This is a genomic window from Arenicella sp. 4NH20-0111, from assembly GCF_040366405.1.
Lineage (GTDB): Bacteria > Pseudomonadota > Gammaproteobacteria > Arenicellales > Arenicellaceae > Arenicella.
The window spans coordinates 1-57671 of sequence record NZ_BAABWF010000009.1; the positions used below are offsets into that span (position 1 = coordinate 1).

Annotated in this window: 48 protein-coding genes and 2 tRNA genes (1 of these 50 running past the window's edge); 18 read left to right on the top strand and 32 right to left on the bottom strand. The window is 46.8% G+C overall.

All coding sequences use genetic code 11. The features are described 5' to 3' along the window. Positions 1–61: 61 nt before the first annotated feature. The 6 genes from ABWW54_RS16270 to ABWW54_RS16295 form a co-directional block, all read right to left on the bottom strand. Positions 62–394 carry a transposase gene (locus tag ABWW54_RS16270; RefSeq protein WP_353413764.1) on the bottom strand — a complete coding sequence of 111 codons (333 nt, stop codon included), beginning with the start codon at positions 392–394 and terminating at the stop codon, positions 62–64. A 134-nt stretch (positions 395–528) separates the two neighbouring features. Next, positions 529–774: a hypothetical protein gene (locus ABWW54_RS16275; RefSeq protein WP_353413765.1), complete on the bottom strand. Its 246-nt coding sequence runs from the start codon at positions 772–774 to the stop codon at positions 529–531. A 90-nt stretch (positions 775–864) separates the two neighbouring features. Further along, positions 865–1008, bottom strand: coding sequence for a hypothetical protein (locus ABWW54_RS16280; protein WP_353413767.1), 144 nt, complete (start codon positions 1006–1008; stop codon positions 865–867). Between the two features lie 86 nt (positions 1009–1094). Next, positions 1095–7850: an RHS repeat domain-containing protein gene (locus ABWW54_RS16285; RefSeq protein ID WP_353413769.1), complete on the bottom strand. Its 6756-nt coding sequence runs from the start codon at positions 7848–7850 to the stop codon at positions 1095–1097. Between the two features lie 69 nt (positions 7851–7919). Then, on the bottom strand, positions 7920–8588 hold the full coding sequence (locus ABWW54_RS16290; RefSeq protein ID WP_353413770.1) for a thrombospondin type 3 repeat-containing protein: 669 nt from the start codon (positions 8586–8588) through the stop codon (positions 7920–7922). A gap of 44 nt (positions 8589–8632) precedes the next feature. Continuing rightward, entirely contained in the window at positions 8633–10213 is a 1581-nt protein-coding gene (locus ABWW54_RS16295; protein ID WP_353413772.1) for a hypothetical protein, read from the bottom strand. A 514-nt stretch (positions 10214–10727) separates the two neighbouring features. On the opposite strand from ABWW54_RS16295, the gene ABWW54_RS16300 reads away from it, so the two are divergent. Further along, entirely contained in the window at positions 10728–11525 is a 798-nt protein-coding gene (locus tag ABWW54_RS16300; RefSeq protein WP_353413774.1) for an alpha/beta fold hydrolase, read from the top strand. A 142-nt stretch (positions 11526–11667) separates the two neighbouring features. On the opposite strand, the gene ABWW54_RS16305 is transcribed toward ABWW54_RS16300, so the two are convergent. Continuing rightward, complete coding sequence (locus ABWW54_RS16305) at positions 11668–12348, bottom strand: YiaD family glycine zipper/OmpA-like lipoprotein (protein ID WP_353413775.1); 681 nt, start codon at positions 12346–12348, stop codon at positions 11668–11670. A gap of 212 nt (positions 12349–12560) precedes the next feature. On the opposite strand from ABWW54_RS16305, the gene ABWW54_RS16310 reads away from it, so the two are divergent. The 3 genes from ABWW54_RS16310 to ABWW54_RS16320 all read left to right on the top strand — a co-directional run bounded on the left by ABWW54_RS16310 (position 12561) and on the right by ABWW54_RS16320 (position 14978). Beyond that, positions 12561–13202 (top strand): FMN-binding negative transcriptional regulator, encoded by a 642-nt coding sequence (locus ABWW54_RS16310; RefSeq protein WP_353413777.1) that lies wholly within the window; start codon positions 12561–12563, stop codon positions 13200–13202. Beyond that, positions 13192–13869, top strand: a complete 678-nt coding sequence (locus tag ABWW54_RS16315) for a LysE family translocator (protein ID WP_353413779.1) — start codon at positions 13192–13194, stop codon at positions 13867–13869. The genes ABWW54_RS16310 and ABWW54_RS16315 overlap by 11 nt, the downstream gene beginning before the upstream one ends. A 161-nt stretch (positions 13870–14030) precedes the next feature. Next, entirely contained in the window at positions 14031–14978 is a 948-nt protein-coding gene (locus tag ABWW54_RS16320; RefSeq protein WP_353413781.1) for a DegV family protein, read from the top strand. Positions 14979–15058: 80 nt separating this feature from the next. On the opposite strand, the gene ABWW54_RS16325 is transcribed toward ABWW54_RS16320, so the two are convergent. After that, the gene (locus ABWW54_RS16325) at positions 15059–16210 is read right to left on the bottom strand and encodes an alkaline phosphatase (protein WP_353413783.1); all 1152 of its coding nucleotides are present in this window, start codon (positions 16208–16210) and stop codon (positions 15059–15061) included. Positions 16211–16335: 125 nt separating this feature from the next. After that, positions 16336–16956: a class I SAM-dependent methyltransferase gene (locus ABWW54_RS16330; protein ID WP_353413785.1), complete on the bottom strand. Its 621-nt coding sequence runs from the start codon at positions 16954–16956 to the stop codon at positions 16336–16338. A gap of 118 nt (positions 16957–17074) precedes the next feature. Here ABWW54_RS16330 and ABWW54_RS16335 point away from each other — a divergent pair, with 118 nt between their 5' ends. Beyond that, a complete protein-coding gene (locus ABWW54_RS16335) occupies positions 17075–17296 on the top strand; it encodes a hypothetical protein (RefSeq protein WP_353413787.1) in 222 nt (73 codons plus the stop codon). Between the two features lie 21 nt (positions 17297–17317). On the opposite strand, the gene ltaE is transcribed toward ABWW54_RS16335, so the two are convergent. Further along, positions 17318–18355, bottom strand: coding sequence for a low-specificity L-threonine aldolase (gene ltaE, locus ABWW54_RS16340; protein WP_353413788.1), 1038 nt, complete (start codon positions 18353–18355; stop codon positions 17318–17320). 53 nt (positions 18356–18408) lie between these two features. Continuing rightward, positions 18409–19443, bottom strand: a complete 1035-nt coding sequence (locus tag ABWW54_RS16345) for an energy transducer TonB (protein WP_353413790.1) — start codon at positions 19441–19443, stop codon at positions 18409–18411. A gap of 263 nt (positions 19444–19706) precedes the next feature. Here ABWW54_RS16345 and ABWW54_RS16350 point away from each other — a divergent pair, with 263 nt between their 5' ends. Continuing rightward, positions 19707–20282, top strand: a complete 576-nt coding sequence (locus ABWW54_RS16350) for a YceI family protein (RefSeq protein ID WP_353413792.1) — start codon at positions 19707–19709, stop codon at positions 20280–20282. Positions 20283–20404: 122 nt separating this feature from the next. Here ABWW54_RS16350 and ABWW54_RS16355 read toward each other — a convergent pair whose 3' ends face one another. Continuing rightward, positions 20405–22495: a M13 family metallopeptidase gene (locus tag ABWW54_RS16355; protein ID WP_353413794.1), complete on the bottom strand. Its 2091-nt coding sequence runs from the start codon at positions 22493–22495 to the stop codon at positions 20405–20407. A gap of 201 nt (positions 22496–22696) precedes the next feature. Between ABWW54_RS16355 and ABWW54_RS16360 the strand changes: the two genes are divergently transcribed. Then, complete coding sequence (locus tag ABWW54_RS16360) at positions 22697–23062, top strand: glutaredoxin family protein (protein ID WP_353413796.1); 366 nt, start codon at positions 22697–22699, stop codon at positions 23060–23062. Positions 23063–23128: 66 nt separating this feature from the next. On the opposite strand, the gene ABWW54_RS16365 is transcribed toward ABWW54_RS16360, so the two are convergent. The 11 genes from ABWW54_RS16365 to radC all read right to left on the bottom strand — a co-directional run bounded on the left by ABWW54_RS16365 (position 23129) and on the right by radC (position 32210). Continuing rightward, positions 23129–23458: an MGMT family protein gene (locus tag ABWW54_RS16365; RefSeq protein WP_353413798.1), complete on the bottom strand. Its 330-nt coding sequence runs from the start codon at positions 23456–23458 to the stop codon at positions 23129–23131. 16 nt (positions 23459–23474) lie between these two features. Further along, positions 23475–23921 carry an acyl-CoA thioesterase gene (locus ABWW54_RS16370; protein ID WP_353413800.1) on the bottom strand — a complete coding sequence of 149 codons (447 nt, stop codon included), beginning with the start codon at positions 23919–23921 and terminating at the stop codon, positions 23475–23477. Continuing rightward, positions 23918–25339, bottom strand: coding sequence for an NAD-dependent succinate-semialdehyde dehydrogenase (locus ABWW54_RS16375; RefSeq protein WP_353413802.1), 1422 nt, complete (start codon positions 25337–25339; stop codon positions 23918–23920). Before ABWW54_RS16375 ends, ABWW54_RS16370 begins: the two co-directional genes overlap by 4 nt. A gap of 28 nt (positions 25340–25367) precedes the next feature. Further along, positions 25368–25844: a PaaI family thioesterase gene (locus ABWW54_RS16380; RefSeq protein ID WP_353413804.1), complete on the bottom strand. Its 477-nt coding sequence runs from the start codon at positions 25842–25844 to the stop codon at positions 25368–25370. A gap of 158 nt (positions 25845–26002) precedes the next feature. Then, entirely contained in the window at positions 26003–26662 is a 660-nt protein-coding gene (locus ABWW54_RS16385; protein WP_353413806.1) for a retropepsin-like aspartic protease family protein, read from the bottom strand. Further along, positions 26649–28025 carry a DNA repair protein RadA gene (gene radA / locus ABWW54_RS16390; protein WP_353413808.1) on the bottom strand — a complete coding sequence of 459 codons (1377 nt, stop codon included), beginning with the start codon at positions 28023–28025 and terminating at the stop codon, positions 26649–26651. The genes ABWW54_RS16385 and radA overlap by 14 nt, the downstream gene beginning before the upstream one ends. Before the next feature lies 1 nt (position 28026). Continuing rightward, the gene (alr, locus tag ABWW54_RS16395; protein ID WP_353413810.1) at positions 28027–29127 is read right to left on the bottom strand and encodes an alanine racemase; all 1101 of its coding nucleotides are present in this window, start codon (positions 29125–29127) and stop codon (positions 28027–28029) included. A gap of 20 nt (positions 29128–29147) precedes the next feature. Beyond that, complete coding sequence (gene dnaB / locus ABWW54_RS16400) at positions 29148–30524, bottom strand: replicative DNA helicase (protein WP_353413812.1); 1377 nt, start codon at positions 30522–30524, stop codon at positions 29148–29150. Positions 30525–30766: 242 nt separating this feature from the next. Continuing rightward, positions 30767–30922 (bottom strand): 50S ribosomal protein L33, encoded by a 156-nt coding sequence (rpmG, locus tag ABWW54_RS16405; RefSeq protein ID WP_353413814.1) that lies wholly within the window; start codon positions 30920–30922, stop codon positions 30767–30769. Positions 30923–30958: 36 nt separating this feature from the next. Next, the gene (rpmB, locus tag ABWW54_RS16410) at positions 30959–31195 is read right to left on the bottom strand and encodes a 50S ribosomal protein L28 (protein WP_353413816.1); all 237 of its coding nucleotides are present in this window, start codon (positions 31193–31195) and stop codon (positions 30959–30961) included. A 325-nt stretch (positions 31196–31520) separates the two neighbouring features. Continuing rightward, entirely contained in the window at positions 31521–32210 is a 690-nt protein-coding gene (radC, locus tag ABWW54_RS16415; RefSeq protein WP_353413818.1) for a RadC family protein, read from the bottom strand. 209 nt (positions 32211–32419) lie between these two features. Here radC and coaBC point away from each other — a divergent pair, with 209 nt between their 5' ends. From coaBC to ABWW54_RS16455, 8 genes are all read left to right on the top strand, one after another. Continuing rightward, positions 32420–33631: a bifunctional phosphopantothenoylcysteine decarboxylase/phosphopantothenate--cysteine ligase CoaBC gene (coaBC, locus tag ABWW54_RS16420; protein WP_353413820.1), complete on the top strand. Its 1212-nt coding sequence runs from the start codon at positions 32420–32422 to the stop codon at positions 33629–33631. A 49-nt stretch (positions 33632–33680) separates the two neighbouring features. Next, entirely contained in the window at positions 33681–34139 is a 459-nt protein-coding gene (gene dut, locus ABWW54_RS16425; RefSeq protein ID WP_353413822.1) for a dUTP diphosphatase, read from the top strand. A gap of 287 nt (positions 34140–34426) precedes the next feature. Continuing rightward, positions 34427–35710, top strand: coding sequence for a citrate synthase (locus tag ABWW54_RS16430; RefSeq protein WP_353413823.1), 1284 nt, complete (start codon positions 34427–34429; stop codon positions 35708–35710). 352 nt (positions 35711–36062) lie between these two features. Then, positions 36063–38855 (top strand): 2-oxoglutarate dehydrogenase E1 component, encoded by a 2793-nt coding sequence (locus tag ABWW54_RS16435; RefSeq protein ID WP_353413825.1) that lies wholly within the window; start codon positions 36063–36065, stop codon positions 38853–38855. Between the two features lie 86 nt (positions 38856–38941). After that, the gene (gene odhB / locus ABWW54_RS16440; RefSeq protein ID WP_353413827.1) at positions 38942–40150 is read left to right on the top strand and encodes a 2-oxoglutarate dehydrogenase complex dihydrolipoyllysine-residue succinyltransferase; all 1209 of its coding nucleotides are present in this window, start codon (positions 38942–38944) and stop codon (positions 40148–40150) included. 148 nt (positions 40151–40298) lie between these two features. Beyond that, positions 40299–41723 (top strand): dihydrolipoyl dehydrogenase, encoded by a 1425-nt coding sequence (gene lpdA, locus ABWW54_RS16445; protein WP_353413829.1) that lies wholly within the window; start codon positions 40299–40301, stop codon positions 41721–41723. Positions 41724–41890: 167 nt separating this feature from the next. Further along, on the top strand, positions 41891–43267 hold the full coding sequence (locus ABWW54_RS16450; protein ID WP_353413831.1) for a phosphomannomutase/phosphoglucomutase: 1377 nt from the start codon (positions 41891–41893) through the stop codon (positions 43265–43267). Positions 43268–43303: 36 nt separating this feature from the next. Then, a complete protein-coding gene (locus ABWW54_RS16455; protein ID WP_353413833.1) occupies positions 43304–45121 on the top strand; it encodes a chloride channel protein in 1818 nt (605 codons plus the stop codon). A gap of 24 nt (positions 45122–45145) precedes the next feature. Here the strand turns inward: ABWW54_RS16455 and ABWW54_RS16460 are convergent, their stop codons facing one another. The 9 genes from ABWW54_RS16460 to ABWW54_RS16500 all read right to left on the bottom strand — a co-directional run bounded on the left by ABWW54_RS16460 (position 45146) and on the right by ABWW54_RS16500 (position 54278). After that, entirely contained in the window at positions 45146–45556 is a 411-nt protein-coding gene (locus tag ABWW54_RS16460; protein WP_353413835.1) for an MAPEG family protein, read from the bottom strand. A gap of 42 nt (positions 45557–45598) precedes the next feature. Further along, positions 45599–46042 (bottom strand): NfeD family protein, encoded by a 444-nt coding sequence (locus ABWW54_RS16465; RefSeq protein WP_353413836.1) that lies wholly within the window; start codon positions 46040–46042, stop codon positions 45599–45601. An 11-nt stretch (positions 46043–46053) separates the two neighbouring features. Next, positions 46054–46962 (bottom strand): SPFH domain-containing protein, encoded by a 909-nt coding sequence (locus tag ABWW54_RS16470; RefSeq protein WP_353413838.1) that lies wholly within the window; start codon positions 46960–46962, stop codon positions 46054–46056. A gap of 394 nt (positions 46963–47356) precedes the next feature. Beyond that, a tRNA-Arg gene (locus ABWW54_RS16475) sits at positions 47357–47433 on the bottom strand. A gap of 202 nt (positions 47434–47635) precedes the next feature. Beyond that, a tRNA-Ser gene (locus ABWW54_RS16480) sits at positions 47636–47728 on the bottom strand. 92 nt (positions 47729–47820) lie between these two features. After that, on the bottom strand, positions 47821–48093 hold the full coding sequence (csrA, locus tag ABWW54_RS16485) for a carbon storage regulator CsrA (RefSeq protein ID WP_353413840.1): 273 nt from the start codon (positions 48091–48093) through the stop codon (positions 47821–47823). Between the two features lie 365 nt (positions 48094–48458). Continuing rightward, on the bottom strand, positions 48459–49679 hold the full coding sequence (locus ABWW54_RS16490; RefSeq protein WP_353413842.1) for an aspartate kinase: 1221 nt from the start codon (positions 49677–49679) through the stop codon (positions 48459–48461). A 272-nt stretch (positions 49680–49951) separates the two neighbouring features. Beyond that, positions 49952–52552, bottom strand: a complete 2601-nt coding sequence (gene alaS, locus ABWW54_RS16495) for an alanine--tRNA ligase (protein ID WP_353413844.1) — start codon at positions 52550–52552, stop codon at positions 49952–49954. Between the two features lie 277 nt (positions 52553–52829). Continuing rightward, positions 52830–54278, bottom strand: a complete 1449-nt coding sequence (locus ABWW54_RS16500) for a glycoside-pentoside-hexuronide (GPH):cation symporter (protein ID WP_353413846.1) — start codon at positions 54276–54278, stop codon at positions 52830–52832. Between the two features lie 154 nt (positions 54279–54432). On the opposite strand from ABWW54_RS16500, the gene xylB reads away from it, so the two are divergent. From xylB to ABWW54_RS16515, 3 genes are all read left to right on the top strand, one after another. Further along, complete coding sequence (gene xylB / locus ABWW54_RS16505) at positions 54433–55917, top strand: xylulokinase (protein WP_353413848.1); 1485 nt, start codon at positions 54433–54435, stop codon at positions 55915–55917. Between the two features lie 24 nt (positions 55918–55941). After that, the gene (xylA, locus tag ABWW54_RS16510; protein ID WP_353413850.1) at positions 55942–57285 is read left to right on the top strand and encodes a xylose isomerase; all 1344 of its coding nucleotides are present in this window, start codon (positions 55942–55944) and stop codon (positions 57283–57285) included. Between the two features lie 161 nt (positions 57286–57446). Further along, positions 57447–57671, top strand: the beginning of a protein-coding gene (locus tag ABWW54_RS16515) for an NUDIX hydrolase (RefSeq protein ID WP_353413852.1). It continues 441 nt past the right edge of the window; 225 of the gene's 666 nt are visible here — the first part of the coding sequence; the start codon lies at positions 57447–57449; its stop codon lies off the right edge, out of view.

Here is a 57671-nt window from a genome sequence, read left to right on the forward strand (position 1 = left end):
CGTCTATCCTCGGCAATCTCGGCATATCGAACTCCATTTCGATTTATTACATTGAGTCAGTCTAACTCACTTTGATACCTACGTACTTCCTTTGTACTTTTAATTCGGCTCTGACCCCTTTTATTGTTTCCACCTCTTCGCGCAAGCGTTCATTTTCTTGGCGCAACGTCGCCTCTTCACTTTGAGCGGACTTAAGTGGTCTACCTGGTTTGGCCTTAAAGCTAGACTCACCTTTAAGCTCCAGTTGTTCCTTCCATTTGTAGAGCAGGTTGCGGCGAATTCCAAGTTCAGCGGCAATTTCAGAGGCTGGCCGCTCTGACGTTTCCATCATGCGAACAGCTTCAAGCTTGAACTCTTTGGGGTAAGTTTTATAGGGTCTTCGTTTGCTTGTCATTAGGATACTCCTGAGAGATCATTGTCTCTCATTTAAAGTGTCCGTCAAACTATGACAGCTTCACTCTGACCCCTTTAATTTTAGCAGCCTCAGAGCCGATTTTTTTCCATTTCGATTTATTACATTGAGTCAGTCTAACTCACTCTGATACCTACGTACTTCCTTTGTACTTTTAATTCGGCTCTGACCCCTTTTTTCCCACCAGACCTTAACCCAATTCCAAGTTGTCTAGCTCTGGCTAATATGTCTGACCCAGCAAGTGCAATATCAAAATCACTTACTCTCCCTGCATCAAATGCTTTTCCAGTTCGGAAACTCTTACCAGTAACAGCGCTACCTTGAAGAATAGCTTTCGTACCGCTGAAACCAGCATCAGCCAAGCCCGCATTCAGTGTTTTGCCAAACTGACTAAATTCACCAGCATTTCTAAAACCGAACGGTATTCCCTTTGTGGCAAGGGTACAGCGGGATTACTCTTCTATACCTAACTCCTCTATTAGAGTTTTAAGCTCTTTAACATAGGTTCCAACATCTTCTCGAGAAAACCCCACTCTAGTGTGGAATTCCGAAACATTCATTCCAAAGCAAACTTCACCGAGACAATTTTTTATCATCAGCAACTCCTGCTTAGTCATTGAACACTGTATATCATCATTTTCAATTGTTTGTATTTTCATCGTACTTGTACTTTAAACTGAGCTTATTGAAAGGGAGTAGTCCTAGCAGGTAAAACATTATTAATATAATTGTTCCAGTCTCTAGGTTGAAACGCCGTGCTTTGTCCTGAACCAGTAGGATTTCTGATTACCACCGTACGTGTAGATTCTTGTAGGTATGCTGCTCGACCGTCTCTATAGTATCGAATACTACTTGGGTTACTGAGGACATTATCCACATGCCTTCTAAACTGTGCAGTCGTACGTATACCTAATCCAGCAAACTCTCCCTGCTGTAAAACATGTTTGACGAAAGCGTGATCTACAACTTCGTCCAGAACAAGGTCTCGATTTAACCTTGCAGCATCAGCTATATTGTCTGCCCCCTTTGTGGCATCATCAGCTGAAGTTCTAGATACGTTACGAGCAGTTTGCGCTGCACTATTCGCACGAGAAGCTGCTAAACTCAGTGGTCCCATCGCAGCCGCGCCAGAAGCCGCAGTTGCAACTTGGCCGATCACCTCGGTTTCCTCTTCGGTTATATAACCAAAGTTACATTTATCCTTACAGGAGTTTTGAATTCTCTCGAGGGTTCGCAAAGCGTTATTATATCTAGTCCAAGGTACCCCGATACGATCCCAAATGCTGGTTGGCCCACCTGAGATAGCATCATAGATACCTTGCATAATAAAATCTGAGTGCGAAAGTCCCGCGCTACGCGTTGAAGAAGAATTTCTCGAAAAATCATTATTTCTATCAGAGTTATATACAAACGTATCCTGAAATGAAAATCCGCCATAATGTGTGAAATCTCCGTAATCGGCAGAAACAAACTCGCTATCATCACTTCCAAACAGTATAGGGTCTGGCAATCTCGGAATCTCACCAACCCCACTTCCGGGGCCTTCGCATCCTGCGCCCTGAGAAGCACCTAGGCAAGGCGTCTGCCGCTCAACAATATTCCCACTCGGATCCACAAATTTCATCGGATTATTCCAAACATAAGAATACCGATTAAAACTCGCCATGTTATACGGCGCTTGCAACACCGGATCCGCACTCAAGAACCGCCCGATCAGCGGGTCATACACCCGCGCGTTCATGTTGATTAAGCCGGTTTCATCGTCCATTTCATGGCCGGTGTAACCTCGGTTGGTGATGCTGTTCACGGCTAAGCTGCCGCCCACGTTTAAGCGCATGCCCCACGGATCAAACTTTAAGGTTTGCTCGATGTTGCCCATGGCGTCAAGAATGACGTGCGTGGAACCAAGGTTGTCCGCCAGCAAGTACTTAGGCGTGTCTTTGGCTGTGTTGTCCGCGCGCTCGATCTGAATGGCGTGCCCACCGGTTGCTATGGTGTAGCGGTGCGTGACCGCGCCGTTCTTGTCTTCGATGCGCTCGTAGTCTTTGCCGATGTAGATGGTGCTGTCAAAGTACTGAGTCACCATGGATAAGGCGCTGAACTCTGCTTCTTGCTTGAAGACGCGTTGTTGCTCTGGGCCGTATTCGTACAACGAGCCACGCTTTGCGCCGTCCGTGCCAACCTCGGCTAACATGCGCTCAGGCTTGTCGAACGCCGTCCAGTTGATCTCGCGATTGCCGGTCTGCGTGACGCTGCCGTTTGCGTCGTATACGTAAGTCATGGTGCCCGCACTGGGCAACGACCTGACGAGGCTTTGTGAATCAAACTCCCAGTTCACTTGAAACTGCGCCAAGCTGGCGGCGCCCGCATTGACCGTCACGCCTAACAGACGGTGCGAGTTTTTGGATGACCCGTTTTGTTGGTAAACGTAGGTGCCCACGTCCGACTTGGTTTTAATGTTGCCAATGTCGTCGTAGGTAACGCTGACCACCGTGGGCGTGATGCTGGAACCTGGAATGCTGTTGAGCGTGTGGGTTTTCAGCCGATCGAGCACGTCGTACTGAAACGATTCGGTGATGCTCAGCTTGACGTCTTTGCGTTCCATCACGTTGTTCATGCTGTCGTACTTGTACGTCAGGTTTTGAACCGTCTGACTGCCCGCACTCGGGACAGTGACTGACGCAATGCTCTCTAACACGTTCTGACCGGGGCGGAAAACCTTGTCGGTTACCACCAACTTGCCTAAGGTTTCTTTCTTGACGCGCCCAAGGGCGTCGTAGTCGTCGGCGCGCCAGTGCTCTATGCACTGCCCTTGCGCGTCTTCGGCGCTTAAGATGGAGGTTAAATAGCCGTTTTCGTAACTGTACTGCACCCCAAACTCATTGCTGCCACCGCTGTTAGGGTAAAAGCGTTCAGACAATTGCCCTAAGTTGTTGTACCCATAGCGTTCATTGAACTGGATGCCTTTGATGGTGGTTTGTTCACTGATCGGTCGACCGTAGTGATCGTAATTAAAACTTCGGGCGTAATTATTCGGGCCCGTCACCGACGACACCGCGCCTTTTAAATAACCCGGCCCAGCCCACGTGGCGTTATCGTAGGTCCACGTACTTAGCCCACCGCTTTGCGCGGCGGTGCCTGGAACCGTACGGGTTTTGATGCGCGACAACTCATCGTAGGTCATGTTGATGACGTTGCCTTTGGCGTCGGTCTGACTCGCCAACTCGCCCCACGCCGTGAACGCGTAGGTGGACGAGCCAAGATCTGGGTCGTTGAGTACGGTTCGGCGACCAAGCAAATCATAGCTTAAGGTAATTTCGTTTCCGTGCGAATCTTCCGTTCTTCTTAGGTTACCGTGCGAGGTGTAATCGTAATTTAGAATCTTGCTGGCGGCGTCGATCACCTGCTCTACTTGACCCAACGGGTTTACCACCGTGGTGCGGACTCGGCCTTGGGTGTCGGTAGCTTGGCGCACCATTTGCCCAGCGGCGTCCAAACCATAGTCGTAGCTCATGGTGGCACGCTGCCCATTGCCGGCGCTGTCGTTGGCTTTGTTGTACGGCAATAAGACTTGGGTAACACGCCCAAGATCGTCGTATTCGGTTTCCGTCCAGTGCTGCGTCTCGCCGTCGTAAAAGGGTTGCGTACTGGCAACCGCGCGGCCCAGCGCATCGTACTCGGTCAGTTGACGGATAACGCGGCCGTCCACGCCCAAGGTTCGGCCCTGCATGAGTTGATTAAAACGGTTGTACGTTTGCACAACCGCGGGCTCACCGGGCGACGTGGTGGTGACTTGGAACGACGCCGGTGACTGACACCCTGTGCACGACTCAAAACCAGTGCGGGCGTATTCAATGGTTGAGATCAGTGATAACGGCGACTTGCCGCTTTCAACGCGACAAAAGCCATCGTAGGTGACGGTGTTCACCAGGCCGTTCTCGTCGGTGACCGAATTGGGTTGATCACACACGGGGTCGTAGCCAATGGTGGATTGGTGCAATGCGGCATTGGTGACGCTGACCGGCAAGCGGCCTAGGTTGTCGTACCCAATGCTATTAATGCGTTCGTCGCCCGTGTTAAGCCGTGGGTAACTTTTTTCTTCCTCCACATTGCCGTAAGCATCGTAACCGTATTCGGTGACCATGCTCAGGCTGGCGTCACTGGAGTTTGGTTCGCTGGTGACCTTTGTAAGCCGCCCTTTATACCCTGTTTCGTAATCGTAGGCGGTTTGCGTGGTAAGCGCGGACGTGCCCGTACTGTCATTCTTTTGCGTTACCAAGCTCACTTGGCCTATGTGCCAATTAGGGAAGTCCTTGTTTTTGTAAGTGTAAGTGGTGTCTGTCCTGTGCAGAGTGGCATTACTCGCGCTATAGACCCACGAGGTTTGCTTGGTCACGTTGCCGTAATCGCCCATGGTGGTGTCAACGCGGCTGTTACTGATCACGCCGTTTCCGCCACCTCGGTTGGCGGCCAACTCTTTTTGCTGACTGACCGTACTATAAACGTACGAGTGGTACGTCTTATTGCCATTGTCCCACGTCACAAGCTTATTGCTCACGTTCGTGGCGGCGCTGCTGATCGTGTCGCCGTCGTGCATGGTGGCGCTCTTGCGCATCATGCCGATGTACGGAAAGCGCTGATCGTATTCCGAGTAGCTCTCCAATCCGTTCAAGTTATTTGCGGTATAGCGACCACGAAACCCTAAAAAGCCACGATGCCGACTGAACTGCGCGCCTTCGTATTGATAGGTGGTGATGCTGTCCGTGCCAGACACCACGGTGGGCGTGCGTACTTCTGAAGTGACGTACATTGGCCTGCGGATAAATCGGCCGCCAGCAACCGGCACAATACGGTCGCCATTGTCGTCTTCAGGGTATTGCTTGTAGATGACTGAATCGGCCGTTAAGGGCTTGAACACCGGCTTGATGGTGACGCCTTGGTTGGTGGTGATCGAATCCAATTCGTCTCGACGTGGTGAGGTTTTGAGGCGCGTGTTGCGCGCGATTGACTTTCTCGAACCAACCCAGTCTGCCGCTCCGTCGCTGTTAACGTCGACAAACTGACCGTAACGGGGCTTCGCTTTTCCTTTCTCGCTGTAATCATAATACAGCTGTTGAGGGGTGTACACGCTGTTTTGCGGTTGCTCTTCCCACTTATCACCGGTGTTAATCCACGCCTTTTTAATGACCGGGGAGTTGTCCGGCGAACCTATATAAGATTCAATGTAATCAACCAAGCCATCGCTGTTAACGTCCATGAAGACGCCGCCGTTATTCACTGGCCAGCCACGACTGAAATCAGAGTAATTAAAATTAACGTGCAAGAAGCCCGGCGCACTGAACCCATCATTACGCGCCGCCCAGCCCTTGCCCGTGTTCAAACGAACGTACTTCTCTTCTGCTCCGTCTGGGCGCCGATACGAACTCACCCAGTCACTTAATCCGTCGCCATTGATGTCGATAAACCGGCCGTGCGTCACGGGTGACGCGTCGTCCCAACCATTGATATTGTCGTGAATTACCTCATGCAGAATGTACGGCGAGCTCGCTAGTTGATCATCCCATCCGGTGCCCGTATTTAACCACACGGCTTTCTGATGCGTGCTCTGGCTGGCGTGAAAAGAACGCATCCAATCCACCAAACCGTCACCGTTAATATCAACCAACTGACCACGCGAAATATTATAAACACCGCGGTACTGACTGAACACGTCGGGCATCGCGTAGTTCGCGTCAATGGCCCAGCCATTGCCCGTGTTCATCCACGTGGTTTTATGCTCAATGCCGTTGCCATTTGAGGTGTGCTCAAAGTACGCCGTAACCCAATCGGGTAAGCCGTCGCCATTAAGGTCAATCAGACTGCCTCGCACGGTTTCCGAGCGCTTAAAATCATCACCACCGTTGGTGAGATAATCAAAAATTAAATCTTTCGGCGCCCACGCGTTCGAGCCCGTTTGTGCGCTACCCCAACCTGACCCAGTGTTTAAATAGGTTTCTTTAACCTCCACAACGTTGAACGCCGCGTTGGAGATGGGGTTTCCACCCGTTTGACCCGGCATGGTGTCCAGTCGGTATGAGTAGACCACGTCAACCAGACCGTCTCCATTAACGTCGGAGAACTGCCCCATGTTGATGACGCCCGGCAAAAAACGCGCTTGGGTTGTGTTAACAATGCCCGCTTCGTAGCTACGCAATGGCCGTGGTAGCTTCCAGTTCGACTGTTGTTGCCAATCACCGTTCACCCGCATGTGCGCTTCCGATACCACTGACCCACCAGGCGTCACGTACGAGATGACCATATCCAATTCGCCATCACCGTTAAGGTCGACCCACTGGCCACGTCGGATTTCTTTTACCGCGCCGCTTTCCGTCGTGCCGTCGCCCAACCGACGATCGTACGTCAGATATTCGATCAAATCATCGGGCGCTATAGTATTGTTCCCCGTGACTGGCGAGGTGATGTTAGTGTAACCCTCGGTCTTTGCCAACCAATCCACTTCCACGTCGGGCATACAACTGCCATCGTGACCGCACTCTTTAATGCGGGTCACCCGTGAACGCCCAGTAATCGGGGCCGTCTCATAAGTCAACGTGTACGTGCGGTAGGTTTGACCCAAATTGGTCACCACCACCTTTTTCAAACGATCGTTGTATTCAATCTTCGACCCAACAATGTATCGGTAACGCGGATCGTTGGTATTCGCTTCATACTGAAAATCGATGGACTGCTTCGGCGTACTGCCAACGTACGTGTAGTTGACCTTATCAACCAAACCGTCATTAGCCCGGTACGTTGCTTCGTAATAGTTTCCGTCTCGATCCAACATGCGCGCCAAATTCCACGTGTGGATACTCGTGGTGCCAGGCAATTTGAACTGCGCTGAGTGCGTTGACACCCCATCCGGCGCTCCGTATTCAAAAATAGCCCCATTTTTAGCCCACACCTTCCATCTTGTTGGCGCGGTGCCTCCATTGCCTATGATGTTCGACGAACCACTACCGTACGCCATGATCTTAGAAAAACCATCGAGTTGCGTGCGGTACTCCGACCCATTGGCCGCGTGATTACCACCCACCAAAATCAAGCGCTGACCATTCAAACAAAATCGGTCATTCTTATTGTGCTGAACGCCAACTCGTATCCCGTCAGTAACGATGTTCTTACCGCAACGCGTAATCGCCGACAAACCAGACACACTCCAGCCAACACCCAGCGCACCAGCGCCTTGTCCACTCGAAAAATTCAACGCCATGTTCGGCGTGATGCCCTTGCGCCCCTGCGGCACCACGATCGGCATCGAAAACTGAAACGCCCCACCCGTCGACACGCCATACGACGTGCTGGCCGAACCTTGGATGTCTTTAGCTTGAACACTGCCCAATTGCGCAGCTACCAATAAAGAACCGATGGCGATAAGTGTGGATTTAATATTCATCATGAAATTTTTCTATTCGTTCCAGTTCGAGCAACGTCTGTGTGCTCAATTACAATATTTGGGGTAAACAGCTTACGGTGTGCACATCAGTGCCGATTGATGTGGGTAGGAATCGTCAACATCCAGTATTCCATCTAAATCTGCATCTAACTGAATCGCTGCACAGCCATCCGAATTGGGAGTCTGCCCAACCACAGTGCCAGGGCACTTATCCAATAAATCGTGCACCCCGTCATTGTCTGCGTCATTAGCGGCTATTTGGGATGTACTGCACCCATGAATGTCAATGGCGTCACCCAAAATGGTTCCATGGCAAATATCATCAGCGTCATAAATACCGTCTTGATCTTCATCTCGAATGACTGTGTGATCAAAACCAGTCATAGCTAATGCCTGCAATCTAACGACGCCAAAGAAGTTACTTCGAATACTATTGCACGCGGTAATACTCTCTGAATCTCGATAAGGCTTTATTTGTAAAATTCTTCCAACATCTGAATCAGAGGGGGACACGCCCGGGCTCGAAAAGCGAATGTAGCGCGCCTTGTCGCCCAAATTACTTTGCCACATTTCCACACCAGGTTGAATTGCAATTGATGCCAAAGGAGCCTCCCAAGCAATGGGACAAGTTTCGTCTACATACCCTTTTGCTGCAATGAAACTTGCCAACTGTGCAAAACTGGACACCGGAACAAACAAGATCAAAAATGCAATCGAATTCTTACTGTTCAAACCAACCATAATTTTTCCTTTCGTGAATATGCAATACGATGGACTGATAGAAATTACTTCTCGAGTGTATTTAAACGTTCTTCCAACTTTTCGATAACACGAGTTAGATGGCTGATCTGACGCTCAGAGCTGGTTGAATTACTGTGAATTTGAGCTTGCAATTTTTCAATAAAAATATGTGCTATTTCCAATTCATTTAACATACGCCCAAGCTTGTCGGAGACGTTAATTGGTTCATTTTCGATGGTCGGCCCGACATTCGGAAGGAATTTTTTATCCCACATATCGGCCGCATGTTCTTCAATAGACGGCAATTTATAATCTGATCCAAAAACAGCATCACAACCACCTCCACAAGTGCCCCCGGCAGTAGTAAGCGTTCCAGTTAATGTCATATTACCTTCCACACTGACGCTTCCAGAATTAGCATTTCCAGATGCATCAAAACCAACTTTCAATAACCCGGTTTGCGCGGAACCACTTATCATAACTGGCGCTAAACTTGCAGTCGCGTTAATAAACACTAAATTAGAATTCAGGTGTGATCGAACCGTCCATGATTGAGCAGGATTTGTTAGAGACAATTCTGCGTGCCCTCCAGTCGAAACGGTATCGACATCCACAGCTCTTGACTGTAACCCTGCAGCATCAATACTCGCAAACGTGTTTGCGTCGGTTGCTGACGCCCCGAAAAACTTAATGCCATTATCGCCAAGTTCTATTTGACTTTTAATCTGACGAGCCGAATTCATTGCCAAAACCCGACGAATATCTGCGATATCACTAATCAAGCGTAGCTGAGGGGACCCGGAGTCGGTACTTTCCAACTCCAGAAGTTTATGACCAGCGCCTTTAACAACAAGATCGCTAGCAGATAAACTACCTTCTAAAGATAGATCGCCATCTGTTGTCAGCGTTAACTCAGGTCCATCATTGACGCCATCTGAGATTATAAACCGACCTGCGGATTGATTTTCATGACTCAAAAACCACTCTTTATTGGTGGCTGTATTCTTCATAGTAAGGTAAGAACCTCCATTATTTTTGAGTTCCAACATCCCTCTTGCCGCAGTAGATGAGTTTGCTTCTTCGATCAAGAGTGAGGCATTTCCATCTAACCTCTTAATATGAACCGACGCCTCTTCTCCGTATGCTAATGTACCTGGCGAACTGGTGCCTACTCCGAGATCACCATCGGACGCAATTACGAGTGAACTATTTGGAGCTCCAGGTTTTACCACTAAACTATCCGGGCTTGCAGCAGTTTCTGTTGCGATCAAGGTATCTAACGCGTTATTCGCAACGAGAGTGTCGATTAACCCAATGCGATAAGAGCCACATACAGCAGCAACTGCTGAAACATTATTGGCTACCAACTGCGCATCGGCATTAGAAACGGAGTAATCTGTCATATAAAGAGCAATAAATTCGCTCTCATCAACTTGGTTTGACTGCCATACATTACTAAAAGGAATTGCTACAAGATTAATTGGAACAGCTAGATCCTCCCAAACAACAGGACAAGCTTTTTGCATTTGTATTTGCAATGTAGAAAAGTTAACTGTTTGCGCTTGTGCTGTTATCGAAAATGCTCCTGCAAGGACGAACGATAATCCTAAATTAATTATTCTCATTGAGAACTCTCCATTAGTTGAGATGTTTTTCAGTTGTTTTTTATGAAAACTCGGTTCACTAGCCCTTGATGCTCAAAGATTAATGGCCTAAATTGTCGACACTATTACTATCCCAAAGTGCTCGGGACATATCTTGCCTAGGCCTTTAGCTACATTTGGCTTTGAAAATCTTGAATTTTGTTGCTATTGAAAATAGCGTTTGACAATAGGTTCCAGATCCATTCAATTAAATAATCCCTCTCCTGCCCCCACAACAAGATTGTGAATGTTAATCTTAAGATCATGCTCTTGCAAGCGATAATTTCACAGTTCCTTCGACGACCATGGCACTAAACTCCCCCCACAGGAAACGGCCCTAAAAATCCACTCTTAGAGCACTTCGATCTGGCGCACCTCAAGACTTTAAACCACTATAAACAGGGTTATCTAAACTAGGATCCGAGTCATTTTATCGAACATGATATGCTGGTCGCAGGAGGAAAAATAACTCTCAGACCAGAAACAGGATTCTAAATTGAATTTACTAAACTATCTAATTATACGGCTCAGCATCTTTACGGTATTGGTGGGGGCATTTATTCAACCAACCTATACTCAAGCAAAAGAAAATGACGCCCACACTTTTGTACTCGTTCACGGCGCCACGGGTGGTGGCTGGGATTGGAAAACCGTCGGTGATTTATTAGCCGACCAAGGTCACGCGGTGTACCGCCCTACTTTGACTGGTTTGGGCGAAAAACATCACCTTGCCAATGACAGCGTCAACTTAACAACTCACATTACCGATGTTAGTAATTTGATTCTCTTCGAAGAATTGGAGAACGTGATTCTGGTCGGGCACAGCTACGGTGGCATGGTGATCACAGGGGTTGCTGATCGGCTACCACATCGCATCAAACACCTTACTTTTTTGGATGCCGCGGTTCCCGCTGACGGCATGTCAGCGTTGGATGTTTGGGGAACGAAGTTCGGCGACCTGAATGTGGTTGATGGCCTGGTGCATTTCCCGTGGTTAGAAAACACCGACACACTGCCGCGAGATGTGCCGCACCCGGCTAATACGTTGACTGAACCTGTCTCGTTTGATGACCCTGACGCGATAAAAATCAACGCGAGTTACGTGGCGTTTGTGCCTGAAAATATGAGCCAGGAACAGCGTATGAGCGACCCTTCTTGGCAGCGAGCTGAATCTCGAGGTTGGACCATCAGAACCTTTGCTGGGGATCACGTTATTTATCGAGTAAAGCCCAAAGAATTTGTGAACATGCTATTAGAGACTCCGAAAGATTCAAATCGCGTGATCGCCGAATAGCCTTAGCTGCTTTCTAAATGCTGTCTCGCCTTGAATCCATTTAAACTAAAAGCTGTTTAATTTTGAAGCGATCGAGGCCTCGCAGTCGAAACGCTGACGAGGCCTTAGTTTAGTGAAGTTCTATCCTCTATTTAATAGTTTCTTAGGTGATTGGAACTAGAACAATTTCCACTCGTCGATTTAGCCTGCGCCCGGCGTCTGTGTTATTGCTGGCGACGGGGTAATCTTCGCCATGACCGTATGTTGCTAGCCGCAAAGGTTTGACGTCTCGGCTACGAAAATAAGATGATACAGCCTCAGCGCGACGCTCGGATAACGCTTGATTATGCGCATTACTGCCTGTGCTGTCCGTATGCCCCATGATTTCCACTAACGTTTGGTCATGCTCTTTAAGCACCAAGTTGACGGAATTCAGCACGTCGAAAAAACGGCCGTTTATACTGGCGCTGTCCACCCCAAAGGTGATGCTTGAAGGCATATTCAAAACAATGTTGTTGCCCTGACGTGTGACACTGACTCCGGTGCCTTGAAGTTTCTGTCGCAGCTTGGCTTCTTGAACATCCATGTAGTAACCAACCGCACCACCGGTCAATGCCCCCACTCCGGCACCACGAAGCGCACGTTTTCGGCGCTCGCGACTGTTGTCTCCACTAATCAATCCAATGACCGCTCCGGCTAGCGCGCCGGTGGCAGCACCAATGGTCGCCTTACTGGTTTGTTGTTCATTGGTGTACGGATTAACGGTTGTGCAGGCGCTCATGGTTAATGCAATACAACTGGCTAATGCGGCTTTTCTTAAAACTAGTAAATTAAGCTGTTTCATGTTGGGTTTGTTGTTGGTTCTGATGTGCTAATGCTAAAAGATTAAACCTGAATGGAGTATTAACCTTGTGTAAGAAGTTGTGTCTTTTAAGAGAGTTTTTATTCATTGAACGTATTAATGTTTGGTTTGTGTGTGTTTTCCAATTGTTAGCAAACCGGCTCCTTTTTCCCTTAAAATAAAACCCAGTCTTTTACTAATTCAGGACAATCGACATGCACGTTCCACGTCAATTTATAGAAACTAACGCCACCATATTGCACGACCTGATTAAGGCCCACCCATTGGGAACGTGGATCACGTCCTATAACGATAATATTGAGATCAACCATATACCGTTTTTACTGGAGGTCGATGGCAATGGACTGGCCACTCTGAAGGGTCATATTAATCGGACGAACCCACTCTTAAAATCATTGAACGCATTAGCGAATTCCGTGGTCGTTTTTCAAGGCGCCGAGAGCTATATCTCGCCATCGTGGTACGCCAGCAAACCTATTGACCAAAAAGTGGTCCCCACCTGGAACTACGCAGTCGTGCATGCTCACGGAGAAGCACAGCTCCACTCAGAAAAAGAGTGGTTATTAAGCCACTTAAATTCATTGACAGACTCTCAGGAAAATAGACGTACTCAGCCATGGCGTGTATCGGATGCACCTGATGATTATATAGCGCGAATGCTCAGGGGAATTGTGGGCATTGAGATACCGATTGAAAAACTAGAAGGCACGTGGAAAACGAGCCAGAACAAATCGAATGACGATAAGCTTGGGGTCATCAGAGGCTTAGACCTTGATCATGATAGAGACTCAAACGAGATGTCATCCTATGTAAGAGAGCACGCTAATGACAATTGACACCCTACTCAGTTTTGCCTTCATCGCATCGCTTCTGGTAATTTCGCCTGGGCCCAATGGTCTGCTGATTGCCAAGACCGTACCAAGCTCAGGCCCCACCGCGGGATTCGCTAACATTGCTGGGTTTGTTGTCGCGTTTTACTTACACGGGGCCTTATCCGTTTTCGGTATTTCGCTCATTCTAGTAAATTCAGCTGAGGCATTTTTTGTCTTAAAATTGGTTGGCGCGAGCTACCTTTTTTGGATTGGCATAAAGTCACTGAAAGACGCATTATCGATTAAGAGCTCTGAGAGCCGTCAGCTTACGAAGAGCCGTCAGCTGACGAAGAGTCCTCAACCGAAAAAAAGCCTTAAAGACAATCAACGGACTCTGCGAAGCGCGTTTTTAGAAGGCCTCTTAACGAATGCGTTTAACCCTAAGGTGTCGATGTTTTACATGGCGGCGTTTCCACAATTTATAACGCAATCTGAACACGCAATAAGCGCATCCTTCACCTTAGTGTTGATACACTCTCTAATCAACCTAATTTGGTTTTCCGTGATGGTTGTTCTTTTTTCGAAAATAACCACGGTGGCCACCAGCCGTCGCTTTAAGCGCTGGATTCAAGGAGTAACGGGGGCCGTTTTCATTGGCTTTGGCATTAAACTAGTGTCGCTTGAACGGTAGCTATTGATGGAAGAAGTGCGCGGCTGGCTATCAGGTTGTTTCCTGCAGACCTAAAACACTCAGTCTTTGTTCAGTGGCACACGGATCTTTTTGGACTTATAAACGGCTCTTAAGTTAAGATGGGGCATACACGATAACGCTGCAGTTCAAGGAATACATTTATGAAATACACGCTGGTGGTCGATTCGGTGGCAGCGATGCCTGAGAAAATCATAAAAACTCGCCCGATTAAGGTGTTACCCGTTTTAGTGAATATTAATGGAAAGGTACAGCCAGATAATATTAGCGAAAAGGAACTGGTTGAAATTTATTCGGGCAATGCGCTGTCGGTAAAATCTGAAATAGAATCTTCGCCTCCCACTCCTGAACAAATTAGCAAATTCATACTCGAAAAAGTAGCGCCCTTTTGCGATTACGCGATCTGCCAATCTCTTTCTAGGGTGACCAGCCCAGTGTTTGATAACGTTGAAAGTGTGGCCTCTCAAATAGCCCGAGACGCGCGGGTAACTCGTGATAAGTTGGGTATAGAGCACCCTTTTAGAATGACTTACCTCAACACAGGCACCACCATTGCAGGCCAAGGTTTGGTCGCGCTGTATGCGGATATGCTACTCAGCAGAGGAACCGAAATTCAGGAATACACCGCAACCATCGAAAAGTTTACCAAGGTTGTGCGCACCTACGTCATCGTCAGAGACCTTTTGTACACCCGGCAAAGAGCCATTGAAAAAGGCGTTAAGACCATTGGGTTCGGCGCTGCTTTATTGGGAAAAACAGTCGGCTTGACACCGATTGTTGAGATCTGCAATGACGTAACCACGCCTATCTCGACAAAACGGGGGTTTGACAGTGCGCTAGAACGATTAATCGACTACACCATCGATAGAATCAAAGACGGCTTATACATTCCCATTGTTAATATCAGCTACGCTGGCGATTTAAATGACATCAAAAACTTAGATGTGATAGCTAAGCTACAAGACGTCGCGAATCAGCACAAAGTAAAATTGATGTTTGGCGTAATGGGCCTGGGGTCGAGTACGGTCTACGGACCTGGCGGATTTTCCATTGGCATCGCACCCAAAAACCAGAAGAGCAAGCCGGATTAAGGCGCTTTATTGTCCGCCAACGCATGAAAAATCAAGGCAAAATCTTAGCCCTGATTTCTTCCAAGACGTCTGTTACGCCGCTATTTCACCCCTATTGCGTCCAGCATTTTCTGGTAAATAGCGGTGTTTTCGTAAACACCGGCAAAGTGCTCTGCGCCTTTGCCAAAGGCAAAAACAGGAACCATGATGGAAGTATGACCATTGGTTGAAAAATTATGATCTGCTTGCTCGTACCCATCTCTGCCATCATCGGAATTGGATGCTTTTAAGGACAAGCCGCCAGTCTCATGGTCGGCGGTTACCACCACCAGAGTGTTTCCATCTTTCTCCGCGAATTCTAAGACCTTGCCCAGCGCATCATCAAAATCAATTAACTCGCTGATGACGTAATCGTAATCTTTTTTATGCCCGCCCCAATCGATTTGAGAGCCCTCCACCATAAGAAAAAAGCCTTCTGAAGACTGCTTCTGTAAAAAGGCAATTGATGGCAACATGGATCGAGGCAAAATGTCATCCCGACCGTCTAAGATTGAGTTTGAATGCCCTTCCGCCAGAAAATACGCTGCACGCCCTGTATGCGAATCAAGCTCACTAAGGTCGCCGATCATGCTCACGCCTGCCGCGCTCATTTCTGTAAGCAAGTTCCTATCGTCTGAGGGCCCAACATTGGGGTCAACACGATCGTAAAAATGCTTTTTACCGCCCCCAATAAATAGAGTGACTGGCGAGCTGGCCATTTGCGCGGCGATTTCATAATAGTTTTTGCGACTGTCGGTATGGGCATAAAAACTGGCTGGCGTCGCGTGCGTAATTGAGGACGTTGCCACAAGCCCTGTAGAATAACCCTGCTCGGAGAGCTGCTCTAAAATTGTCACCTTACTGTTTCCATCTGGGTCAACGCCAATCGCACCATTATAGGTTTTAAGCCCTATTGAAAATGCAGTCGCTCCAGCGGCTGAATCGGTGATCTCTTGCTTGGAGCTGCCCGTTTTACTAAGCCCAACGATGGTCGCCCGTTCTAGATTCAATAACTGCGTTTGATCTTGTGCTGCAGCGGACACTTGCGCCAACCCCATACCGTCGCCGATCATCAGTATAATGTTCTTGGCCTTGTTAGACTGTGTTATCTCAATGTCGTGTTTTACTCCTTGCGTCTGGCAAGCAGTGAGGACAACGAGACAAAAAACGGAAGTTAATGATTTATTAAAAATTGCGCGGCTCTTTACGTTCACAGAGACAGTCCTACGTTGATTGATGAGGGGGAATTTCGACTTAATCCCATGTCACGGAACTGTAACATAACCGATGACGATAGGTGAGGAGTCGGCACTTCTTCCGCCCGCAATTTATCTATAGATCAGTTGGCAATCGAAGCTTGTCCCCAATATTGATACGTGGCTATCTTTGGCCCTTTTACATAACCCGATTCGCTGTTGGTTATGCAGAAGCCCGCGGCCTCGATCAATTTAGGGATATCTCTGTCTAGATTACAGCCCCCAGCGAGACGCTTCCATACAGAATTAACCCGATACTGCCATTTTTGAACTGAAATCTCTGGTGAAAGCCCATGTTCGCTAAACACCATGTTGCCAGACGGCTTCAAAACACGCCGCATTTCCGCTAGCGCAGACTTATAGTTTGGGATGGTACACAGCGTGTATGTCAGAACTATGGTATCGATGGAATCATTGTCTAATGGTATGTCTTCGCTCAGGTTGTCCAGCCACTTAACCGTAACCGGTGAATCGATAAGATTTGACTTAGCTTTCCTGCGCATGCCCTCTGAGGGTTCTAAACCCCAGACGTAATCGACTTGCGTTGAATCGTAGTGCTTTAGATTCAGGCCAGACCCCATGCCTACCTCGAGCACAACACCTTGTGCGAGAGGAACCATCTTCTGACGCTGCCTCTCGATTGCTTTCATACCACACGCACAATTAATAATATGCGGTAAGCAGTAATTTTCATAAAACCCCATGGTTAGCTCCCAAATGATACTCAGTATCCAGATTAATTACTTAGCCCAATCGTCAATAGACATTTTCGTGATCAGGTAAGAACTATACTGTCATAAGCCTCAACACTTGAAATTTATTATGGCCTTCGAATTACATCATTCTTCTATAAAAGCATTTTTGGTGCCCAATCACGGAACCGTTACCGTCAAACTGCGCGGTGAAAAAAAGGCATTAGATCAATGGCACTACCGAGGGTTTGACGATGATAAACAGTTTGTGCTCCTAAGTAAGAAAGAAAAGCTTCGATGGGTTCCCATCAATTCTATATCCTACATCGAACAAGATTCTGCGAAAGATTAACGTCAGAAAAACCAGTCCCCACTAACCCAATTTCAGGCGTTCAGCCACGGATTGGACAATGGTCGAGGCGTTTGAGGTCATTTCTAAGCTCACGTCTTTATGAAAAACCAAACGCATTTGAGCCCCTCCAGTAAACAGAACGCCCTCTGCGGAACACGCCGTTAAGAATGACGCCGAGTGCTCGGGAGCTGTTTTTAAAAACACCATATTGGTGTGCGCGCTATCGCCGACCACCTCAATACCGGGTACATCAACCATCGACTCAGCAAAGCGTTGAGCGTGTAGATGGTCTTGTTCCAATCCATTTACGTTATTGTCTATGGCAAACAAACCTGCCGCAGCCAAGATCCCGGCTTGCCGCATACCACCACCGACCATTTTCCGCCAGCGCCTTGCTTGATCGATAACGTCTTTACTGGACACTAACACTGAGCCCACGGGCGCACCCAAGCCCTTACTTAAGCATATGGAGACCGAATCAAACTGACGAGTGATTTGGTCTAACTCAACACCTTGAGCAACCATCGCGTTAAAAACACGAGCACCGTCTAAATGAAACACCAACTTATTCTGCGAGGCTAGCTTACGGGTATCCGAAATATAGGACTGTGGAATAATTTTACCGCCGATTGTGTTTTCCAATGCCAATAGTTTTGTCCTAGCAAAGTGGAAATCGTCCGGTTTTATGACCGCTTTGATCTTCTCAATTGGCATTGTGCCATCACCGTCGTGTTCAATCGGTTGAGGCTGAATGCTTCCCAATACAGCCGCACCACCGCCTTCGTATTTATAGGTGTGCGCATTTTGACCGACTATGTACTCGTCGCCACGTTGGCAGTGAGTCAATAGTGCGACCAAATTACTTTGCGTTCCGCTGGGGAAAAACAAGCCAGATTCTTGCCCTGAGCGTTCAGCCAGCGTCTCTTCGAGCAGAGCCACTGTTGGATCTTCTGAAAAAACATCATCGCCCACGTCGGCCGCGGCCATGGCTTTGAGCATGTCGCCACACGGTTTGGTTACGGTATCACTTCTCAGATCGATTAATGCACTGTTCGTCATTTTTGTTCCTTACTCACTTCTAGCTATAAAAAAAACCGCGTTCGGTCGGTCATTCAATATTGAGCCAACTTAGCTCGTGTTTTCGCTGCGCCTCTAATTTCGATTTTGCACTTTCCCCAACCCTCGGGGATTTTGTACTCAGCCTCGTTGTTAAACGGCAACTCAGCGTAATGGCTGTCACACCGAAATATCAATTTTGATACGGCTCCTTCAAGATCATATAAAGCAATTGTTCGTTTAAAAAGGCTTTCCAAAGTATAACCAGACCCATTAAGCCGTATTGGTGTCGCCACAACTTGATCATCATCAGCTAGCGCGGCAATACTGTCCGCTAGCTCTTTATATGACACGCCATCGGACTCGCCAGCATCAATAAGGTACTCATCATACAACGCCAATGCTTCAGAGAATCGCTGCGTCGTAATCAACAAAGAAAAAAGCGTTGCACGCAGCTGTGTCTGAATCTTTTCATCAAGCATCCGGTGTCGCTCAGCAACTACATCATCAAACACCAGCAGAGACTCAATGGCTTGAATTTGGCTATATGGGCTTTCGTACAACATGGCATATCGCACCAAAATCAGGTTATACCTAACCAGTGTGTAGGTGCTCGTGAAATCGGATTTCTGTAGTCTCGAAATCAATCGCTCCAACTTCATTTTATTGGGAGACTGACTGTCGAGTTCGGCCAGCGCCTTTTTGTAAATCGACGCAAATTTGCGGCTCACGGCGTCTTGTTGGCGCGTCATTTCATACCGAATGCGTATCGACGCCCGAGAAACAACGGGTGAACCGTTTTTCAATGCCGGCTTATACTCATACTTAGATACGGCGTTAATCGCCGATTGCTCGAAGGCCTTACTGCTTGAACGAATCACAATCGGCGCAAAAATTTTGCCTTCTTTGTCTATCATCATTTCTACTTCCACCATGCCTGCATTGCTCGAACGCGCTTCCAGACTAGGATAAATCGGTGGCTTTCTTACAATAGGCTCAGCTTCAATATATGAGGTTTCAGCTAAAACATGATCGTACCAAAATACTGAAACAATGAACGCCAATACAATTTTAAAAATAGTAAATTTCATCAGTCTAATCTCATTCGAGAAATTGAGCTATTAAATGATAACAATGCTGTTATTGATAAGAAAATCACAATAGTGTGATCGAAAGATATGTCAAATGATAAAGTTAGTCGGCAACCCAAAGAAGTCAACTTCGGTTAACCAACCCAAAGTCGTCAGGCTCGATACAATGCTGTATAAGTTGGGTTCATTTAGATAGTATTGGGCTAGCGACGTAACGCACAATCGACTGAGCTGTCAGTCAAGCTTAACCCTTGGATATAGCCATGAACTCACATTTTGTTAAACCACTAATTTTTATCTCGAGCCTGATTGCTAGCTTTGGCGCTCATGCTTGGACCGTGTCCCCGAACGACTCCGCCATCAGTTTTGTTAGCATTAAAAAAACCAATATCGGAGAGTCACACACATTCACTGAGTTTTCGGGCAGCATTACCGATGGCAAAGCCCACATTATCATTAAACCAGACAGCATCGACACCCGGGTTCCAATACGTAATGAACGCATGCGAGAATTTTTATTTGAGTCGGAAATCTACCCTACAATCGAGGTTACGGCCGAAGTTGATGACATACTAAGCGGCCTTAAATTAGGCAGTACAACCACGATGCCGGTGCCTGCCACTCTTAGTATGCACGGCGAGAGTCAAGATATAACGATGGTGGTCAGAATCACTAAAAACTCCGAAGAATCCATCGTGGTGACTAGCGTTCAACCGATTCTTGTCAGGGCAGCGAGCTTCAAAATGGTTGATGGCATTGTGAAATTGTCTAGTCTGGTTAACGGGCTGGCTATTGCTGAATCCGTCCCCACGTCGTTCTCCTTGATGTTCAAAAAATAAAATACAAACCCCACAGATCTTAAGTTACCCTCTTAGGCACAGAGGGTAACTCAAAACGCCAAAAGCTAACCAACAGCGCCAATGGAATTGGGCACTGGGTTAGCCCTTAGGTAACGGACTGGCTACCAAATCTTGACTCGTTTTTCCGGCGGCAAGTACATCGCATCACCTTCTTTAACTCCGAACGCTTCGTAAAATTCATCCATATTTGAGAGTGAACCCAGTGCACGGAATTCGCCCGGTGAATGAGGGTCAGTGGCGACTCGGTTGCGCATGGACTCTTCGACTATTTTCGATCGCCATATTTGAGCAAACCCCATGAAGAATCGCTGATCACCCGTCAGACCATCTATAACAGGCGCTTCCTTGCCTTTTAATGAAGCCTTATACGCTTTATAGGCAATAGTAACGCCAGACAAATCACCGATGTTTTCGCCCAGAGTTAACTCGCCATTCACATGAAGACCCTCAAATACTTCGTAGGCCGCGTACTGCTCAATGAGGTTCTTGCCTCGTTTTTTAAACTCCGCCAAGTCGCTTTCAGTCCACCAATTTCTTAGATTGCCTTTCGCATCATACTTACTGCCTTGATCGTCGAAACCATGCCCCATCTCATGCCCAATTACCGCGCCAATACCACCGTAATTTACGGCGTCGTCTGCTTGCATATTAAAGAATGGAGGTTGCAGGATGGCTGCTGGAAACACAATTTCATTCACGGTTGGGTTGTAATAGGCGTTGACCGTTTGCGGAGTCATACCCCACTCCCATTTGCGAATCGGACCACCGAGTTTCTCCAATTGTTTGCTTTCAGCCACTTGCCTGGAACGAATCAAATTTCCTAACAAATCAGCACTATCAATCGACAACTTCGAATAGTCTTCCCACCGGTCCGGATAGCCAATCTTAGGAGTGAATGCCGCCAGCTTAACGTGAGCGGCTTTCTTCGTGTCCTCTGACATCCATTCGAGGCCATCAATGCTTTTGCCATAGGCCGCGCGCAAATTTTCAACCAAATCTGTCATACGAGACTTGGCCTCTGGTGCAAAATGTTTGGCTACATAGAGCTTACCGATCACTTCACCGAGGTTTCTGTTTACCACGGAAACACCCCGCTTCCAGCGTGGCTGTTGCTCCATCCGACCTCGTAATTGACGTGAAAAAAAGTCAAAGTTCTCATTATCAATATCTTCAGATAGATAGCTCGCAAACGTGCTGACCATGTGGAAATTGAGGTAAGTTTTCCACGTTTCTAGATCAGTTGCTTCAAAGACATCGCCGAACCCTTTAATAAAACTAGGTTGGTTAATAATAATGTCTTTTTGGTCCGCAATGCCTTGTGCTTTCAAAAAGCTCTGCCAATCAAACTTATCCGTCACTGAAGATAGGTTCGAGGTCTCAAATTTGTTGTAACGCTTCTCACTGTCTCGGCTTTCAACTCGAGTCCAATGGTGTTTGGCAAGAGAGGTCTCCAACGCCATAATCGACTGAGCGGCTTCTTTGCCACCCTTCCACCCGACTAGGTCATGCATTTTTTCAATGTGATCGGCATAGCCAACACGCAGCTTTTCAAAACGCTCGGTTTCATTGAAATAGTAATCTTGGTCAGGGAGTCCAAGCCCACCTTGCCAAACATGAACGGCGTATTGAGTGGAATCTTTAGCATCGACGCCGACCCATAAGCCCAAAGGGTTGGTAAACCCAAGATACCCGTACTCTCCAAAAAAGGCAGCCAACTCAGATTTATCTTTAATCGCCGCGACCTTATCAAGCCATGCTTGTACAGGGCTTACTCCTTTTTCATTAACAAGCTCGGTGTTCATGAACGACTTGAACAAGTCAGCTACTCGTTGTTCATCGGTTCCGACTTTTAAATCTCGCGAACTGGAGACACTTTCAATGATTGCTTTTACATCTTCGTCGGCGGTGTCTCTTAAGTCGTAAAAAGAGCCAATGGCTGTTTTATCAGCAGGTATCTCCTTCTTGTCTAACCAAGCACCGTTGATGTAACGGTAAAAATTATCCTGAGGGCGTACCGTTTTATCCATATTTGATTGATCAATCCCTGAGGTTAACGCACTCTCTACGGCAACAGCGACACCAGTTTTAGATGAATCGCCTGCGTAAGCAGCTAAATAACCACGTTGATCTATCGCCATGGATAGCATCATCGGTACGCACAGTGCTCCCGAAACCAAAATCTTTTTATTCATATTATTCTCTATTGGGGTAAATATTTTAAAAACGATAATCTTACAATGATGCACACGTCGAGATTTTAGTCGCAATTAAATAAAAAACAATTTGGCGCCAAATTAGTGGTTTAATTATTATCAAGATGGCTTTACAAGCCCTTCCCGGGTGGTTAGAGTTCGGCTCGATTATTCATAGTTAACAGCCACAACATTAAGACCATGCTCCTCAAATTTGTTAGAAATGCTCTAGGGATGCTCATTGTATTCTTCGATTGGTTAACACGGCCTAAGGCGGTTAAACGAGACCCTGAATCTCAAGCTAAAGCCCAATCGGCCTTAGACGGGCATTCATTGTACCAACTGTACGCATGTCCATTTTGCGTTAAAACGCGACGAGCGGTTCATTCTTTGGGAGTGAATGTGGATACCAGAGACATAAACAAAGACCCTCAAAACCGGATCGCTTTGCAACAAGGAGGCGGACAGGTGAAAGTTCCCTGCCTACGGATTGATGCTAACGGTGAAACCACTTGGATGTATGAATCTAACGATATTATCCAATACCTTCAATCTAAGGTAGCGTGAACTATTTACTATTTCGGAACATCGGTTAGCAGTACCTTACCGAAAAAGGATGCTCAGGCACCGGAACTATGCCAGTTCCGGTTCGTCGTCAGCCCATTGAAAATGTTTTAAAGAAACACGGTCGCTCACGCCAAATTCAATGCCCTCCTCTTCTAAGAGCATTTTTTGATAATTTTCATAGTCTGGATGCGCACGAGTACTGACTTCTCCTTTTGAATTAATTACTCGATGCCAAGGAACATCATGATCATCACCCAGCGCCGCCAATGCATAGCCGACGTGGCGCGCATGCCTAGGCCGACCAATGAGCCTTGCTACCTGCCCATAGGTGACCACTTTTCCCTCAGGAACAATACGAACTATGGCGTAAACGTCTTCGTAAATTGATTCACTCATTGCTGGCAATCAACCGCTAAATGGTTACGCCAGAATGGTTAGAGACCAATCCGTTTGCGCCAATTTCTAACTTTTTTCGCAAATCAGCTGGGATTGGAATTTTTGTGTAATTACTCGAATCAACAAAGACATACGTTATTCTGGCCTGTGCGATTAATTCGCGTGCTCCGTGCTTTAAAAATTTCAATTGTAAAGAGTACGACGTATTACCAATGTGAGCCACATCAACCTCAATCGCCAGCACATCATCGAATCTTCCAGGCGCCTTCCAATCTATGGTTAAACTTACCACCTGATTATCAACCCCAGAGTTCACCATCTCAGCGTAGCCGCCCCACATAGCTCGGGTAAATTCCGTCGCGGCGATATCAACGTATTCGGCGTACTTGGCGTTAAAGACAACTCCTTGAGCATCGCACTCGGAATACCTTACTCTCAGAAGGTGAGTAAAAGAACCACTCATATAGACCAGCCACCCAACTTAGTTTCAAGGTACTCCATGAGCCCCGCACGCGCGCCCTCTCGCCCCAAACCGCTGTAATTCATGCCGCCAAATGGGGCCGCAGCGCTGGTCGGGTTAATGTCGTTAATCCCCACAATACCGACATTGAGCGACTCAAAACTGTGCATTGCTCTTGAAAGGTCCTTTGTATAGACATACGCCGCTAAGCCATAGTGCGTGTCATTTGCCATCTCAATCACCTGTTTCTGGGTATCAAATGGTATTACCGCCGCCACAGGGCCAAACGTTTCCTCTCGATAAATCAACATTTCCTCTGTGACGTCAGAGAGTAAAGTTGGTGCGTAAAAATGTCCTTGGCATAATTCTGCATCGTCTAATTTGTGACCACCAATAACAAGATTAGCGCCCAACTCTACCGCGTCGTTGACCTGCCTTTGAACTTTCTTAATGGCTTGTGCGCTCACCAATGGGCCCACTGAATTGCTCAAATCGAGACCGCTACCTACTTTTAACGCGGCTATCCGTTTATGAAGCGCGCCAACGAATTCATCGTAAATCTTGCGCTGTACAAAAATTCTGTTCGGGCTAATACAGGCTTGACCGGCGTTCAAAAATTTAACCAACGCCGCTCCCTTTGCTGCGTGAACGGGGTCGGCATCATCGTACACAATAAATGGAGCATGCCCTCCTAACTCCATCGATACTCGCTTTAAAAAAGGAGCCGCCTCAGTCGCCAGCTTTTTACCAACCAATGTCGACCCGGTAAACGTTATTTTTTTAACCGAATTGTTGGTACAAAATTCATGGCCAATTGCCACAGGAGAGCTCGCCGTCAGCAAATTCACCACGCCTTTAGGGCAATCTGCATCGTGAAAAATTTTAACTATTTCAGTAGCACACAAAGGCGTTGCTTCGGCCGGTTTCAAAACAACGGTGCATCCGGCGGCCAACGCCGGCGCTAATTTTCGTGTAATCATGGAAATAGGGTAATTCCAGGGCGTTATCGCGCCGACGACTCCCACAGGTTCATGACGAACAAAGAAACGCTGATCGGACCTAGAAGAAGGGATGCTTTCGCCATAATTACGTTTGGCTTCTTCAGCAAACCATTTTAGAAAATCAGCCGCGTACTGAACCTCATTTCTCGACGCCTTAAGCGGCTTTCCTTGTTCTTTGGTCATTAATTCAGCCAAAGAGTCTTTGCGCTCTAGCATTAGGCTATACGCTCTCTCAAGTACCGCCGCACGTTCGTAAGCCGTACGATTTTTCCATGTGTCGAATGCATTACTGGCGGCTGAAATTGCGTCCAGCACATCCATTTTCTCAGCTTCAAAGGCGCATCCCAACACATCTCCTGTGGCTGGATTAATTACATCAAAACGGCCGCCTGTTTTACGCCATTCACCATTAATATACATACAAATTTGTTACCCGTTCATGCGCCGCTTAGTCAGGAATCAGCCGCCAACCCAATTGATTCAAGGTGCTTTCACTTGCCATCTCACTTGGCATGTCTGCTAAGGTTAGCTCGGCTTCACAGCCTACCTTGCCGTCTGGCAATAGAATCTGACCCTGCGCCTTACACAATCGCCCTTTCAATTTAATAATTTTCCCCTGTGCTCGCAACCACGTTTCTAGAGGTACGGGGTTTCGAAATTGAACCTTCATGTTGACCGTCATCATGAATCGATGATGATCACCAATCATGGCTACTCGGCCAACGACTTCATCAAGGATAGTGGCCAAAATACCACCGTGAGCTATTCCTGGGTACCCTTGAAATTCCTCGCGAATTTTGAATATACTCTCTACCGTGGTGCTTGCGTCATCATAAAAACTCAAGCCCAATCCACGGCTGTTTTGCGTCCCGCAGACAAAACAATGTGACGCATTGGGTTGCTTATGAGTGCATGTCTTTTCCAAGTTAAATCCTTCGATGTTGCGGTAAAGAAGAAAGCCCTTACCTGTATTAATTACGATGTCGTCACCTAGTGCTCGATCAGTCTGTCTGTGAGTGTGCCAAATGAATTGACGTTAGCACAACCGGCCAATGCGGCACTTGAAACGCACAGATAACTTATTTAGCGCTCTTTTAGCGTCATTAGGTTACCCGACCGAGTCATATCCACTTTACTCAAAAAAGTCATCCCAAGAAGCGGCACCTCAGGAAAGCCCCCTTCAATGACACCAGCGTCAATGTCGTTTAATTGGATACCGCCAACTGAGATGCTGTTCAATCGAATTGTGTACATGGGGGCTGTTCCAGATGCGGTTGAAGCTAAGCCGCGCTCACCATCTAAATAGCTCAAGCCAATTGAGTTTGCTTGCTTACTACTTAAGACAACCAAACTAGCACCTGTGTCTACTAAAAACTTAATGCCACGCCCATTAATAGTACCGTCACTTTCAAAAAAGCCGCCAGCTCCCACACGCATTTCAACAACGGCATCCGACTTCTTATCGAAAGCACCCAATTGCTCAGACACGATCGTAGTACCGTTTAAGGTAAGCGTCTCTCTTGCACCATTCACTTCAATAACGGCCTCAGATGTATTAGAAGTAATCAGTTTAACGCCCTGATACTCGCTGCCAGCCCGAATTATTTTGGCTTTTTTACCGTCTATCGAGAGCATGGCGCGATCGGTAAACAACGCAATTGCCGTCACGGATTTAGCCTCTAATGTGTCGACAAAAAGCACGAAAAATACAACACAACTGAATAGAATTTTAATCAAATGCATAGCGTATAGCTTCCTCCAATGTATTCACGGATACAATCTCTAGCTTACTAGACTTGACACCAGATTGATTACCTTTTGGCATAATCAGACGACGAAAGCCTAACTTTTCAACTTCTTTGATGCGATCCAAGCCTCTCTGGACCGGCCGTATTTCACCGGTCAAACCAACTTCGCCAAAAACAGCCAGATCGCTATCGAGACGTCTGTTTTTAAAACTGGATAAAACCGACAACAAAATTGCGAGATCCGCCGCAGGCTCGTGCACCTTAACGCCACCAATGACGTTAACAAAAACGTCTTGGTCATACAAAGAGAATCCAGCATGACGATTAACCACAGCGAGCAGCATGGCCAGTCTTTGATTATCCAAGCCTACGGTCACACGTCGTGGGTTGGCTAATGAACTTTGATCAACAAGAGATTGAACCTCAACCAGCAATGGTCTGGTGCCCTCTTGAGAAACCAGCACCACACTTCCAGTAGCGTCTTCCTGAGCCCTTTTAATAAACATCGCTGAAGGATTAGATACCTCCTTCAACCCCATGTCGGTCATTGCAAACACCCCTATTTCGTTAACCGCACCAAACCGATTTTTAATAGCTCGGATTAGTCGAAAGGTACTGTTTTGCTCTCCTTCAAAATACAATACGGTATCGACCATATGCTCAAGAACGCGTGGGCCAGCCAACGCGCCTTCTTTGGTAACGTGACCCACCAAAATAACAATGGTCTGCGTCTGTTTTCCAAAGCGAACCAATCTACTGGCCGTCTCTCGGACTTGTGCCACACTCCCCGGAGCCGATTGCAGGGTTTCAGTGTATAAGGTTTGAATGGAGTCAATGACGAGCACCTCGGGCTTGTGCTCCAACGAGACTTCCAGAATGCTCTCTAGTTGGTTATCAGCGAGCAAACTTAAATCACAGTCTTGTACGCCCAATCGCGTCGCTCTCAGGGCAATTTGTTCTGCCGACTCCTCACCCGTCACGTAGAGCGTGTTTTTGGTATCGCTTAACAACGCAAGACTTTGCAGTATTAAGGTAGATTTACCAATCCCTGGGTCACCGCCAAGCAATATAACAGAACCAGGAACCAAGCCACCACCAAGTACTCTGTCCAACTCAATCAGTCCGCTGGGAAACCTAGGCGTTCCCTTTAAGCTAACCTTTTGCAGCTTTTGCACATTTGCTTTCGGGGCAAATCCTTCGAATCTTGCCGCCTTGGGGCTAGAGGATAGTGACGACTTTTGCGGTGCCGCCTCCTCTTCTAGCGTGTTCCAATCCCCACAATCCTGACATTGCCCGGTCCATTTCGGAAACTGGGATCCACATTGTGTACAGCTGTATACCGTTTTCGCTTTGGCCATATCAAGTATTTTGAATAACAACACGTGAGACGCGCTGAGTGATTTTACAGGTTAATTCATAGGCAATTGTGCCCGACGCCTCAGCCACATCCTCAACTGGATTGCCTTCCCCCCATAAAACGGCTTGATCTCCCACATTCACAGGCAACTCTCCAATATCCACCGCAATCATATCCATAGAGACTCTGCCTACCAATGGAACCAGAAACCCATTAACCAGTACTGTGGTTCCATTTGGAGCGTGACGAGGATAGCCATCGCCGTACCCACACGCAATGTAGGCTATGCGTGAATCCTGATCAAGCGTGTAGGTCCCGCTGTAGCCAATACTCGAACCTGAGGGCATACGCCGAACGGATATTATTGAGCTCTTAAACGTCATCACAGGCTGTAAGCCCAGCGCCTGCGAAGACAACCCTCGCTGAGGGGAAACACCGTAAAGCAACACACCCGGTCGAATGATGTCCATCGCATTTTCCGAAAACGCCACCACACCCGCCGAGTTCAAAATGCTGCACTCGGAGTATGTTTGATTGTTGTTTTTGGCCTCGGACACGATGGATTGAAACAGTGCAATCTGCTGCTGATTAGCCGTCAAATTAGGCTGATCAGCTTGTGCCAGATGAGTCATTAAACTGATGCTACCAATGCCAGCAAGCTGACGAACCGAGTTGTATACGCTCTGAATTTCCTCCATGCTGAAGCCAAGCCGTCCCATTCCGGTATCCACTTTCAACCAAACATCTAACGATTTGAAACTCTTATCAGAACGCAAGGAGTTTAATTGGTGGTAGTCATATATCACCGGCCTCACCGTGTTTTCCGACATCCACTTAAGATCGGATTCACCGAACATAGGAGAGAGCAAGGTCAGAGGTTTGTCTATTTGATTTTGCCTGAGCTGCTGCGCGTCTTCGGTTGACGTGACCGCAAACTCATCGGCGTCGTCAAGGTGCCGGGCTGCTAGCATCATCCCATGCCCATACGCGTTGGCTTTGATGACCGCCATCACTTTGCTGAGGGGCGCCAATTGTCTTATGCACGCTAAATTATGAGCAAACGCATCCGTGTTTAACTCAATGTAACATCGTTGTCCGTTCACAATCATTCCCTCACTAGAGACTATTCATCGTCAAATTGAGGGCCTGCGTAATTTTCAAAACGAGTGAATTGTCCCAACCACGCAAGTCTAACTGTGCCGATTGGTCCATTACGTTGCTTACCAATAATGATTTCAGCGATGCCTTTCGCTTCTGAGTCTTTGTTATACACCTCGTCACGATAGATAAACATGATGACATCCGCATCCTGCTCAATCGCGCCCGACTCACGTAAATCGGACATCACCGGCCTTTTATTTGGTCGCTGCTCCAACGCACGATTTAACTGCGAAAGGATAATAATCGGGCATTCCAATTCTTTTGCGAGACCTTTCAAGGATCGGGTGATATTAGAAATCTCCAGGGTTCTGTTTTCCGTGCCGCTGGAGTCATTGCCCCGCATCAATTGAAGGTAGTCGAGCATGATCAAACCCAAACCATGTTCATGTTCTGCCGCCAAGCGCCTTGCCCTGGTACGTACTTCTAATGGTGATAAATTCGGCGTGTCATCAATGTATATGTTCTTTTCATTCAATATACTTACAGCCGACGTCAGCTTAGGCCAATCTTCGTTTTCAAGCTGCCCGGTACGGAGCTTGCCCGAGTCAACGCGACTCAACGATGCCATCATTCTGGCGGCCAATGAGGACCCAGGCATTTCCATACTAAACACCGCAACCGGAAGATTCTCGTGAATGGCGGCGTACTCAATCAAGTTCATTGAAAACGACGTTTTGCCCATTGATGGTCGACCGGCCACAACGATCAAATCGCCTTCCTGCATTCCACTGGTCTGCTTATCCAGATCACTAAACCCCGTGGAGACACCAGTGACGGTAGATTTAGTCTTAAAGAGTTCATCAATTTTTTGTACTGCCTCTTTTAGCAGCACATCAATTTTTTGGAACCCCGCCTTGGCTTGAGTGTTATTCTTGGCGATTTCAAAGATTGATGATTCAGCGAAATCCAATACTTCTTCGGGAGTACTCCCTTCTGGATTGTATGCGCGCTTAACAATATCATTGGCGCTGTCAATCAAACGGCGCAAGATTGCCCTATCACGCACAATCTTAGCGTACGATTTTACGTTACCTGTGTTCGGCGTATTCTTTGCTAATGACCCAAGATACGCCATGCCGCCCACGTTATCTAACTCCCCCAGATGAGTCAGTGTCTCTGAGACGGTAACAACGTCAGCGGCGTCACCGGCCGTACCTAGCTTCACAATCTCATTAAATATCAACTGATGATCGTTGCGATAGAAGTCTCGACCTTCGAGTTCCATACTGATGTCATCAATAACTCGATTATCGAGCATCATTGAGCCCAATATTGACTGCTCGGCTTCTATGGCTTGTGGAGGTAGTTTAAGGGCGTCTTCTTCAGGAGTTGTGGCCATAACTATAGGAATAATCTTTAAAACAAGGTAACAGGGGTTTAAATAAGGGCGACCAACTTACAAAAAGATCGCAGCCTATCTAGGCCGGATCAACAGCCGATCATCTTAGCATACTAAGTCGTAAGATATTGATTACGAATACGGCAATATGGGGCGACTTTCTAGCTCCCAAAACCATGCGCGCAAAAAAAAACCAGCCTATGGCTGGTTTTTTTAATCTTTAGAAAAAAGCGAGTAAAATCTTATTTGATTTTAGCTTCCTTATAGTCGACGTGCTTGCGTACAACAGGGTCGTATTTTTTTACAACCATTTTCTCAGTCTGCGTTCGCTTATTTTTTGTAGTGGTGTAATAGTGGCCTGTTTTAGCCGTAGACACCAATTTGATTTTATCTCTCATGATTTTCTCCTAGCTTCTCTTAATTCGAGTGGCCAATTATACCTTAACACCGTTAGAACGAAGGTCGGCTAGAACTGTGTCAATGCCTTTCTTATCAATGATACGGATACCTTTTGAAGACACACGTAATCGAACCCAACGACTTTCACTTTCTACCCAAAACTTACGGTAATGCAAATTCGGTAGGAAAGTGCGGCGTGTGCGATTTTTCGCGTGAGATACGTTGTTACCAAACGTCGTACCCTTTCCAGTTACCTGACATATTCTAGACATTGTTCTAACCTTCTAAACTTTTTTCTTCAATTAAACGCTTAGTTTTCTGCAATAAGTTTATTGCGCAAACTCAAACAAGAGTTACCCGCACTGAATCTATATTTCAACTCAGCAACTTAGCTGAGACCGACCTTTTAACCTTAAATCAGCCTAAGCGATTGTTTTTAAATCGTTAACGTTACAATAGAGCGTTTTATAAGCCGCCCTATTCACTTCAGGGGGCGATTTATACCAGAAAGGCATTGAAAATAAAACCAATTCTTCGCTTTTTAGCTCGGCTTTTTGCGGTTTTCTCAAATCTGATCGCGTCACTTGATATTTTAGACTACAGGCACCCCATTTCGGCAAATGAAACAACTTCTCCGTCTCCCACCACAAAATGATCTAACAGATTCACTCCAACCATTTCTAATGCCAAACTCAAGGTCTCGGTTAACGCTTTGTCAGCACCGCTTGGTTCAGCGACACCCGAAGGGTGATTGTGAGCAACAATCAACGCAGCGGCATTGAATTTGAGGGCCTCCTTCACCACTTCTCGAATTGGCACAGACGCACTGTCGATGGTACCACGAAACAATTCTTCACTATGAATAACGCTATGCTTACTGTTTAAATACATCACATAAAACGCCTCATAAGGCTTGTCTCGTAATTGGAGAGTTAAATAGTCTCGTGAAATATCTGGGCTGGTTATCCGTGTTCCTTTTTCAAGCTGCTCCTTTAGGTATCGCCGCCCCAATTCTAATCCGGCTTGAAACTGCACATATTTAGCCGTACCCACCCCTTTAAACTTACACAAATCAACTGGGCTCATATTAAGTAACCGCCTTAGGCTTCCGGCCTCTAATAAAGCGTCGCGGGCGATTGTTATTGCAGACTTACCGGGTATGCCTGTCCGCAAAAAAATAGCCAACAACTCAGCATCGCTGAGCGTATCCGGCCCCTTATTCAAAAGTTTCTCTCTTGGCTGCTCGGTTTGAGGCCAATCTTTAATCGGTAAATGTCTGGTAGTCATTAGCACACTCCTTGTGGTTAGTGGCATCATTTAATCATAGCTGCACAGGGCTTCGCAAACTTTCGCACCAATGAATTCAGATATTTGGCTGAAAAATTGCCAGCAATCGGTGATAATCGCGCTCTTAATAAACGTGGTTCTGAAGATCAGTCACGACTACAATACAAATGGCCAACGAGAAATCGTTTAGCAAGGTAAGAGCACACTCCATGGCGAAAACAGCATTAAAACCATTAAGTAACAAACGCGTTCTGCTGGGAATTAGCGCAGGTATAGCCGCCTATAAGGGGCCCGACCTGGTACGTAAACTTACTGAATTGGGTGCGGAAGTCGAAGTTATCCTTACTCGCAATGCAGATCAATTCGTAGCACCATTGGCACTACAGGCGGTCAGCGGCAGGCCTGTGCATAACTACGCCATGACCGCCGAAAGCGAATCGGGCATGGGCCACATTGACTTGGCCAGATGGGCAGACATTGTGTTGATCGCACCAGCAACAGCCAATGTTATTGCTAGACTGTGCCAGGGAAATGCAGATGAATTACTGACAACGGTATGCGTTGCAACGCAAGCACCTGTCGCCATCGCACCGGCGATGAACCAGCAAATGTGGCAAAACCCGGCCACCATAGAAAACTTGGCCACGCTGGCTAAGCGCAACACACTCATTTTGGGACCGGATTCTGGCGAACAGGCCTGCGGCGAAGTGGGTCCTGGGCGAATGCTTCAACCGACAGACATAGCCGCAAGAGTTGGCGCTTCGTTTTCCACGGGCTCACTGAGTGGTAAAAATGTGATGATAACCGCTGGCCCGACCTGGGAAGCCATCGACCCCGTGAGAGGCATTACAAATCACAGCTCGGGGTTAATGGGCTATGCTTTGGCTCAAGCCGCTGTCGAGGCCGGGGCCACTGTCACACTGGTGTCTGGCCCAACCAACCTACCCCCTCCTGAAAGAGTAAAATGCGTCAATATCATTTCTGCATTAGATATGCGCCAAGCGGTTTTCAATGACATCGATTCGCAGGACATATTCATTGGCGTCGCGGCCGTAGCGGACTACAGACCCATCGACTCCGCTGACCAAAAAATCAAAAAAAATGCCGATGAAATGGTCATTAAAATGACCAAAAACCCAGACATTTTGGCCGAAGTGGCCTGCCACACAAATCGACCTTTTTGTGTGGGCTTCGCGGCGGAAACAAACGACGTTGTCGATTATGCTCGAGGAAAACTTGAACGCAAAAAGCTGGATATGATTGCCGCTAATCGTGTAGGCATCGCTGACGGCGGGTTTGGATCGCAAAATAATGCGATCACGTTAATCACAAAAGAGGCTGTGATTGAGCTTCCAAAGCAAAACAAGTTCGCCTTAGCTCGAAATCTCATTTCAAACATATCAGAGCACCTTCCAGAGTAATTCCGCATTACTGATACCGACTTTAGATACGAACACACCACTTACAAACATGAAGACACCAATACAACTAAAAATTCTTGATGACCGATTGGGTAACGAATTTGAACTTCCAAACTATGCCACTCAAGGGTCAGCTGGCATGGATCTTCGAGCGTGTATCGACGATTCGCTGACCATTCTGCCTGGAGAAACACATTTACTCCCAACGGGCATGTCCATCTATGTGGCGGATCCAAGTCTGGCGGCCATCTTACTCCCTAGATCAGGCCTAGGCCATAAGCATGGCATGGTCCTTGGCAACTTAACCGGCTTAATAGACTCTGACTACCAAGGCCCGTTAATGGTCTCAATGTGGAATCGAGGAAACAAGGAGTTTACTGTAGAAGCAGGCGACCGAATCGCTCAAATGGTGCTGGTGCCCATTGTGCAAGCTGAGTTTGAAATTGTTAGCGAATTTACCCAATCCGAGCGCTCAGACGGAGGATTTGGTCATACCGGTGTCAAATAATCGCCAAATTTCGCGATTATTTGGCTGTTAAATACTAACTATATAATTCAGAGGCGAGCGCTGTATTATTTTTTTGACAGGAATTTGCTATACTCCGCGTCAAATTTCATCACAGAGCTGTTTCTTACCAGTTCTTAGGTTCATTTTTGCTGGTGTAAAGTAAAAGACCAATTTGTTGCCGCCTACTATTATCGTTTTCATCGAAAACGAGCAGTACTAAGCGCGCCGACGATTGAGTCTCAACACCAAAATACCAGCAAACCTTACACACGTTATATGAGGAAGTTATGTCAGATACCCTATCCATACGAGATAATCGCACAGGAAAAGAGTACGAGGTCGATATCGTAGACGGCAATATAAGTGCCAGTCATCTACGCCAAATCAAAGTAAACGAAGGCGATTTTGGCATGATGAGCTACGATCCCGGGTATCTAAATACGGCGAGCTGCACAAGCCGAATCACCGACCTTCATGGCTCACAAGGTATTTTACGTTACCGTGGTTACCCCATAGAACAACTGGCTGAAAAGAGCACGTTCTTGGACGTAGTGTATCTATTGTTCAACGGCGAATTGCCTAATGCCAGCGAATCGGCGTCCTGGGAAGAACGAATTACCCACCACACCATGCTTCACGAAAAAACCAAACGTTTAATGGGTGGCTTCAACTACGACGCACACCCAATGGGCGTGTTTATTTCAACCGTCGCGGCACTGTCAACGTTCTATCCAGACGCTAAGGAAGTTGAAAGCAAAGAAGCACGCATGTTGCAGGCTTGCCGCCTAATAGGAAAGACTCCAACAATAGCGTCATACGCATACAGAAATAGCCGCGGCTTGCCGTATATCTACCCTGATAATGAGCTAAGCTACACGGGCAATTTTCTTAATATGATGTATCGCATGGTCGAGCCACGTTACCAAGCGGACCCGGTTCTTGAACGCGCGCTTGACGTCCTGTTTATCCTTCACGCTGATCATGAGCAAAACTGCTCTACCAGCGCCATGCGTAATATTGCTAGCTCAAAAGCAGATCCATTTGTATCCGTTGCTGGTGCAGCGGCGGCACTTTACGGCCCGTCTCATGGTGGCGCAAACGAAGCGGTATTAAACATGCTGCGTGAAATCGGCACAAAAGACAACGTCGCCGACTACGTTAAACGATGCAAGAGCGGCGAAATTCGCTTAATGGGCTTTGGTCATCGAGTTTACAAAAACTACGACCCACGAGCACGAATCGTTAAGCAAATCGCAGACGAAGTGTTTGAAGTTACTGGCCGCAACCCGCTTATCGACGTTGCAATGGAGCTAGAACGCATTGCGTTGGAAGATGACTACTTTGTTAAGCGCAACTTGTATCCGAACGTGGACTTCTACTCGGGCCTAATATACGAAGCCATGGGTTTCCCAATGGAGGCATTTACCGTGCTATTTGCAATTCCTCGTACAGCGGGCTGGCTAGCTCAATGGATGGAGTTGATGGAAGACCCTGAATTCCGTATTACGCGCCCTCGCCAAAACTACCAAGGCTTTGGCGAGCGTCACGTGCCAGATGATTACCGCTCATAAACAGCAATCATAGAATCAGTCCTTAAAGGCCACCCATTGCGGTGGCCTTTCTTTTTTAGGCCCTGAAATTAATAGAGAAAGGGATTTTCACCAAGGAATACAGACAGACCGTCAATCAAGGATTGCGGCAAATGTCTAAAAGGCGAAAAGCGCACGACACCTACCAAATAAAGTGGCATACTTCAGCTGTTTACCGTCTAAGTTTCAGAAGCGTCCTGATTGATCAAAACAGTGGTCAAATTTGGTTCAAAAATACGTTTGATGCACCAAAAAAGATCAGGAAATTAGACCTTAAATACACGAAATCAATCTAAACTCTAAATCAGTAACGACTGGGCAAAAATCCAATCAAATGAGCACTAACTCAGATCCTCTTAGCCTATTAAATGGCCAAAATATCGCGTTCTTGGAAGACGTTTTCGAACAATACCAAGAAGACCCAAATTCTGTTTCACAAGAATGGCAATCTTACTTTGCTAACTTAAGCACATCGTCGGCGGCGACAATATCATCAAGCAGTAGTGGAGGCAGCCTAGATGCAGCCATGGCTACAAAACAGGGCTCAGTTTCTCGATTAATTAGCACCTATCGTGCTATGGGACATAAACGAGCGAAGATTGACCCCATTAATGAAATGGAAGAACAAGACGCCTCTGAGCTTGAGCTGTCTTATCATGGTCTTTCAGAGTCAGATCTAGACACAGTCTTTGATACTGGCCCTCTGCGTGCACCAGACCGCCTAACATTACGTGACATCGTTGCCATTCTTAAGGCGAACTATTGCGGCTCAATTGGATACGAGTACGGGCACATGGCTAGCGCCAGTCAACGACGTTGGTTAAGAACCAGGCTCGAGCAACCTGTTGGGCACGACCCGTTCGATAATGATCAAAAAGTTCATATTTTGAATCGTTTAACCGCGGCCGAAGGCATGGAGCGTTACCTCCATACCAAATACGTCGGTCAAAAACGTTTCTCACTTGAGGGCGGAGAGAGCCTAATTCCAATGCTGGACCAAATGATTCAGCAAGGCGGCGCCGATGGGGTCAAAGAAGTCATAATCGGAATGGCACATCGAGGTAGGTTAAACGTTCTTGTTAATACGCTCGGCAAATCCCCAAACACTCTGTTTTCTGAATTTGAAGGAAAATACGACATCAATGAGTTGGCGGAAAGTGGCGATGTAAAATACCATCAAGGTTTCTCATCAGACATTCAATCCAAAGGTGGTCCAGTTCATCTGTCTTTAGCGTTTAACCCTTCCCATTTGGAGATCGTTAGTCCCGTGGTAGAGGGTTCTGTACGCGCTCGCCAAGAGCGACGAGATGACGCTGAGGGCAATACGGTGCTTCCAATATCCATCCACGGCGATGCCGCATTTGCCGGTCAAGGCGTGGTTATGGAGACATTTCAAATGTCTGGATGCCGTGGCTACTATACAGGTGGAACGGTACATATCGTGATCAACAATCAGGTTGGCTTCACCACCAGCAACCCCAAAGATTCGCGATCTACACCGTACTGTACTGAAATTGCCAAAATGGTTGGAGCCCCCATCTTCCACGTAAATGGTGATGATCCTGAAGCCGTTATATTCGCGACACAAATTGCCATTGATTTCCGCATGAAGTTCCACACCGACGTCGTGATAGATTTAGTCTGTTACCGACGCCATGGCCATAACGAATCTGATGAACCATCGGTGACTCAACCGATGATGTATAAAAACATCAAAGCTCTATCAACGACGCGCCGTCTGTATGCGCAAAAATTGATAGACAGCGGTGTGATCGATCAAGAAACAGAAGATCAAATGAAGGCCGAATACCGAGCGTCTATGGTCGCTGGGGAACGAGTTGTGCCAGAATACGTTGAGGTGCAACAAGGAGATCACACCGTAGACTGGTCGCCGTATTTCAATATTCATTGGGAACACAAAACGGACACAGGGTTCAACGCGAAACGTTTAGACTTTCTCGCTGAGCGCCTGTTAGACGTACCCGCTGATGTGAAACTGCACGCGAGAACCAAAAGCATAATGAACTCGCGCGAAAAAATGCGCGCTGGGGAGCAGCCTTTGGATTGGGGTATGGCGGAAAATTTGGCCTACGCAACGTTGCTCGATGAAAACTTTTCTATCCGTATGTCAGGCCAGGATTGTGGACGAGGAACATTCTTCCATCGGCACGCAGTCTTGCACAACACCGAAAACAAAGAGACCTACATGCCATTGCGGCACATTAAGGACAAACAACCCAATATTGACATAATCAATTCGTTGTTATCTGAAGAAGCAGTACTTGGCTTTGAATATGGGTATGCCTGTTCAGACCCTAAGACGATGGTGATTTGGGAAGCTCAATTTGGTGACTTCGCCAATGGCGCTCAGGTTGTTCTAGACCAATTCATATCCAGCGGTGAAGCTAAATGGGGCCGCTTGAACGGGTTGACTATGTTCTTGCCACACGGCTATGAAGGCCAAGGCCCTGAACACTCGTCTGCTCGCCTGGAACGATATTTACAACTTTGTGCTCAGCACAATATGCAGGTGTGTGTGCCAAGCACTCCTGCGCAAATGTTTCACATGATACGCCGCCAAATGGTTCGACCTTATCGAAAGCCGTTGATTGTAATGACTCCCAAGAGCCTGTTGCGTCATAAGCTTTCGACATCAAGCTTAGAAGAGCTGCACAGCGGACGGTTTCAGAATGTGATTCCGGAAGTCGACAAGCTCACCAATAAAGACGTAAAACGCGTCGTATTGTGTACTGGGAAAGTGTATTACGACCTGCTTGAACAGCGCCGTGAAGACAAAATCAAAGATATAGCCATCGTACGCGTGGAACAGCTCTATCCGTTCCCTCGCACCGAAGTGATTGATGAATTAAAACGTTACCCGAATGCGAATGAGGTCGTATGGTGTCAAGAAGAGCCTAAGAATCAGGGCGCTTGGTATCAAATCATGCACCACATAAAGCGGTGTGTAGAAGACGGCACGACGGTACTTTATGCCGGTCGTGAAGCTTCCGCTTCACCAGCTGCAGGCTATCTAGCGGTTCATCGAGAACAACAAACACGTTTGGTTCACGCGGCACTGTCGCCTCTTGATGAAGAAGACACATATCGAGTAGAGGCTTATCACTAGTCCCTACTCTATTACTATTAACGAAGCACTAAATTAAACTCCACGAACAAGCAGCTCAGACAAGCGTATTGCAGGAGCAGAAGAATATGACAGTTGAAATTAAAGTCCCAATTCTACCAGAATCAGTAGCCGAAGCCACGGTCGCGACTTGGCACAAGCAGGTCGGTGATTCCGTCAGCATTGATGAAAACCTAGTCGACATTGAAACAGAAAAGGTAGTTCTCGAAGTACCGAGCACGGTAAACGGAACGATTAAAGAAATCAGAGCTGAAGAAGGCGCAACTGTGGGTGAGCAAGACATTATTGCAATCATCGAGGAAGGCGCGTCTGCATCGAAACCAGCCGCCGCACCACAGATCGAAGCAAGCGCTACACAAGCCCCGACTGAGGAGCACGCTAGCGATGACTCAGATAAATTGAGCCCAGCCGTACGCAAGATGGTGGCTGATAACAATTTAGATGCGGCCAGCATTAAAGGCACTGGCAAAAATGGGCGAATCCTCAAGGAAGACGTTCAAAATCACATCAATGCGAGTAAAACGGCAGCGAAGTCCGACGGTCCCGCCAAAGAAGTGAAAACAGCGCAAGCCGGTGAACGCACTGAAAGACGAGTTCCAATGACTCGACTTAGATCAACGATTGCGCGTCGACTTAAGGAAGCTCAAGATACGCAGGCAATGTTAACGACGTTCAATGATGTGAATTTGCAAGCCGTCATCGACATTCGCAAGCAATACAAAGAACTGTTTGAGAAAAAACACGGCACTCGCCTTGGTTTTATGTCGTTTTTCGTTAAAGCGGCAATCGAAGCACTCAAACGCTTCCCTGCGGTTAACGCGTCGATAGACGGTAACGACATCGTTTATCATGATTATTATGATGTGGGTATCGCAGCATCCTCTCCACGCGGCTTGGTTGTCCCAGTTCTTCGAGATGTAGACCAGATGAATTTTGCCGGCGTCGAAAAGTCTATTGGCGAGTATGGTCAAAAAGCCAAAGAAGGCAAACTCACCATGGAAGACCTTGTAGGCGGTACGTTCACGGTTTCGAATGGTGGCGTTTTCGGTTCCATGTTGTCCACTCCCATTGTCAACCCACCTCAAAGTGCGATCTTAGGTATGCACAGAATCGAAGAAAGGCCGGTTGCTGAAAATGGTGAAGTGGTCATCCGTCCGATGATGTACTTAGCGCTTACTTATGATCATCGCATTATTGATGGTAAGGAATCAGTGTTATTCCTTAGAACCATTAAGGAGTGCTTAGAAGATCCTGCACGCCTCTTATTGGAACTTTAACTGAGACGGCTCACGGTGAGGCTCTCCTAGAGTCTCCCAGAGCGTCTCGTATGGCTGCTCGTGGAGCAAACAACTCTGAAGGAAGGTAACTGTGGTCAATCCACTGCGAACCTACCTTCATACACTTAAATCGAATTAGAAATTAGCTATGTCAGAAAAATTTGACGTTATTGTTGTAGGTGCCGGTCCCGCTGGCTATGTTGCGGCTATTCGTTGTGCACAATTGGGGTTTAATACTGCCTGTGTGGACAAATGGGAGAATAAGGAAGGTAAGCAATCGCTTGGTGGAACTTGTTTGAACGTAGGCTGCATACCATCCAAAGCCTTGCTAGACTCATCAGAAAAAGTCGAGCAAGCTGAACATGAATTCGCCAATCACGGCATTTCAGTTGGCAAAGTTAAAGTCGATGTTGAAAAGATGATCGCGCGCAAAGATGAGATTGTTAATAATCTCACCGGTGGTGTTGCGATGCTTTTCAAAGCAAACAAAATCACCTCCCTTCACGGTCACGGAAAACTACTAAAAGACAAACAGGTCGAAGTGTCATCGAAAGACGGCACTAAAGTTTACTCTGCTGACAACATTATTTTGGCCTGTGGTTCTGAGCCAATTAACATTCCCGTGGCGGAAGTCGATAATGAGCTAATTTTAGATAATGCTGGAGCCTTAGACATTAATGAGGTTCCAAAGAAGTTAGGCGTTATTGGTGCCGGGGTTATCGGTTTAGAACTCGGCAGTGTTTGGAATCGATTGGGAGCCGATGTTACTATTTTGGAAGCCATGGATACGTTCTTGGCTCCAGTTGATAAACAACTAGCTCGCGAAGCGCAACGAACATTTACCAAAGGCCAAGGACTAGACATTAAGCTGGGAGCCATGGTTACTGGCACAAAACTCTCCAAAAAGTCTGTGGAGGTTACCTATACATTTAAAGGCGAAGAGCACACTGCCACGTTTGACAAATTAATCGTCGCCGTCGGAAGAAAGCCCAGCACGCAAGATATTGCTGCGCAAGACGTTGGTTTAGCACTAGACGAACGCGGCAGAATTGACGTTGATGACCAACTAAGAACAAACATACCTGGTGTCTACGCCGTCGGAGATGCCGTTAAAGGCCCGATGCTAGCCCACAAAGGGTCAGAAGAAGGTGTGGCCGCGGCGGAGATTATCGCGGGCCAGAAACCACACGTAAATCACGATACCGTGCCTTGGGTTATTTACACTCACCCAGAGATTGCTTGGGTTGGGATCAATGAAGAACAGGCCAAAGAGCAGGGCCTAAACTATAAAACAGGGTTCTTTCCATTTGCAGCAAATGGCCGATCTTTAGCGATGAACGAAAAAGGCGGCCGAGTGAAAATGATCGCGGATGCTGAGACCGATAGAGTTCTTGGCGTACACATCTTAGGCCCTAATGCGTCAGAACTTATCTCTGAAGCCGTGCTCGCAATGGAGTACTCAGCATCCACTGAAGACATCGCGCGTACTATTCACGGGCACCCGACCTTATCAGAGGCAATGCATGAGGCCGCTCTCGCGGTCGATGGAAGAGCGCTTCATAAGGTAAACTAGAGTGTACTGTCCTTAGTTGTTACGCTTAAGGGAGCCTGATGGCTCCCTTTTTGTTGTCAACTCAACGCAGACAGTGAACTCATCTGTATTTAGCTTCCCCCTCCGTGGGGTACACATGCTATAAAAGTAACGTACACTATTCATAAAAGAACAGACTAAATTCATATATGACTTTTCCTCACTCTATCTTTAAGGCATACGACATTCGCGGCATTGTCGATGACACACTCACCATTGACGTAACCTTCAATATTGGCCGTGCTGTCGGCAGCGAAGTCATCGCATCCGGTGGCGACAGCATCGTCATTGGACGGGACGGTAGACTTTCTGGGCCTCGCCTCGCTGAAGCGTTGTCAAACGGCCTCAGAGCCTCAGGCGTGAACGTGGTTGATATTGGCGTTGCCCCCTCTCCGGTGGTGTACTACTCCAGTTATTCCAAAAACATTCCATCGTGCATTGCCATCACTGGCAGCCACAATCCACCAGACTATAATGGCTATAAGATGGTGGTAGACGGCGTCACTCTGTCTGCAGAACGCATTCAAGGCATCAAACAACGAATACTTAATAGCGATTACAGTGAAGGCGCTGGAACCTACACTGAAGAAGAAGTTATTGAAGACTATATTGCGCGCATCATTGATGATGTGAAACCTGCAAGAAAAATGAAAATAGTCATTGATTCTGGCAATGGCGTGGCTGGAGCAACCGCACCGCAAGTATTCAAGCAACTCGGCTGCGAAGTCATTGAATTGTTTAGTGAAGTGGACGGCACATTCCCAAACCATCACCCAGACCCAAGTCAAATAGAGAACCTACAGGACCTTATCAAAGCGGTAAAAGACAATAACGCGGAGATAGGCCTTGCGTTTGATGGCGATGGCGACCGCTTAGGTGTAATCACTCCTGATGGCCAAATAGTCTGGGCCGACAGGCAAATGATTCTCTTTGCCCAAGATGTTCTGAGTCGCAACCCCGGCACTGAAATAATCTACGATGTTAAGTGCTCTAGAAATCTACCTGTGGCGATCGAGAAAGCAGGCGGAAAGCCCACAATGTGGCGAACTGGCCACTCTTTCATCAAAGCCAAACTAAAAGAAACAGGGGCTGAGCTTGCTGGCGAAATGAGCGGCCATATATTTTTCAAGGAACGCTGGTTTGGATTTGACGACGGGGTATACGCAGGCGCTAGGTTAATCGAATTATTGTCAAAACTGGATCAGACGCCACAACAGGTATTTAATGCACTGCCAAACAGCTTTAACACCCCTGAACTTCGCATCGACTTTGCCGAAGGCGAGCACTATGCTTTTATGGACAAGCTTAAGGAATCGGCGACATTTAGCGAACAAGCAACGGTGAGTAAGATTGACGGTATTAGGGTTGATTACGCAGATGGTTTTGGTTTAATTCGTCCCTCTAACACCACGCCGATCTTAGTACTCAGATTTGAGGGAGATAGCCAGCAAGCATTGGAACGTATACAAGCGGATTTTAAAGCAGCGCTGCTCACTGTCGATGAAAATATAGTCACTCCTTTTTAGTCGAGACGCACGCCCTGACGCCGGTGATGGTAACCAATGAAATTCAATGAGTTTTCTCAAAGACTAACAGAGTTCGTTCGCGGCACATATCACCGCTTCATTGAGGCTCAACAGGTTAGATTGGCAAGCGACATTGAAGGCCTGCCATTGCTGGCACTTTTAGGCTTGGTTTGTGGCGTGTTTTCAGGTGGGATAATCATACTCTTTAGACTGGTTATCGAATCAAACTTAACGGGACTGTTACCTGACGGCAACCCCGAAGGGTTTGAGTCCTTGAGTGGGCATGCGCGTTTTTTATTGTGTGCTGCGGGTGGCATCGTAGTTGGATTTCTGTTGCACGTACTGAAATCTAAATCGAGAAACGTGGGCATCGTTCACGTCATCGAACGATTGGATTATCATCAAGGGCACCTTCCATTTCGTAACGCCGTTGTTCAATTTTTTGTGGCCTCGATCTCTCTAATTTCGGGTCAATCCGTCGGAAAAGAAGGCCCCAGCGTCCACTTGGGCGCGGCTGGAGGAAGCTCACTGGGTCGGCTTCTATCGATACCCAATAATGGTGTTCGTATCCTCGTGGGAAGCGGCGTGGCAGCAGCCATTTCCGCCGCATTCGATACCCCGCTCGCTGGTGTTATTTTCGCCATGGAAGTTGTCATCATGGAATATACGGTCGTTGGGTTCACACCGGTGATTTTGGCGGCCGTAAGTGCGGCGTCACTCACACGGTTAACATTTGGGGATGCCTCAGGCCTATTTGTACCTGAGTTTACCATTCAGTCGGTCGCAGATTTACCTGTAGTAGCTCTGATGGGGGCATTTATCGGATTTATCGCGGCAGCCTTCATTCAAACGACCATGTTTACCAGCTCGGCATTTAATCGTTACAACATTTGGTTACGAACCACCATCGCTGGCGTTTTTACTGGCTTGGTCGCATTCCAGCTACCTGAGGTCATGGGAACGGGGTACGACACCGTAGATCAGTTGCTAACACTAAGTCCTGAAGTCGGCTTAGGCTTAACGTTCGTGATACTGCTGCTGGTGGCTAAGACCGTAACGACGGCTGCTGCGATCGGCCTTGGCGTGCCTGCTGGCTTAATTGGCCCCACCTTATTCATCGGTGCCGCGGCTGGTGCTGCATCGGGCTTAGTTGCCGAGAGCGTCCTACCTGACTCTAGCCACGTGGGACTATTCGCTGTGCTGGGAATGGCTGCCATGATGGCCGCTACACTTCAAGCACCATTGGCAGCACTCATCTATTTACTCGAACTCACCACTAACCACGCGATTATCCTTCCCGGCATGACGGCGGTAATAACCGCCTCCTTAGTGACGCGTGTTGTGTTTGGAAAGTCCTCCATCTATCGCCACCTTATGCTTGCAAAAGGCTTAGACTATCGCAACAGCCCGCTTGCGAAAGCGCTTAGGCGAGTTGGCGTTGCAAGCGTGATGGATCGGAAGATATTGCAACAATCTCGTCATGTACTGGAATCAGACGCTTTTGCTCTTCTTAAACAAGAACCAAGATGGGTACTAATAGTAGACAAAGATGACGATCGTAAGACGAGTTTACTGCCGGCGACAGACTTAGCTCGATACCTCAATGAACAACAAGAGAATCGCATAACAGCCAAAAGCACAGGCGAAGAAATTACGCTGGATCTACTAAAAATCCCCGCGAAAAGGCTGGATACAACGTCGATAACGATCATTGCCACACTTCAAGAAGCGCATGAAAAAATGAATTCAGAACAATGTGAAGTGCTATATATAAATGGGGCCCACGGAGACTCAAAGAAGCGAATATATGGCGTGGTCACTCGTGAACACATTGAAAGCAGCTATCGGGTATAGCTCGCGTTAACAACGAATTCTGTCTCAGTTAAAGAAACCAACGAATCCAGCTATTAATATGGCTAAGATACCTATCATCGCGACACCAAAGGAAACGCTTCTTAACAACGAAAGATTCAGATAGTAGCAAATTGTGTGTGCTAAACGCCCAATCAAATACACTAGCGCTCCGGTATTCACCCAGAATGGGTTTGCGGTTTGCAACACGGCAAAGGCTAGGGCCAACACAAAAATCGAAACGCTCTCATTGGTATTTGAAAACGCTCTATTCGCTCGAAAAAGAAACGCTCCATAATTTGCCTCAATTGGATACCCTGGAGCCTGTCCAGTCTTTATACCAACCACGTCAGCGACAACCAATTGAATAAACATTAATACAGCGGCAAAACCTAAGCTTGCAATGGCAATACCATACGGTCCAAGAACATCAGTCATGATTACTTTAAGCTCCTACTAAGGCGTTTTACCGCACAAAAACTAACGACCGACAATCAGACGAATACCTTCCAGACGACGTATGATGGCAGTATCACCTTCCATTAAATCACCGCCTTCGCCTTCCATTCTTGCCGGCCAATCTGAGCCAGACCAAGAAACCTTACCCTCACTAGACTGGGTAATCGCTTCAATGACAGTCACTCTCTGACCAATTGCATCGTTCCCGGCAATCGGCGCAGGCTGATCCTGCCATTTACGGAGCAACGGATACAATGCCACGGCGGTGGCCAAGGAAGACAACAAAAATATAGCCGTTGTTAAGAACCATGAAAGCTCAGGCATAGTCCAAGCCGCAATTGAGGCCACCAGAGCTCCTAGCCCGAAAAACAAAAACCAGAAAACCGAAAATTGCATTATCAACAATTCTGCGGCAATCAGCCCCACTGAAACGAGGAGAAAAAATATAGCTGGAGACATATCCATTAGCCTTCTCCTTACAGTTGTTTCGTTTTATCTACTTGACCTTTGAGAGCCTCAAAGGCCGTAAACGCTTTACTAACAACAGAGGTAACATCAGAGCCATCAGTCGGCAGCAAGGCGACCGTACCCTCACGGGCTAACTTTTCAAACGCCGAAATGTATTGCTCGGATAGTTGTTGAGCCACCGCGGTTGTTCCACCCTCTGTATTAATTGCTTCAGAGATTGTTCGGATCGCCATCGCTCTTGCCTTAGCTTCGATTTCTACCGCATCAGCTTGCCCCTGTGCTCTAAGCACTAACGCCTGCTGATCACCTTCGGCTTCGTTAATTTGCGACTGCCTGTAGCCCTCTGACGTTGTCACATCAACACGTCTTTGACGCTCAGCGGCCATCTGCTTTTCCATCTCATCGAGAATGGTTGCTGGAGGCGAAATGTCTTTGATCTCATAACGAAGCACCTTGGTACCCCAAGCTTCTGAAGCTTCATCAATAGAATTCGTAACAATGGCGTTAATATTCTCTCTGGATTCGAATGTTTCATCCAAACTGATTTTACCAATTTCTGCACGCATGGTCGTTTGCGCCAACTGCGTAATCGCGAAACGCAAATTTTCAACACCGTACGACGCTGACTTTGGATCCATCACCCGTAAATAGAGTACGCCATCAATCCCGAGCGGAACATTGTCTTTGGTAATGGCCTGTTGCGCTGGCACATCGATGGCAAACTCTTTTAATGAATGCTTATAAGCAACTTTATCGAGGAACGGCACCAATAGGTGAAAACCAGCTTCCAGCGTTGAAGAGTATTTACCTAATCGCTCAACAACGTACGCCGAATTTTGCGGCACAATTCTGATAATATTCTTAAATATAAGAATAGCTATAAAGGCGCCGGCGACGACAAAGACCATATTATCCATTTGTTTCTCCTTGAATGATGTTTGGGTTAGCTTATCACTTCTTGGCAACTATATAAGGTCATTTTCTTCGCTTGCAAATGGCGAAATAGTGACATTAATTGAAATGATGGGTCGATCAACCACAATCAAGCTAACGATAACTCCATCGCCACCTAAAACAACAAAGGCATCTACTTCTCAGAGTGCAAAATTGGTTAAAAATAGCTTAGTGGATTATCGAAGCCTCTCGATGAATTCAGCTTTAGTTCTCGGTGGATTCAAAGACCAATCAACCAACGAGTTATGAGATAGAAGGGATCGCAGGAGTTTTTCCGTTCTAACTGTTTTTTCCATTCTAACTAGAGCCCATAAAAAAACGGAATCAATCGACTGGACTGATTCCGTTTTCATTTAATGGCGCGCATGGAAGGATTCGAACCTCCGACCGCCTGGTTCGTAGCCAGGTACTCTATCCAGCTGAGCTACATGCGCGTAATTCTTTCCATTGGATCAATGGTTTTATCAAAAAACCGCTTGCCCCAACGAGGTGCGAGATATTAATCGTTTAAATTCGATTAATCAACGCTTTTTTCAGCGTATTTGACATGTTTCTAAACAATCACATCAAACCTGCTTGGCATACCCACTTATCCCTTCCAATAACGAACCAAACAAGCGGTTTCGTTATAAAGAATGGCGGAGAAGGAGGGATTCGAACCCTCGATAGAGCTATAAACCCTATACTCCCTTAGCAGGGGAGCGCCTTCAGCCACTCGGCCACTTCTCCGAACATTTAAGCAGCAATCATAACTGCCACTCATTTTAGTCGATATTGCGCTTCGCTAAACTAGCTCAGCGAGGCGCTATTGTACTGATTTTTTACTTGTTGCCAAGTGTATCTTCATCATTAAAATAATCAGCTCCACGATAGTCATGATCACTGCTGTAATCATCACCTTCGCTCGCAGGAGATTCATCACCCATGCGCTCTTCGCGCTTGATGCGTTGATAGATCTCTTCACGATGCACAGGCACATCACGCGGAGCGTTGATGCCGATGCGAACCTGATTTCCTTTAATGCCGAGTACAGTTACCTGTACATCGTCACCGATATTTAGTGTTTCGTTAATACGTCGAGTCAAAATTAACATTGCGATCTCCAGCTTTTTTTGTCCTGACTTTATCCAAAGCGAGGACGTTAACGAAGTGGTCCTCTGGCCTAGTTATCCACTGTGGCGCTTACTTCGTCATGAACCCTATCGCAGATAGTGCGCGTATTATATGGAAGTAAATTTCAAAATCCACAATTTCTTGAAAAAAACACGCTACCTGCAGTTTGTAACCCAAATTTAAAATTTTTTGCTCCAAGCCTCAGCTTTTTGAGATGGTATCACAAAGAGATCAACATCCTCTTCAGGCGCTACTTGGAGCATAGACTTAAGTGTCTTTATTTAATCAGCCTCTATCAGTCACCAGCGGTACACTTTTAAGACTTAATAATAACAGTTCACAGTTTTTAACTATCTAAATCAAACGTTTCATGCAAAGACTGCACGGCAAGTTCTAACTTAGAATCATCAATGATGACAGAAACCTTAATTTCAGACGTGGAAATCATCTGAATATTAATGTCCTTGTCGGCAAGTGTCTTAAACATTTTATTTGCTACGCCCGTATGTGACCGCATACCAACGCCAACAATAGACACCTTGGCGATTTTATCATCACCTTTAACATCACGAGCGCCCAACTCTTCAACCAGACGCTCAAGCAATTCTAGACAGGCTTGATAGTCTGCACGTGGTACCGTGAAAGTCAAATCAGTCAAGCCTTTGGCACTCGCGTTTTGAATGATGACATCAACGTTGATGTGAGCATCTGAAATGGGGCCTAATACTTGATGGGCTACCCCAGGATGATCAGGAATACCACGAATGGTAAGTTTAGCCTCATCACGTTGAAACGCGATACCTGAAATCAATGGTGCTTCCATTGATGTGTCCTCTTCTTCATAAGTGATAAGTGTACCGGGACCGTCTTCAAAAGAGGAAAGCACACGCAATGGTACTTTATATTTCCCAGCAAATTCAACTGATCGAGTCTGTAAAACTTTAGCTCCCAAACTCGCAAGCTCTAACATTTCTTCGGCTGTAATACTGTCTAACCTTTTCGCTTCTGGAACCACTCTAGGGTCGGTCGTATAAATACCGTCCACATCGGTGTAGATTCGACATTCGTCCGCCTTGATTGCCGCCGCGACGGCAACAGCGGTCGTATCGGAACCGCCTCGGCCAAGAGTCGTGATGTTTCCCTGACCGTCCACGCCCTGAAAGCCTGCCACCACCACAATTCGCCCTTTATCTAGGTCAGAAAGGATACGTTCACCATCTATATCCAATATTCTCGCTCGAGAATGAACATTATCGGTTCGTATCGAAACCTGGCCCCCAGTATAGGAGCGAGCGTCATTTCCTCGGCGATGCAACGCCATGGATAACAACGCGATGGTAACCTGTTCTCCAGTAGAGACAAGAACGTCCATCTCTCTGGCCGACGGCTTATCAGAAATCGCATTGGCCAACGAAATGAGTCTGTTCGTTTCGCCACTCATTGCAGACACAACCACAACAAGCTTCTCGCCACGCGAGTGCTTTAGAATCAATTTATCGGCTACGGCGTTTATGCGCTCTACCGTGCCAACAGAAGTGCCGCCAAACTTTTCAACAATTAGGCTCATTTATCAACCTTACTGGCCACGTATTTCTATATCTACGAACGTCGGCCAATTTATAGTTAGGCTACTCAATATCAATCAAATAAAATGAAAGAAAGTTACAATAACCATGTGCGACGCGGATTAAACCCTGTTTAAGCTGAGGTGTAAATCCCTGAAAGCAATAATCGATATTAAAAATCACAATATGCATATTATTCTGCGGCCAATCGAAAAATAATGCCGCAGAAACTCTGTTTTTATACTTACTATCGTGCCTAAGAGCAGCATTCGCTCTAACTCTGCTCTTTGATCCATGGTTCAACCGCAGCAAGACACCTGTCTAAATCGCCGGCATCGGGTATGCCCCCTTCTGCCATATCAGGCCTACCGCCACCTCGCCCATCAGCTAACGCAGTGATGTGTTGAATGATTTTTCCGGCGGGTAGCTTTTTAGAAATCGGTTTGGCAACACCCGCCATCAAGGTGACTTTTCCACCAATCTGGGCTCCCAAAACGATCACCCCAGAGTCATTTTTGTCTTTAAAGCTATCAATGGTAGTTCGTAGCATGTCTTTGTCTGCGCCATCCATCACCTTTGTCAAAAGAGTCACAGGACCAACCTGTCTTGCTTCCGCCGAAAAGTCTTGTCCAGCCGAACCATTGGCTATCATTTGCTGCAACTTTTTCTTATCCACTTCCAACGCTTTAACTTGGCCTTGCAATTGCTCTATACGCTTCACAAGCCCACTGCTGTCGGCTTTCAACAGGGTTGACGCTTGTTGTATCAAAGCTTGCTGCTCATTAACCCAAGACGAAGCGGTTCTTCGTGTCACCGCTTCTACTCGCCGAACACCGGCCGCCACTCCAGACTCAGAGACAATTTTGAACAAGCCAATTTCCGCTGTGTTACCAACATGAGTACCACCGCATAATTCAAAAGAGTAATCGCCCATGCTAATAGTACGAACCTCAGAGCCGTACTTTTCTCCAAATAGCGCTTCAGCCCCTGCTGACTTAGCTTCATCAATTGCCATAGTTTTCGCAACAACCTCTCGTTGAGCAAAAACTTGACTGTTCACTTGCTGCTCTATCAGCTCGATTTCTTCGGTGGTCACTGGCGCATCATGAGAAAAATCAAACCTAAGCCGTGTTGGCGTGACTAGTGAGCCTTTTTGCTGGACATGAGCGCCAAGAACCTTCTTTAACGCGGCATGCAATAGATGAGTTGCCGAATGATTCGCCGCTGCGGCACTTCGGGCCTCTTGGTCTACCAGCACATTAACGGATTCTCCCAGTTTGAGGGCCCCGCTATCGACGTGAGCTATGTGCAAAAACGCGCCATTGGGCAATTTACGACAATCTCGAACTGAGAGTGTTGCGGAGTCAGTAGAAATCACTCCTTCATCACCACATTGACCACCACCCTCAGCGTAGAACGTTGTGCTGTTTAAAACCACAACAACGTCTTGGCCCGCGGACACAAAATCAACCGCATCGCCATCAATATTGAGAGCTAAAACGGTCGCGTTACTTTCTAATTCCCGGTATCCAATAAAATCGGTCCCTTGTTCAACATCAATAGAAACCTGCTCTTGCGTCGCAAATTTGCTGTTGGCCTTGGCAAGGTCTTTTTGCTGCTGCATAGCCGCTTCAAAACCCGCCTGGTCAACACTCATGCCTTTCTCACGAGCGACATCGGCGGTTAGATCAGCAGGGAAACCATAGGTATCATACAAAAGGAAAATAAGATCACCCGGCACAACCTTGCCTTCGATTGATTGTGTTTTTTGCTCAAAGATTTTGAGCCCTTGCTCTAACGTTTCAGCAAAGCGGAGTTCTTCTTTCTCTAGAGCAGATTCAATCAGGCTTTGTTTATCCAATAGTTCAGGGTACGCCTGCCCCATTTCTTTGGCCAGCGCGACCACTAGTTTATGAAAGAAAGGCGTTTGACCACCAAGTTGATACCCATGCCTGATGGCTCGTCGAATAATTCGACGCAGCACGTAGCCTCGCCCCTCATTGGAGGGTATCACCCCATCTGTAATCATAAACGAGCAAGACCGAATATGATCCGCAATGACTCTAACCGAATGATGCTTTCGGTCTTGAACGCCAACTACAGAACAAATTTCTGAAATCAGATTATCAAAAAGATCGATCTCATAGTTATTATTCACATGTTGCATTACAGCCGATACTCGCTCAAGCCCCATACCGGTATCAACCGAAGGTTTTGGCAAAGGTTTTAGAGTACCGTCAGCACTGCGATCATATTGCATGAAAACCAAATTCCAAATTTCAATATAACGATCACCATCTTCTTCAGGCGTTCCTGGAGGGCCTCCCCAATATTGGTCTCCATGATCGTAGAATATTTCGCTACAAGGCCCACAAGGGCCTACGTCTCCCATTGACCAAAAATTGTCTTTCTCACCAATTTTAGAAAATCGATCTGCGCTCACCCCCATCTCGTTGAGCCAGATATCAGCCGCTTCATCATCTTTTTCGTAGACAGTCACCCAAAGTTTTTCCTCTGGTAAACCTAACTCCTCAGTCAGAAATTCCCAGGCATATTGAATTGCTTCGCGCTTAAAGTAGTCTCCGAAACTGAAATTACCCAACATTTCAAAGAATGTATGGTGCCTAGCTGTGTATCCTACATTTTCCAAATCATTATGTTTACCGCCAGCTCGGACACAACGTTGAGATGTTGTTGCCTTAACATAATTAGCAGTTTCATTTCCCAAGAATAAATCTTTAAACTGCACCATCCCTGCGTTGGTGAATAAGAGCGTCGGGTCGTTCCCTGGAACCAAGGAGCTACTGTCAACAATCTCGTGACCTTTGTCAGCAAAGAAATTTAAAAATCGGGTTCGTAATTCAGCAGTTTTCATAACGTGTATCAGCCTAATCCAGTCTCGAGTAACGAGCGAGGAGCCGTTGATCTTTAGGTGCTTACCGCTACCCTATCTGAAAAACAGAAAGAAAATAGTAGCAAGCCACGGGAAATTGAGCACTCGACAGGATTTACCTTGTCACTTTACAAAAGCGACACAGCGTTGATATCTGAGCACACATGGACTCCATTATAATCCCTTATCAGTTGATCTCCACCACTTTGTTTACCGATACTTTTAGCACGATGTTCGTTCGCATAGGTAGTGTGAATAACTATTCAATGCCATCTAATTTCGCCCGTTGTTCCTCCAATTTTTCCTGCACTTGACGAATCGTTGCCGAATTCAATCTATAAACCCAACTCAAACCAAATACCACAACGCCACAGCCAGCTGGAAGCAAGCTCATCAATAAACTAATCCCGTCCAACGCTTGACTTGTTTGTAATTGGTCAATACCCGCAATAGGCGCTTGATACCCGTAAAGAGCCAATAGCCAACCCAGCATGGATCCGCCAATGGCTGCTCCGAGCTTTAACGCGAATAAATGGCCTGAAAATGTCATGGCTGTAGCGCGCTTTTTTGTCACTAACTCGCCCCAGTCAACGCAATCAGCAATCATGGCAAACACCAGAGATATCATCATTATATGAAAAAAACCAATGATGGTATTAAGCAACATGGCTAACAATATGTGTGTATTAGGAACGAAATACAAGACGACTGACGCCAACACAAAACCTATCGCCGCCGCTTTGAAAATGACCGTTTTACATAAAACTTTTGTGACCATGATGGTGAAGATAGCTCCGACAATGGACCCCAATGTTCCTATCGTTAAAAAGGCAGTGCCAAGCTCAGACACATCACAGGTATCGTACTTCACGAACCCCAAATTGATTGCCGCTCCCTCTGTACACACAAGGACATATTTTGTGTAGTACAAGGTAGACCCTCCACGCATAACCGCTATCAACAATAAAAAGAACGTTGCAACTGCGATCACCGCCCATTGACGATTACTCCTCACAAGGGTAGCAAAATCATTCAATATGCCTTTAAAGGTGTCACCGAGCGTGTGTTCATTTCTAGGCGACTCTGATGGTGCTCGCTCTTTGGTGAGCAGAAAACACAATACAAAACAGACCAATGCGACCAGCGATAAAACCGCCATCGCATACTGAAACCCATTCTGACTATTTCCTCGTCCGAGCGTCGCGACTAAGTACAATAAAGAAGAATTTACGATGAAGCTCCCCACCATTGCCAGCGTAAATCGGTACCCCTGCAACTCCCCTCTCTCATTGGGGTTGTTGGTCATCACCCCACCTAATGCACCATAAGGAATATTAATCGCGGTATAGGCTGTCATCAACAACGCGTAACTGATGTAAGCGTAAATCAACTTATTGGTTTCGGCCCAATCTGGCGTGGTAAACGCCGCAATCGCGAACAAGCCATAAGGAATTGCCACCCAAATTAGGTAAGGTCGGTATTTGCCCCACCGTGTTTGAGTACGATCGGCAACGCCTCCCATGATCGGATCTGTCACCATGTCAAACAGCCTAACAACCAGCATCAGCGTTCCAGCAGCAGCGGCGGTAATGCCAAACACATCCGTGTAAAAATACATCATAAAGTTCAGAACTACCTGAAATACGATGTTGCTTGCGGTGTCCCCTAACCCGTAGCCAACTTTTTCTCTAAAACCCAGTTTTTTCATTTTATTTTTCTCGTCTTTAAGGTCGCATCTTAGGCGGGCAACGTTCAAATACTCATTGAGTGAGTTTACATGATTTTATCATATATTCAATATGACTATATGATATGATTTGGGAAAAGCGATATTACTTTCATTCCTTTTATTAGACACAATCATGAAAACAACACTTGGAATCGACCTCGGAACTCAAAATATAAAAGTCCTTTTCTACGACTATGAAAACAAGAAAACCGTAGCCTGTGAATCCGCACCACTTAATCTATATCAAGATGACTGCGGGTCGGCAGAACAACATGCACATTGGTGGATAAAAGCGCTCAGAGACGCTTTAAACCAAATACCATCTCCAATAAAGGAATCCGTTATTGCAATCAGTGTCTCTGGCCAGCAACACGGTTTCGTCCCTATAGATCAACATGGTGAAGTATTGGCTCCGGTCAAACTATGGTGCGATACGTCGACCGAGCAAGAGTGCCAGGAAATAATGAACCGGCTTGGAGGCGAGAATAAATGCGTCGAGCTTACCGGCAATAAAATTTTCTCGGGCTACACAGCGTCAAAAGTCCTAGCCTTTAAAAAAAGACATAAAGAACTCTATTCACAACTGGAAACAATATTACTTCCACATGATTACCTGAATTATTGGTTAACAGGTGAAAAATGCATGGAAGTCGGTGACGCATCGGGCACCGGTTTTTTTAACGTCAGTAAAAGGGAATGGTCATCAGAGGTCCTTACCGCCATTGATTCAGATCGAGATCTAACAGTGTGCCTTCCTTCTCCAAATATAAGTAATAAGCTGATCGGGTCCATCACCCGCACAGCCGCGCAAAAGACAGGGCTCCCGGTTGGAGTGCCAGTAGCCATCGGTGGTGGTGACAACATGATGGGCGCGATAGGTACAGGTAACATTTCAGAAGGCAGGGCCACCGTAAGCTTAGGCACCTCCGGTACCGTTTACGCTTATTCATCAAAGCCGGTGCTTGACCAAGCTGGAAACATTGCGGCCTTTTGCTCATCAAGCGGAGGTTGGCTTCCATTGCTTTGTACGATGAATTGCACGGTTACAACCGAGTTATTCAGATCGCTGCTAAACGTCAGCATTAACGACTTTGACGACGCTGTATCACTGGCTCCAGCTGGGTCTAATGGCGTACTGACGTTGCCATTTTTCAACGGCGAGAGAACCCCAAATTTGCCTCGAGCTAAAGGCTGTATTCTCGGACTTGACAGCCAAAATACAAACAAAGAAAACGTATTTAGATCTGGCGTAGAGGGAGCCACTTTTGCACTTAAATTTGGCATCGAGGAATTAAGACGATTGGGCTTAGAAACCAATGAAATCATCTTGACCGGTGGCGGCACCAAAAGCTCAATCTGGCGCCAAATTGTCAGCGACATCATGGGCGTGCAAGTAAACGTTCTCCAACAAGACGAAGGCGCCGCCTTTGGAGCCGCACTTCAAGCACTGGCGGCCATTGAAAGTGGCGGCGCTCTAACGCAAGAGTTCCTAAACGATCATTACTCCAACAATGACACGCTGAGCTGCGAACCGAATATGGTGGCTCAATCCATTTACAGCGAGTGCTACGAACAATATCTAGACGCCGTCAAAGCGATTAAGAATATCTATCAATAAAACAGACCATATCCGAGGAATATAATGAAGAGACGCATTTTCAAGGGCAACAACGAGTACTTTAAGGGCATCCAAAAAATTGAGTACGAAGGACTAGAATCAGACAACCCATTGGCTTTTAAAGCATACGATTCTGAGCGCGTGATTGGCGGAAAAACGATGGAAGAACACCTCCGATTCGCCGTGTGCTACTGGCATACATTCTGCTCAGGAGGACATGACCCATTCGGTCCGGCAACTCGTGAACACGAATGGCTGCAGGGCGGCGATGAGTTATCGATTGCAAAACAAAAAATGGATGCTGCGTTTGAGTTTTTTTCGAAACTGAATGTCCCATTTTACTGTTTTCATGACCGCGACATGGCCCCTGATGGCGGAAGTGTGGCAAGAAGCGAAGCCAACCTTCAATCAATGGTTGCGCAAGCAAAAATCCGTCAGGACGAAACGGGCGTTAAATTGCTCTGGGGCACCGCAAATGCCTTCACTGACCCACGCTTTATGAATGGCGCCTCGACAAACCCAGATTTCGATATAGTTGCTCACGCTGGAGCCCAAGTTAAAGCGGCTATCGACGCTACGGTAGAACTTGGCGGTGAGAACTACGTGTTTTGGGGTGGTCGAGAAGGATACATTAACCTGTTTAATACCGACACCAAACGAGAGCTCGCTCATATGGGGCGCTTTCTAACGATGGCACGAGATTATGGGCGCTCAATAGGCTTTACCGGTGATTTTCTGATTGAGCCAAAACCCATGGAACCAACCAAACATCAATACGATTTTGACGCACAAACCGTCATTGGTTTTCTAAAGGAGCATGGGCTTGAAAACGATTTCAAGCTAAATATTGAAGCTAACCATGCCACTCTTGCTGGCCACACATTCGCCCATGAACTTCAAATGTGTTCCGATGCAGGGCTCTTAGGGTCGATCGATGCCAATCGCGGAGACTATCAAAATGGGTGGGACACCGACCAATTCCCTATTGACATGTATGACTGCGTTCAAGCCATGTTGATTGTGCTCGAAGACGGAGGTTTCAAAAAAGGTGGACTGAATTTCGACGCGAAACTGCGCAGAGAATCAACCGATATCGAAGACTTCTTTATTGCCCACATCGGTGGTATGGATGCATTTGCACGCGGACTGTTAATCGCAGAGAAGCTCATCCAAGATGGCAAACTCGCCGAATTAAAGACCTCTAGGTACGCCAGTTTTAACACCGCCAAAGGAGCTGAATTTGAAGACGGCAAACTGTCTCTAACGGACCTCAGGGATTACGCTCAAGAAATAGGCTTTCCGATTTCCAAAAGTGGCAAACAAGAACTAGTCGAAAACATCATGAACGAAGCCATGTTTTCTCTCTAGTTTTCACTCTAACTTGCATTGCTTTGAAGAGCCTAGGTAATGCAAGTTGGTTCTTTCTTTATCTAAGATTGGTAGGACATTACGGCTAAGGACAAACAACGCAAAATTCGTTAAAATCAGAACTCCACAAGTTCTAAGTACTGATTTTAAAGGCTCTGTAAATGCACAATAACACCGTCGACAATCTAATATTCGGCTGCGAAGAAGACACGCTTGAAATATTTTTAGTAAAGCACGGTCAAGGGCAAAGCCGAGGAAAATGGGGTTTGCCTGGAGACTGGTTGTTAGAAGGTGAAAGTCTTGAAAACGCCGCTGCACGAACCTTGAAAGAACGCACGGGAATCACCGACGTGTACCTAGAACAACTCCATACCTTCAGCGATGTG

Coding starts and splice junctions, on each gene's coding strand:
- ABWW54_RS16370 (WP_353413800.1), bottom strand. CDS start 23,921: ATGAGTGGTTCTTTTACTCACCTTCTGAGAGTAAGGTATTCCGAGTGC.
- ABWW54_RS16465 (WP_353413836.1), bottom strand. CDS start 46,042: ATGGATATGTCTCCAGCTATATTTTTTCTCCTCGTTTCAGTGGGGCTG.
- ABWW54_RS16350 (WP_353413792.1), top strand. CDS start 19,707: ATGAACTCACATTTTGTTAAACCACTAATTTTTATCTCGAGCCTGATT.
- ABWW54_RS16295 (WP_353413772.1), bottom strand. CDS start 10,213: ATGAGAATAATTAATTTAGGATTATCGTTCGTCCTTGCAGGAGCATTT.
- ABWW54_RS16360 (WP_353413796.1), top strand. CDS start 22,697: ATGCTCCTCAAATTTGTTAGAAATGCTCTAGGGATGCTCATTGTATTC.
- ABWW54_RS16365 (WP_353413798.1), bottom strand. CDS start 23,458: ATGAGTGAATCAATTTACGAAGACGTTTACGCCATAGTTCGTATTGTT.
- radC (WP_353413818.1), bottom strand. CDS start 32,210: ATGACTACCAGACATTTACCGATTAAAGATTGGCCTCAAACCGAGCAG.
- ABWW54_RS16455 (WP_353413833.1), top strand. CDS start 43,304: ATGAAATTCAATGAGTTTTCTCAAAGACTAACAGAGTTCGTTCGCGGC.
- ABWW54_RS16280 (WP_353413767.1), bottom strand. CDS start 1,008: ATGATAAAAAATTGTCTCGGTGAAGTTTGCTTTGGAATGAATGTTTCG.
- ABWW54_RS16320 (WP_353413781.1), top strand. CDS start 14,031: ATGAAATACACGCTGGTGGTCGATTCGGTGGCAGCGATGCCTGAGAAA.
- dnaB (WP_353413812.1), bottom strand. CDS start 30,524: ATGGCCACAACTCCTGAAGAAGACGCCCTTAAACTACCTCCACAAGCC.
- coaBC (WP_353413820.1), top strand. CDS start 32,420: ATGGCGAAAACAGCATTAAAACCATTAAGTAACAAACGCGTTCTGCTG.
- lpdA (WP_353413829.1), top strand. CDS start 40,299: ATGTCAGAAAAATTTGACGTTATTGTTGTAGGTGCCGGTCCCGCTGGC.
- ABWW54_RS16330 (WP_353413785.1), bottom strand. CDS start 16,956: ATGGGGTTTTATGAAAATTACTGCTTACCGCATATTATTAATTGTGCG.
- rpmG (WP_353413814.1), bottom strand. CDS start 30,922: ATGAGAGATAAAATCAAATTGGTGTCTACGGCTAAAACAGGCCACTAT.
- ABWW54_RS16385 (WP_353413806.1), bottom strand. CDS start 26,662: ATGCATTTGATTAAAATTCTATTCAGTTGTGTTGTATTTTTCGTGCTT.
- ABWW54_RS16500 (WP_353413846.1), bottom strand. CDS start 54,278: ATGAAAAAACTGGGTTTTAGAGAAAAAGTTGGCTACGGGTTAGGGGAC.
- dut (WP_353413822.1), top strand. CDS start 33,681: ATGAAGACACCAATACAACTAAAAATTCTTGATGACCGATTGGGTAAC.
- ABWW54_RS16460 (WP_353413835.1), bottom strand. CDS start 45,556: ATGACTGATGTTCTTGGACCGTATGGTATTGCCATTGCAAGCTTAGGT.
- ABWW54_RS16355 (WP_353413794.1), bottom strand. CDS start 22,495: ATGAATAAAAAGATTTTGGTTTCGGGAGCACTGTGCGTACCGATGATG.
- ABWW54_RS16490 (WP_353413842.1), bottom strand. CDS start 49,679: ATGAGCCTAATTGTTGAAAAGTTTGGCGGCACTTCTGTTGGCACGGTA.
- ABWW54_RS16315 (WP_353413779.1), top strand. CDS start 13,192: ATGACAATTGACACCCTACTCAGTTTTGCCTTCATCGCATCGCTTCTG.
- ABWW54_RS16470 (WP_353413838.1), bottom strand. CDS start 46,962: ATGGATAATATGGTCTTTGTCGTCGCCGGCGCCTTTATAGCTATTCTT.
- xylA (WP_353413850.1), top strand. CDS start 55,942: ATGAAGAGACGCATTTTCAAGGGCAACAACGAGTACTTTAAGGGCATC.
- rpmB (WP_353413816.1), bottom strand. CDS start 31,195: ATGTCTAGAATATGTCAGGTAACTGGAAAGGGTACGACGTTTGGTAAC.
- radA (WP_353413808.1), bottom strand. CDS start 28,025: ATGGCCAAAGCGAAAACGGTATACAGCTGTACACAATGTGGATCCCAG.
- ABWW54_RS16290 (WP_353413770.1), bottom strand. CDS start 8,588: ATGGTTGGTTTGAACAGTAAGAATTCGATTGCATTTTTGATCTTGTTT.
- ABWW54_RS16435 (WP_353413825.1), top strand. CDS start 36,063: ATGAGCACTAACTCAGATCCTCTTAGCCTATTAAATGGCCAAAATATC.
- ABWW54_RS16270 (WP_353413764.1), bottom strand. CDS start 394: ATGACAAGCAAACGAAGACCCTATAAAACTTACCCCAAAGAGTTCAAG.
- ABWW54_RS16305 (WP_353413775.1), bottom strand. CDS start 12,348: ATGAAACAGCTTAATTTACTAGTTTTAAGAAAAGCCGCATTAGCCAGT.
- ABWW54_RS16345 (WP_353413790.1), bottom strand. CDS start 19,443: ATGAAATTTACTATTTTTAAAATTGTATTGGCGTTCATTGTTTCAGTA.
- csrA (WP_353413840.1), bottom strand. CDS start 48,093: ATGTTAATTTTGACTCGACGTATTAACGAAACACTAAATATCGGTGAC.
- ABWW54_RS16450 (WP_353413831.1), top strand. CDS start 41,891: ATGACTTTTCCTCACTCTATCTTTAAGGCATACGACATTCGCGGCATT.
- odhB (WP_353413827.1), top strand. CDS start 38,942: ATGACAGTTGAAATTAAAGTCCCAATTCTACCAGAATCAGTAGCCGAA.
- ltaE (WP_353413788.1), bottom strand. CDS start 18,355: ATGACGAACAGTGCATTAATCGATCTGAGAAGTGATACCGTAACCAAA.
- ABWW54_RS16375 (WP_353413802.1), bottom strand. CDS start 25,339: ATGTATATTAATGGTGAATGGCGTAAAACAGGCGGCCGTTTTGATGTA.
- ABWW54_RS16310 (WP_353413777.1), top strand. CDS start 12,561: ATGCACGTTCCACGTCAATTTATAGAAACTAACGCCACCATATTGCAC.
- alaS (WP_353413844.1), bottom strand. CDS start 52,552: ATGAAAACTGCTGAATTACGAACCCGATTTTTAAATTTCTTTGCTGAC.
- ABWW54_RS16430 (WP_353413823.1), top strand. CDS start 34,427: ATGTCAGATACCCTATCCATACGAGATAATCGCACAGGAAAAGAGTAC.
- ABWW54_RS16285 (WP_353413769.1), bottom strand. CDS start 7,850: ATGATGAATATTAAATCCACACTTATCGCCATCGGTTCTTTATTGGTA.
- ABWW54_RS16335 (WP_353413787.1), top strand. CDS start 17,075: ATGGCCTTCGAATTACATCATTCTTCTATAAAAGCATTTTTGGTGCCC.
- xylB (WP_353413848.1), top strand. CDS start 54,433: ATGAAAACAACACTTGGAATCGACCTCGGAACTCAAAATATAAAAGTC.